We start from the raw sequence: 54,733 nt of genomic DNA on the forward strand, positions 1-54,733 counted from the left end.
CGACGCCGCCATCGAGCGTGCCCAGCAGTTCGCCGAGGCCGGCGCCGACATTCTGTTCGTGGAGGCGGTGACGACAGCCGATGAAATCCGCGCCTTGCCCCAACGCCTGGCCAAGCCACAGCTGATGAACATGGTCATCGGCGGCAAGACCCCCATCTTCAACGCCACCGAATTGGCGGCACTGGGCTACGGCGTCGTGCTCTACGCCAACGCCGCCCTGCAGGGCGCCGTCATGGGCATGCAGAAGGCCCTGACGGTGCTGCGCGACGAAAAGGAAGTGACGGAGACCAGCGGCCTCGTCACCCCCTTCGCCGAACGCCAGCGCCTGGTGGGCAAGCCCGAGTGGGATGCCTTGGACAAGCGCTATAGCTGAACCCGAAGGGCGTGAGGGACGGGTCTTTTCCGTTCTTCACTCCCGGCCTCGATAGGGCGCAATGGTCGCCACCGTCTCATCCACCACCAGGGGCCTGCCAATGGCCGGAAAGGCCCGCTGCGCGCAGTTGGTCCGTTCACAGACTTTGCAGCCGGCGCCGATGGGGGTGGCGGCGTCCGGGTCCGACAGGTCCATGCCCTTGGCGTAGACCAGGCGGGCGGCATGGCGGATGTCGCAGCCCAGGCCGATAGCGAACTGCTTGGCCGGCGCGCCATAGCCGCCGGCACCATGGGTGACGGTGCGCGCCACCCAGAGGTATTGCCGTCCCTCCGGCATCACCGCCCGCTGGGTCAGGATACGGCCCGGCTGGGCGAAGGCCTCATAGACGTTCCACAGGGGGCAGGAGCCACCGACGCGGGAAAAGTGGAAGTCAGTGGCCGATTGCCGCTTGGAGATGTTGCCCGCCCGGTCCACTCGCACGAAGAAGAAGGGCACCCCCCGGGCATCCGACCGTTGCAGGGTGCTGAGCCGATGGCACACTGTCTCGAACCGCACGCCGAACTGCCGCTCCAGCCGCTCGATGTCATAGCGCAGGCTTTCGGCGGCGGAGAGGAAGGGCTGATAGGGCAACAGCACGGCGCCAGCGAAGTAGTTGGCCAAGCCGATGCGGGCCAGCCGCCGCGCTTCCTCGCCCGAAAAATCGCCTTGGGCCGTCAGCCGGTCCAGTTCATCGCCGCATTCCAGGAAGGCGACCTGCGTGGCCATATGGAAGGCGCGCTGCCCCGCCGTCAGGTCGGCGGCGAGGTGCAGGGTGCGGCTGGCGGCATCGTAACGACGGGTGGGCCGGTCCCCGCCATCCTCCATCACCAGCCGCACGCCATGACGCCGCGCCAGGTGCGCCAGCAGGCCAGGCGCCATAGTGCCGATGACCAGGTCCGCCGCGCGGTACAGCTTCTCCGCCGCCAGGTCCAGCGTGTCGATATGGTTATGGCGCGCGTAGAAGAAGTCGCGCACCTCCTCGAACGGCATCAGCGGCTTGGGCGCCTGCTGCCAATCCTCCCCCAGCCGCGCCGAGACCTGCTCCAGCCGGCCGGAGACCTCACGGTAGCGGCGGTGCAGCGACATCAGGGCGCGGCCCACCGCCGGCATGGTGGAGGCCAACTCGCGCAGCTCCGCCAGCGCGACACCGTCCCCCACCCCGGCCTCGGTCAGCGCGTCGCGCAGGTCGGCGACCAGCCGCGCCTCCTCATCCTCGGAGAACAGCTGCACGTCGACGCCGAAGACCGCGTTGATCTTCAGCAGCACGGGCACGGTCAGGGGCCGCAGGTTCTGTTCCAGCTGGTTGAGGTAGCTGGGCGACAGCTCCAGCGCGCGGGCCAGCGCCGCCTGGCTCAGCCCCCGTTCCTCCCGCAACCGGCGCAGCCGCACGCCAACGAATTGCTTACGCATGGCCTGTCATCCACAACATTCACTCATTCGCCGGATATCATTAACAAATCTACGCAACTTCAAGCGTTTCCGGGAATTCCTTTTGCGAATATTGAGAATGTCAGTGCTGATGGCAAGTGGGATTAAGGAGACACACGATGGATGGGCCCATGGATACCGACGCCGCCTCGGTGCTGACCGAAATGGTGTTTCCCGGCCTCGCCAACCACTACGGCACCCTGTTCGGCGGCCAGGCGCTGAACCTGATGGGCAAGGCCGCCTTCATCGCTGCCAGCCGCCGCGCCGGCTGCGACGTCGTCATGGTGGCCGCAGACAGGGTGGTCTTCCGCCGGCCCATTCCCGTGGGGCACCTGTTGGAACTGACGGCGCGCGTCGTGCGCATCGGCCGGTCGTCCATGACGGTCGCGGTCAGTGGCCAGAGCCGCCCGCCGAAGGGCGGCCCGAACAGCCATGCCATGGATGGGGTCTTTGAGATGGTCGCGGTCGATGCCGACGGGCGCCCGAAGCCGGTTTTCGCACAGCCGGGAGCGGCGGTCGCCCGGAAAAACTGATAAAGTCAGGCGCGTTCTTCGATGATTTCAAAACCGGTGGTTACCATGAAGAAGATACTAATCATCGGCATTGGCGCCGGAAATCCCGACTATGTAACCATCCAAGCCGTCAACGCCCTAAACCAGGTCGACGTTTTCTTCATCCTCGACAAGGGCGCGGAGAAATCCCGGCTAATCGAACTGCGCAAAGAAATTTGCCGGCGCTACATCCAGGGCGACGATTACCGTTTTGTCGACGCGACCAGCCCGCAATGGGACCGGACGTCAGAGAATTATCTTTCAACGGTCGATGGTCTGAACCGCGACAAGCAGGTCCTGTTCGAGCGCCTGATCACCTCGGAGATGCGGGATGGCGAATGCGGCGCCTTCCTCGTCTGGGGCGACCCGACCCTATATGACAGCACGATCCGGATCATCGCGACCATCGCCGCGACCGGCCGACACGACCTGGAATACGAGATGATACCCGGTATCAGTAGCGTGCAGGCCCTTGCGGCACGGCACAAAACATCCCTGAACCATATCGGTCGATCGATTGAGATCACCACGGGCCGTAGGCTGGCGGAAGGGTTCCCCAACAATGCCGACTGCGTCGTTGTCATGCTCGATGCCGACAACAGCTACAGGCGCTACGCCGACCAGGAAGATATCGAGATCCACTGGGGGGCTTACTTGGGCACGCCGGACGAAATCCTGGTGGCGGGAAAGCTGAAGGACGTTGTGGACGACATCGAGCGCCTACGGGCAGAGGCGCGGCTCAAGAACGGCTGGGTCATGGACACATATCTCCTGCGCCGTAGCAGCAGCGAATTGTGAACCGCACTGCAATTGTCGGAGGCGTTCACTTCTGAGAGTAGGGCTCAAGCATCAGATCGCGGTTCACCAGCACGCGCAAGGGCAGCCCCGGCCGGTCCGTGAGCGTGGGCTGAACGCCCAGGTCCTTGGCCGCCAGTCGTTGCCCTACTTGGTTGGCGGCGTTATCGCCGCTCTGGCGCACGGCCACGACGACATTGCCGCCGCCGTTGGTCTGGGTATCGCCATTGCTGGCCAGTTCGCCGGACACCCCCAGCAGGGTGGAAAGCACCATGCCGCGCAGCAGGCGGCCGGTGTGGTAATCGACCTCGTCTTCCAATCCGGCGTGGCCCTCCGTGTCGGTAGCCGGCAGGCGGTCTAGCACCAGGGATTTGCCGTTGGGTAGCAGCAGGCGTGTCCACACCACCAGGATGCGCGACTGGCCGTAGGTCACGGCGCTGTCGTAAGTGCCCAGCAGGCGCGCACCCTGAGGGATCAGCAGGAACCGACCCGTGACACTGTCATAGATGTTCTCCGTCACCTGGGCGGTGACCTGCCCAGGCAAGTCGGAATTCAAGCCTGTCACCAGCGCCGCCGCCAGGACGGTGCCGGCTTGGATGACATAGGGGGAGGCTGGTGGTTGCAGCCGATGCGCCGCCACGGTCATGGTGTCTGCTGGACCGTGCAGGAAAGCCCGCTTATGGGCCTGCTGGTTGGGATCGTTGTCTTCAGCCTCCTCCCCAGCGGCAACGGCCGCCCCCTGCCCTGGTTCCTCCTTCGCTTCCAGCAATGGACCAGCGGCATGGGCTGTCACGGTGAAGAACACCGGGGACGCGGCGGCCTGCTGGCGCTGGCGGTTCCGCTCCTGCGCCGCAGAGTTCGCCGGCCCGCCGGGACTGGTGAACGCTGGCATTGGCGACGGTGGCGGCAATGGCTGCGATGCAGGAGGCACCGCCGGGTGTCGGGTCAGGTCAGCATAGCCGGGCGGTGGTGCTGTCAGGCTATCGTCCGGCTTGACCTCGGTGGCGTAAAGCTGCTGATCGGCCGTCAGCTTCGGCGGTTTCCAGGTCAGCGCCCACCACAGCGCCACCACCACCAACAAGGCCAGGACCGCGCTGGCGATGCCCAAGGTCCGGCGCGACAGCCGTGTCACCGGTCGCGGCCGCGCCCGCAGGGCGAAGGCCGCCGGATCCGCCTTGGTCGGGGGCTCCGGGGTCGGGTCCATGTCAGCCCCGGCCGTCGATGCGGGTGATGCGCACCACCTGCTGCGGATCGGCGCCCAGGCGCAGTTCCGCAGCGGCGAACAGCCGGTCGACGATCAGGGTGGCGCCGCGCACCCGGTAGTTCACCAGCTCGGCCGTGGCACCGTCCGGTCCCACCACGAACAGGGGCGGCATCTCCCCCTGGCTGATACCGGCGGGGAAACGCATATAGACCTTGCGACCATCGTCGAACACCTGCACCGGCCGCCAGGGTGGCGTATCGCCACTCAGTTCATAACGGAAGCGTAGGGCGGAGAGGTCGAGGCCATCCGCGGCCTGGGCGGTGGCTCGCCCTTCCTCATCCCGGTTGCGGGCCTTCAAGGCCACCAAAGCGTCGGCCGGATAGCGCCAGGAGACCTCGGCCATATATGTGGAGGCGGTGGGATGGGCCTCCAGGTGGTAGCTGCGGCGATCGGTCAGGATCACCAGGTTGTTCATGGGCAGGGTGGCGGCCAGGGGCTTCACCAGCACATGCACCTGCCGGCCCTCGCCGCTGCCGCTCTCACTGTCGCCGATCTTCCATTGCACGGTGTCGCCGGCGGCCACCGACTTCAATTCCTCCCCCGGTTCCAGGGCAATGTCCGTGACATGCACCGGCGCCACATAGACTTGGTAGAGCGCCCCCTCGGTGTAGGGGAAGACCTGCATGGCATTGATGTAGCCGTCGCGGCTGGGCAGCACCTTGGCGCCCGCGTTGGCGGCCTGCACCCGCTTGGCCGGATCCGTGGCCTCTGCCGTTGGAGCGCCTTCCGGCACCAATGGCTTGAGCTGCCCTGGCAGGGGCAAGGGCTCCGGCAGGGTGACGATCTCCACCGGCTTGGGTGGTGCCGGCTCCAGTTGGGTAGGCTGTGGGACGTCGTAGGTGATGGCCGGAGGCTTGTGGGCACAGGCGACCAAGGGAAGGCTGAGGGCCAGGCAAAGCCAACGCGTCATGGCGATCCTCCCGGCCCCAACTCCTGGGCCCAGTTGATGGCGTCGATGTACAGGCCGAGCGGGTTCTGCCGCAGGCGGGACTCGGTGTGCGGCGTCTGGATCACCACCGTCAGGATGGCGGACCAGCGCAGGGGCGCTTGCGGCGCCCCGTCCTCGAAGGGATGTTCGATCCAGGCGACGCGGAAAGAGTCAGGGCTGGCCCGCACCACGCTGGTGACGTCCACTGTTACGGCGTGGCGGCCCAGCCGGCCGAAGGGGTCCGCTTGGCGAGCGTAGGCGTCCAGCGCCGGCTTGGCGCGGCTGGTGATTTGGCCATAGGCGTCGAGCCAGGCCTGGCGCACCACCACCGGGTCCACCGACAGGCCGCGCACCTCGGTGACGAAGCGCCCGAGGAAGTATGCGACCTGGGCGTCGCTGGGGCGGTAGTCCGCCGTGGCCGGCGCCACCGCCTGGATCGCCCCCAGCTTGTCCACCTCCACCACGAAGGGCGTCACCACCGCCCGGGCCCGCATGCGAACATCGTCGCCCAGCAGCACGGCGGCCAGGCCGAAGCAGCCGAAGGCCATGAGGCGCCAGTTGGCGGCCTGCACCCGGGCGCTGCCGATGCGGTCATCCCACAGCTGCTCCGCCCGCTGGTAGGGCGTGACGGGGGCGGGTGTCTCGCCGTACCGGGCCTGTCGGCGCCGCCATCTCATGGTCCATCCCCCTTCAATTGGGGCCGCATGGCGGAGCCGCCACCGCCATCCTCCCGTGACAGATGGTCCGTGGCGCGCACCACCGCCTGCTGGCGCAGACGCTCCGCCCAAGCCGGAGTGGTGGAGGCGGGCGGCGAAGATGAGGCCAGCGGCGGGGGTGGCGGGCTCGCCGGCGCTGCGGGCGCTGCCGCGCCCATGCCCCGGCCCAAGCCACCACTTGCCGCCCCCGCATCGGCACTCGCCGCCCGGGCGGTCATACCGGCGCCCCCCGCCGCCAAGGCCGCGGTGCCGGCCACCATAGCCACCGGCGCCGCCGCGGCCCCCAGGCCCAACTGCGGCGCGCCGGAGGTCAGGCCGCCCGCCAAACGGTTGGCGGCGAAGGCCAGGCCGGCCACAGTCATGGCCGCCAGCAGAATGGTCATCGTGTCCTGCAGGCTCAGCTCCTGCGCCGGGTCGGTGGGTAGGATTTCCGTGTAGAGCCGGGTGCCGATGCCGGTGATGACGGCGAACACCAGGATGCGGACGCCCGAGGTGACCACCTGGCCCAGCACCGGCTCGGCGATGAAGGCCGTGCCCTTCCACAAGGCGAAGGGTACCAGGATGAAGCCCTTCAAGGTCGTCAGCTTGAACTCGATGACCGCCAGGAACAGCAGGATGGCCAGGATGAAGAAGGCCAGCAGGGTGATGAGAATGGCCATGGTCAGCAGCGCGACCTCGCCTAAATTACTGAACACCTTGGGGAAGCCTGACAGGCGCTGGAACTGGTTCAGCAGCACCTGGGCGCCTTCCACGCCAGCGTACGCGAGACGGCCGGGGTGCTGGAAATCAACAAAGTCCAACGTCGACCCGGTAGCCTTTAATCCGAGCGCTGCAAAGCTCTGAAAAATGACCCCCGCAAGCTGATTCCAATGATTGAGCGCCAGGGCGAAAAAGCCGACGGACAGCACCTTCTTAGCCAAGGCCTGGGGAACATCCTCTTCGCCGGTAGCCCACGCCAACCCGGCCAGGGTGCCGTCAATGCCGATCAGCACCGTGACCAGGAAGCCGACATCGCCGGCAATCAGGCCAAAGCCGCCATCAATGGTGCGACTGAAAACGTCGAGGAAATGATCAAGAACGGAGATATCGCTAGCCATGAGGCGGCTCCGTTTTCGATGGGGGCGCGGTCTGTGATGGCTGCTGGGCCGGCACAGACTTGTCGGGCATGTTCGGAAACAGCTGAACCGGCGGCGGGTTATACTGGCCCGCGCCCTTGCCCATGAACCGCCGCCGCTCAGCCTCATCGGCGACCGTGCAGCGGGGATCGTCCACCGCCTTCATGCCCAGATCCCGGCAGCGATCCAGTTCCTGGCGCAGCAGGGCATGGTCGGCCAGCAACTGCTCCACGGTGGGGTCGGCGGCGCGGGCCAGCAGGGCGATGGAACCGGCGGTGACAACGGCAGCGGCGGCCACCGCCGCGACGAGAGTGCGCGTCTTCATGGGGAGCCTCCAAACACCTGAACGGGTATCTGAGTATACCCCACCCCCGCGCCCACGAACCGGCGCCACTCCGCCTGCGCCGCCGCCTCTTCTTCAGTGATACGCAAGGCCTCCGCCGTTTGGGCACGGGCGTTGGCGGCCAGCAGATCCTGGGTGGTGGCGAGCTGACGCACCTGCAGCGCCAGCAGCTGGTTGCCGGCCTGCGTGGCCTGTAAAGCGCCCACCGCCCCCTGGCTCTGATCCACCAGCGCCGCCATCAGCGCCTGGTCGGCGGCACCGCCCTGCACCACCTGGGCCTGCACGGCCAGGGCCTGGCGATGCGCCTCCACCGCGGCGGCGCGTTGGGCATCGCCATCGGCCACCACCCCCGCCTGGGTGACGGCGCCGTCATAGGCCGGATACAGCACCTGCATCTGCTGCTGCAGCCGGCTGACATCAAAGCTCAGCCGCTGGGCCTGGCTTACCAAGGTCGTCAGCTGGGTCATCGAGGCCTGCAGCTGCGCCAAGCTGGAATAGGGCAGCGTCGTCAGGTTGCGCACCTGGTACTGCAGCGATTGGGTGAGCTGCTGAATCTGGGCGACCTGGTTGTTGATCTCCTGCAACGCCCGCGCCGCCGCCACCGTGTTCTGCACCAGGTTGGCATGGTCGATGACCGCCCACTGGGCCTCTGCGGGCGGCGCCAGCAGCACCAAGCCCAACAGGGCAACGGTCCAGCGCCGCCTCATGACCAGCCCTCCACCAAGTCGGCCGCCCAGGGCAGGTCCCGGGCGCGCAGCCAGGCGGCACCGAACCCTTCCGGCCCCGCCTCGGCCAGCACCCGGTCCACCTGCGCCAAGTCCTCGGGCTGGGAGGCGCCGCAGATTGCCAAGGCGGCGGGGCCCATGCTCAACTCGAACAGGCGGCAGCCGGCGGCCGACTGGAACCAGTAGTCCCGCTTGGGCACGGCCTGGGCGATGGTGGTGATCTGGCGGTCGTTCAGGCCCAGGCGGACATAGGCCTGCCGGCTCTCCGGCTCGACCGCGCGGGCGTTGGGCAGGAAGATGCGCGACAGGCAGCTTTCAATGACCGCCGGGGCGACGGGAGAGTCCAGAATATCGGCCAGGCTCTGCGTGGCGAACACCACCAGGGCGTTCTTGCCCCGCACCGTCTTCAGCCACTCCCGCAGCTTGGCGGCGAACAGCGCATCGTCCAGCGCCACCCAAGCCTCATCCACCCCGATCAGGGTGGGCCGACCGTCCAGCCAGCCCTCAATGCGATGGAACAGGTAGAGCAGGACGGCCCGCGCCGCCCGCTTGGAGCCCAGCAGATCTTCCGTCTCGGTGGCCAGCAGGCTGACATCGCTCAGGCTTTCGGCGTCCGCGTCCAGCAGGCGGCCGAAGGGGCCGGACAGGGTGTAGGGCTCCAGCGCCGCCTTCAGGGTGTTGGATTGCAGCAGCGCCACCAGCCCGGACAGCGTGCGCTCGGCCGGCGGCGCCCCAGCCAGGCTGCCCAACGCCGACCACACCATGCCGCGCGCCGCCGGCGTCAGGGGCACGCCCTCCTGCCCCAGCAGGGTCTCGATCCACTCCGCCGCCCAGGCGCGCTCCGCCGCCTCGTCAATGCGGGCCAGAGGCTGGAAGGCGATGGCCTGCACCCCTGCCCGCTCCTCGCCCAGGGCCAGGTCATGGAACACGCCCCCGGCCGCCCAGACCGCCGCCTTGGAGGACCGCCGCTTGTCGAACAGCACCACCCGGGCCTGGGGATAGCGGCGGAACTGCAGCGCCATGAGCGCCAGCAGCAAGGACTTGCCCGCCCCGGTGGGGCCCAAGATCAGGGTGTGCCCCACATCGCCCTGGTGGGTGACCAGCCGGAAGGGCGTCGCCCCGGCGGTGCGCGCCACCAGCAACGGGGGACCGTTCAGATGGGCGTTGCGCTCCGGCCCCGCCCATACCGCCGACAGCGGCAGCATATGCACCAGGTTCAGCGACGAGACCAGCGGCTGGCGCACATTGGCGTAGCATTGGCCGGGCAGGCTGGACAGCCAGGCCTCCACCGCATTCAGCCCCTCCTCCACCGCCACGAAGCCCAGGCCGCGCGCCACCCGCCCCACCGCCCGCGCCCGCTCCGCCGCCACCGCCTCGTCCTCATTCCACACGGTGACCGTGGCGGTGAAATAGCCATAGCTGACGGCGTCCGAGCCCAGTTCACGCAGCGCCATGTCGGCATCCAGCGCCTGCGCCTCGGCATCGCTGTCGACCAAGCGGGATTCCTGCTGCCACAGCACCTCGCGCAGCAGGGCGGCGATGCCCTTGCGCTTGGCCCACCAGTGCCGGCGCTTGGTCGCCAGTTCCTTCTGCGCCTCCGCCTTCTCCAGCGGCAGCCAGCGCACCACCCAGCGGTAGGGCAAGGCCAAGTGGTTCAGCGCGTCCAGCAGCCCCGGCCAGGTGGCATCGGGCAGGCCGCGCAGGGTCAGGGTGCGCAGGTGCGCCCGGCCCAGCAGCGGCGCCACCCCCGGCGTCAGGGCGCAATCGGGCAGCAGGCCGTCCAGGTGGAAGGGCACCGGCGGCACCGTCACCGGGTGGCGGCCATGGGTGGAGATGCAGCCGTGGAGATAGGCCAGGGTCTCGGCATCGTCCAGCCAGCGGCACACCGGCATCAGCGGCACCAGCAGATCCAGCACCCGGTCCCCCTCCGCCACGACGGCGTCGCGCACCAATCGCCAGTCCAATTCCCGCCGCCGGCCGGCCGTGTCGTAAAGCAACTGGCCCGCCTGGGCCGTGCGCTCCGGCGGCGGCAGGTAGCAGAGCGTCAGGAACTGCTCGCTCTCGAACTGGGCGCCCTCCTGGTCAAACGCCGCCCGGCGCTCCTCATCCACCAGGCGGGAGACCAGGTCGGGAAAGCGGCTGTCCGGGTAGCCGGTGGCCGGCCGCCGGGCCGCCTCGACGAACAGGGCCCAGCCCTCGCCCAGGCGCTTCAGCGCGTTGTTGACGCGGGCCGCCACCGCCATCAGTTCCGCCGCCGGCACCGCGTCCAGGTCCGGCCCCCGGAACAGGGCGGTGCGTTGCAGGCTGCCGTCCTTGTTCAGCACCAGGCCCGGCCCGACCAGCCCGGCCCAAGGCAGGTAGTCGGCCAGTTCCCGGCGCTGGGCGCGGTATTCGCGGAGGTCGAGCATGGTCAGACGTCCAGCAAGTGTCGGGCGACCCGCAAATGACGGGCGAACAGCGGCAGGAACTGTGGATCCTGGCGGGTCAGGAACAGGGCCACGCCATGGCCCAGGGCATAGACCGCCGCCCCCGCCAGCCACAGCTGCAAGCCCAGCCCGATGGCGGCGGCCAGCGTGCCCAGCGCGATGGCCAGGCCGCGCGGGATGCCGCCCAGCAGGATGGGCTCGGTCAAGGACCGGTGCAGCGGCACCAGCCAGCCGGCAAGGTCACCGGTCATGACACCAGCGCCCCGCCGGAGAAGCTGAAGAAGGTCAGGAAGAAGCTGGCGGCGGCAAAGGCGATGGACAGGCCGAACACCACCTGGATCAGCCGGCGCATGCCGCCGGAGGTCTCGCCGAACGCCAGCGCCAGGCCGGTGCCGATGATGATGAGCACGGCGATGATCTTGGCGACGGGGCCCTGGACGGAGTCCAGGATCTGCTGCAGCGGCTGCTCCCACGGCATGCTGGTGCCGGCGGCCAGGGCCGCCCGGGGCAAGAGCAGCGCGGTGGCCAGGGACCAGCGCAGGGGAAAACGCTTCATGACGAACCTCCAGGTTCAATGGGGGTGGGCAGCGCCAGGGGGCCAGCGCCCAGGGGTTCCAAGGCGTAGCCGTCGTCGCCCTTGAGCCCAGCGACACGCCACAGGCCAGCCAGGCGTCGTTGCGGGCCCCGGCCGGCTAGGACGGCGATAAGGTCGATGGTCTCGGCGATCAGCGGCCGGGGCACCGTCACCACCGCCTCCTGCACCAGTTGCTCCAGCCGGCGCAGGGCGCCCGGGGCGGAGCCCGCGTGCAGGGTGGCGATGCCGCCGGGATGGCCGGTGCCCCAGGCCTTCAGCAGGTCCAGGGCCTCGCGCCCGCGCACCTCGCCCACGGGAATGCGGTCGGGGCGCAAGGCCAGGCTAGCGCGCACCAGGTCCCCCATGCCCATGACGCCCGGGCGGGTGCGCAAGGGCACCACATTGGGCACGTCGCAGCGCAGCTCCCGCCGGTCCTCGATCAGGATGATGCGGTCGCCCGTCTGCGCCATTTCCCGCAGCAGGGCGTTGGCCAGCGTGGTCTTGCCCGTGCCGGTGCCACCGACGACGAGGATGTTCCAGCGCTCGGCCACCGCGCTGCGCAGGGTAGCGGCCTGGCGGGCGGTCATGACCCGGGCGGCGACGTAATCGTCCAGGCCCAAGCCCATGGCCACCGGCTTGCGGATGGCGAAGGTGGGGCCGGTGACCACCGGCGGCAGCAGACCCTCGAACCGCTCCCCGCCCTGGCCGTCGGCGTCCGGGGGCAGTTCGGCGGAGATGGAGGGGTGGCCGCCATGCACCTCCTCTCCGGCGCAGGAGGCGACCAGGCGGATGATGCGCTCCCCATCGGCGGCGGACAGGCGATGGCCGGTGACGGCCAGGCCGGCGGACAGATGGTCGACCCACAGCCGGCCATCAGGGTTCAGCAGGATCTCCACGATGTCCGGCGCCCGCAGCAGGTCGGCCAGCAGCGGCCCCAAGGCGCTGCGCAGCATACGGGCCGTGCGGGCGGCCACGAGGGTGGAACCGTCAGACATGGGCCGCCGCCGCCTCGCCTGGCGCCGGTTCGGCGTCCGCCCTATCCGGGCTGGCGGCCTGGTGACGCTCCGGCCAGATCTCGACACTGATCTCCTGGACCAGGCTCTCGCCGCGCTGCAGCCGGCGGCCCAGGGTGGCGATGTAGTTCTGATAGCGCTGGGTGCCCTGGGCCTTGGCGGCGGCCTGGTGCTCGGCGGGGATGGGCATCGTCACCGACAGCCAGAAACGCACGAACAGCGCCTGGGCCTCGATGGCGATGGTCAGGTCGCGCTCCACCCGCTCCAACTGCCGCGACAAGCGATCCAGCCGGCGGGCATAGGCGGCCTCGCGCCGGTCCAGCGCGTCCGGCGACAGGAAGGAGGCCACCGCCGCCTCCACCAGCTGCGACCGGTGCACGCCCTGGCGCAGGGCCAGGTCGGTCAGCTGGTCGGCCAGCTTGGGATCGAAGTAGCAGTTGAGGCGGCTCTTCATGGTCACAGCCCCATGCCGTCATCGGGGTCGAGCGCCGCCGCCCGGGCGACTGGCAGCCTAGCCATCACCCGCTGGCGCGGCCCCTCGTCATCGGGCCCGTCATCGGCCACGGCGAACTCGTCGGTAGGGTCGAGGGGCGGGGCGGCTTGGTCGGGGCCAGCCAAGTCCGGCTCCTGCCGGATGCCGCCCTCCTCGCCCTCGGCACCGCCCGCGCCGCCGGGCCCGGTGGGCTCGCCCCGGGCCGCCCGGCCCGACCAGTCATCAGGCCGGCCTGGGGGGCGGTCGGGATAGACAGTGTCGTTGAGCACCGGCGCCGGCAGGACGCGGTCGCGCAGTTGCGGCTCCTCGTAATAGCGCAGCTTGCGCGCCCGGATGGGCGGCGTGCCCGCCACCATCACCAGCTCATCGGTGGCCGGCAGTTGCATCACCTCGCCGGGGGTCAGCAGGGGGCGCGCCGTCTCCTGCCGGCTCACCATCAGGTGGCTGAGCCAGGGCGCCAGGCGGTGGCCGGCATAGTTGTTCATGGCCCGCTGCTCGGTGGCCGTGCCCAGGGCGTCGGAGATGCGCCGGGCCGTGCGCTCGTCGTTGGTCGCGAAGCACACCCGGATGTGGCAGTTGTCCATGATGGCGTCGTGCTCGCCGTAGGCCTTCTGGATCTGGTTCAGCGACTGGGCGATGAGGAAGGCGCGGATGCCGTAGCCCGCCTGGAAGGCCAGCGCGGTCTCGAAGAAATCCAGCCGGCCCAGCGCGGGGAACTCGTCCAGCATCATCAGCAGGCGCCGGCGCCGGGCGGGGTTGTCCAGGCGCTCCGTCAGCCGGCGGCCGATCTGGTTCAGCACCAGGCGGATCAGCGGCTTGGTGCGGCTGATGTCGGAGGGGGGTACCACCAGGTAGAGCGACACCGGCCGCTCGCCCTCCATGAGGTCGGTGATGCGCCAGTCGCACCGCCCGGTTACCCGGGCCACCACCGGGTCGCGGTAGAGGCCCAGGAAGGACATGGCGGTGGACAGCACGCCGCTGCGCTCGTTCTCCGACTTGTTCAGCAGCTCCCGCGCCGCCTGGGCCACCACCGGATGCACCCGGTCGCCCAGGTGCTTGGTCCGCATCATGACGCGGAGCGTGCGGTCGATGGGCCGGGCGGGGTCGGAGAGGAAGGCCGCCACGCCGGCCAAGGTCTTGTCCGCCTCGGCGTAGAGGACGTGCAGGATGGTGCCGACCAGCAGGGCGTGGCTGGTCTTCTCCCAATGGTTCCGCCGCTCCAGCGCGCCATCCGGATCGACCAGAATGTCCGCCACGTTCTGGACATCGCGCACCTCGCAGGCCCCTAGCCGCACCTCCAGCAAGGGGTTGTAGGCGGCGGACCGGGGATTGGTGGGATCGAACAGCAGGCAGTGGGAGAACAGGGCGCGCCAGCCGGCGGTGACCGCCCAGTTCTCGCCCTTGAGGTCATGGACCAGGACGCTCTCCGTCCAGGTCAGCAAGGTCGGCACCACCAGGCCGACGCCCTTGCCGCTGCGGGTGGGCGCGAACACCAGGACGTGCTCCGGCCCATCATGGCGCAGATAGCGCCGCCCCATCCGCCCCAGCATCACCCCGGCATCGGCCAGCAAGCCGGCCCCGCGCACCTCCTCGGCCACCGCCCAGCGGGCGGAGCCGTAGGTGGCCACCGCACCGGCGGCGCGGGCCCGCATCGTGGAGCCGACCACGGCCACCAGCAGCGCACCGACCCCGCCGGCACTGGCGATGCAGGCGCCAACCAGGAAGACGCGCGGGGCGTAGGCGTCGAAGCGCAGCCACCAGAGGAAGAACAGCTCAGGGCGATAGACGGGGCTGGCGCCCAGCAAGAACCAGGGCCGGCCCAAGGCGGGCGCATAGCCCAGGCGCCAGGCCACCCATTGGGTGGCGAGCCAGACGCCGGCCAGCACCAACACCAGCGCCGCCGCAATCTGACCCCAGAGGATGCGCCCGCCAGTCATGGGATTGGCCCGCCTTGAGAGAGACGGGATAGATAAAGAAGACCGGATTCAGGCTAGCGCAACAGCCAACAGCCGCCATCGTAGGACAGCGTAGAAATAGAAACGGTCGGCGGAGCGGCCCGTCAGGATGCCGTCCATCGACTTGACATCAGCCAACGCAACCCCAATATTGGGGCAGAATTGGAGACCTCGCTATGCCGAACATGCTCGAGTTCACCGCCGCCGAAGCCGCCTTCGTCTTGCGCGAACCCATCAAGGCGGTGCGCAAGGCCATGGACGAGGGGCCGGTGCAGGCCCGGCTGGTCACCAAGGCGGGCGGACCGGTCCGGGCCATCGCTTGGCGGGATCTTGTCTATCTCCACGCGGTCCGCACCCTGCGCGAGGAATTGACGCCCAAGGGCCGGACCGAGTTCTACCTGGCTCTGAAGCGGAGTCCTGCGGAGGGAACCCGGGAGGTACGGTTCGGCCGGCTGAGCGTGACAATGGACGCGTTCGAGGCGGAGGTCGAGGCGCGGGCGCAGGAATTGTCCGCGCTGGCCGACAAGGTCGAGTTCCGTGCCGATGGCGAGCCGTTGCTCAAGGGAACCGCCATCGAGGTGCATCGGATCGCGGCCCTGCTGGCCGGCGGCCTGTCGGCTGAGGAAATCCGCGACGATTATCCCTCGGTCACGCCTGCGATGGTGGACACAGCCAAGGCTTATGCCGACGTCCATCCCAAGCCCGGGCGCCCCTATCCCCGGACGACGGTGAAGCGCGCCTTGCGAGGGGCCGGACTGGAAGCCTTGGATGAGGTGCTCGACGGCCCGGCCAGCGAGCCATGAAATACCTGCTCGACACCAACGTCTTCCGCGAGATCGGCAAGACAGCGCCACACGAGCATGTGAAGGCCTGGCTGGCGCAGGTGGATGATTCCGATCTGGCCCTCAGCACCATCACCGTGCGTGAGGTCATGAAGGGCGTGGAGAAGCTCCGGCGCACCAAACCCGACGTCGCGGCGGTAATCGGGACCCGGGTGCAGGCGAGCTTCGATGCCCTGGCGGACCGGATCCTTCCTGTCGACCGTGAGATCGCGGCCCTATGGGGCAGGTTGCTGGGCGCCAGCGAGAAACATACCGACGATACCGGATTGGCAGCCACGGCCCGCATCCATCGGCTGATCCTGGTGACCCGCAATTCCGCCGACGTGGCCGGGCGGGGCATCACCACCCTCGATCCCTACTCCGCGTCTCCCCGGATACGGCCCGCCTGACACCCTCTTTACCCTATCCCGCTATCCCGGCGTAGGGCCACGACCCACGGGGAATCCCCAATCGGCGATCCAGTCCGGCTCCTTGGGTGAAACCACCAGACCTGTCCGATGGCGGGTCACCCGGACTGTGCCACCAACGGGCAAGCCCGAACTATTGAGGTCGGCGCCCAAGCGCAAGTAGTGGGACCGCCCCTCCCGGTCCTCGACAACGATGAACGGCCGGCCCGTCAACTCATCGTCCAAGCCCTTGACGGTGATTTGACCGACGATGGGGTGGGCCGGTCCCTCTTGCCCATGGACCACCACGTCACCGACCGCACGGCCCAGTCTCTGGTTCAGGGTGCGGATGATGTCGCCTCGTTGCCCCAGGGCACGCAGGGTTGGCTCGACGGCTGCCGATAGCCGCCACTGTCCCACCCCCTCCGCCGTCGCCAGCCCCAGAACCTGCAGGCGCTGGAGCCGACCGACGAGCATCCCCTGAACGCCGCCTCCCTTCGGCCAAACCTCTCCGTCCGGCCGCAGGTCGATGACGCCAGCCTGGTCCGCCGCCGCCACCCGGGCCAGGGTGCGGTCCAACTGTGTCCAGCGCTCGGCCTCCACCTCCCGCGTCAGCTTGGTCCGGATCTCCCACTCCGACCGCGGCCCCAGTTCCAGGGTGGCCAGTTCCTGGGCCCGTGCCCGCAGGCCCTGGGTGATGTAGTTGCGGTGGATGACCAGGTCGCGGCCGGCCTCGTCCTTGCCGCGCACGATCAGATGGACGTGGGGGTTGTCGGTGTTCCAGTGATCGACGGCCACCCACTCCAGCCGGGTATTCAGGTCCCGCTCCATGGTCCGCACCAGGTCGCGGGTGTAGGCCCGCAGGTCGGTGAGGTCGGCCGCATCCTCCGGGCTGACGATGAAGCGGAAGTGGTGGCGGTCATCCGCCGTCCGGTTGACGAACGCCCGCACGTCGGCATCGTCGGTGTCCGCGCTGAACATCCGCGCCGGCTGGCTGTCCTTGGTCACGCCTTCCCGGCGCAGATAGGCCAGGTGGGTCCCCAGCAGCGCCCCCCGCATGCCGTGGCGGACGATGCGGGCCTTGACCACCACGCGGCGCCCCCGCTGGGCCAGCAGACCTCGGCTGAGTTTCCAGGCCATGCCGGCGCCCCGGCCGGCCATCCCACGCTTCGTGCGGTTGGAGACGACGCCCGCCTGGTCGCGCGCCACCAGCACCTTGGCCTTGAACAGGCGTGGCTGCCGCTCCGCCCGGAAGCGGCCCAGGCGGGGGCGCAGGAATGCGTCGGCGTCGCGGTCATCACGGCGCGGCATGATGGCCCCGTGCCAGGAAACCCCAGGAAGCCCGCCCCTCAGCGAGCGCGACCGGCACGGCGCCCAAAACCCGGCACTGTCCCGACGCCAGGCGATCCGCCCCTGACAGCCCGTAAAACCCACCCCACGGCACCGCCTTTAATCTTGCCGTCCGTCGTCCATCGGGGTGCCCAGTGTCGATCCCCCGCCCCTCGCCGTCCTTAAGCGCCCGGCCCACGCTGTCACGCCGCGCCGTCACGGCGTGCTCCCGGCGTGGCTCAGCGCGACGAACAGCCCCCGGTCCGGCGTCGACAGGTCCCTCGGGGCCTGGGTCCATCGTCCCAGCACCTGGGCGACATAGCGCCGGGTCGCCGCCGGAAGGGGCTGGCCGGTGCGGTGGTAAGTCAGCACACGGGCGGGCCCGGCATGGTAGGCGGCCAGGGCATCCACGGTCCCGAAGCGCTCCCGCAACTCCGCCAGGAAGGTCGCCCCCGCCAGCAGGTTGTCGCGCACCTGATAGGCGCTGGCGCCCAGGTGCAGGCGGGCCCGCAAGGCGGCCCAGGTCCCCGGCATCAGCTGCATCAGCCCCATGGCTCCCGCTGGTGAGGTGACGGTGGGGTCACCGGCGCTTTCCACCGCGACCACAGCGGTCAGCAAAGAGGGCGGCAGGTGGACACGCGCGGCCGCCTCCGCGATCTCGGGGGCGATCTCCGGCGCAATCCCGACCTGCCAATGTCCGGTCGTCGTCACGCACGGCGGTGGTGGCTGCAACGGGGCGAACAGCGGGCTGGCGGTGGCGAGGCCGCAGGCGACGGCCAGGGTCAGGACGGGCATGACGGCCTCCAGGTCGACAGCGACAACGGGACGAGCGGAGCGCGGCCTTCAGCCACCGGGCTCGCCCGCGTCAAGGCCAAGCGTCGCTTGACCTTGACCCCGGCTGCGCGCGGCGGCGGACCGGAGGGCGGTCGGGACGACAGGATGTCGCCCCGGGGCCGAACAACAGGATGGGGGAGGACGGGCGGCGTCACGGGGCCCGCCCCACCCAAAGCGGGGTCGCCTGGCCCAGGACGGCGGTGAGCGGCGTCGGCCCAAAATACCGGCCGTCCAGCGCGTCGGCGCGGTCGGGGTTCAGCAGCAGGACCTCCCCGGGGAACAGCCGCCGACAGCCGCGCCAGGCGGTCAGGGGCCGGCCCTGGCCATCGGCCTCCCGCACTCGCGCCAGGGGGCGTCCGTCCACCAGCATCCAGCCGGCACGGCCGCAGACATGCTGCCCCGGCACCGCCGCCACCGGCTTCAGCAGGGGCACGCCCCAGGGGAGGTAGCCGCGCTCCGCATAGAGGCGAGCCTGGGCGGCGTCGGGCCGCACCAGCAGGAGGGTGCCGGGGGCCGGGCCGCCATCGCCCAGGGGGCGGACGCTGTAGAGGCCGATGGGCGCGCTGGCGGTGGCGTTCCACACCAGCACAGGCCGGCGGCCCGGTGTTGCCAGGACCAGCAGCAGCAGCAGCGCGGCCAAGCCCGCCAGCAAGGGGAAGGTCCGGCGCGTCATGACCCCACCCCCCGGCGCCGGCACCAGGCGGCATGCTGATCCCGGCCGTAGCGCCGGGGGGCCTGCCCGCAGGCCAGGCGGTTGTGGGCATGGCGCCAATAGTCCGGCGCCACCGCCGCCGGGTCGAAGCCGTCCGCCTCCAGCATGTCGATCAGTTCCAGCGTGCGCTTCACCCGGGGCCAGCCCGATAGGCGCAGCAGGCTGTCGCCGCCGGGGGTGATGCCGGGCACGGTGACGCGCCCCTCCCCCGCGGCGCAGGCCCGCAGGATGTCGATGCGGGAAAGGACGGTGCCGTGGACGTTGCCCTCCCACCGCACATAGCCGAACACGGCCCCGGGGGCGAAGAACAGCAGGCGCCGCCGCCGGTCCAGCACCTGGTCCGCCACCGGATGACCGAAGCGCAGCCAGCGCTCGATCCAGTCGCGGTGGAACACCAGTTCCACGCTGGTTAAGGGGCTGGTCGGGGAGCCATCCAGGGAAGCCGACGCGATCATGACGGCCCCGCCTCGGTGCCGAAGCGCTCCTCCAGCATCGCCCGCAGCAGGTCGGCCACGGTGACGCCCTGGTTGAAGGCCGCCACCTTGATGCGGCCGCGCAAGGCCGGCGTGACGTCGATGGTCAGGCGGGCGCTGTAGGCCTCGGCCTTGGGCGCGGTGCGGCCCTTGCCGTCACCGTCGACCCAGCGTTGGGCATCGTCGCGCGGGCGGGCACCGAGCACGGGGGCGGGCCGCCGGGTCATGGCCGCCCCCGTAGCACTTCGGCGGCCAGCGCCGCCACCTCGCGCACCGCCGGCGACGCCCGGTCGATCTCCCGCGCCAGCAGGCCGGACCCCGCCGCCTCGGCGTAGATCACCCGTTGGGCCAGGCTGGCCTCCAGCGCCGGCACGCCCAGGCTGGCGATGGCGCGCTGAACCTCCCGGGCGATGCGGGTGCGCACCACACGGCGGTTGACGACGAAGTGAGCCTTCAGCTCCGGCCGGTAGACACGGGCCTCGGCCACCAGGTCCAGCATGGCCTGGCTGGCCCAGACGTCGAAGCCGGACGGCTGCACCGGCACCAGCACGCGCTCCGCCGCCAGCAGGGCGGAGCGCACCAGGGCGGTGGTGCGCGGCGGCCCGTCGATGACGACGTGGGTGACGCCCCGGGCCAGGTCCGGCACCTCGCGGTGCAGGGTCTCCCGCGCCAGGCCCACCATGCCGAACAGGCGGCGGCGCCCCGCCCGTGCCCGCTGTTCCGCCCAGTCCTGGGCGGAGGCCTGGGGATCGGCGTCGACCAGCAGCACGGACGCGCCGGACCGCGCCCATTCCCCGGCCAGATGCAAGGCCAAGGTGGTCTTCCCCGCCCCGCCCTTCTGCGTCAGCACGGCGACGATCATGGCCGCCTCGCGCGCGGGCGCGGATGTAGGGCACTACCCTCAACAACTACCAAGAGTCTATTAAGAGTCAAAGAGTCAGGGATTCTGCCAGCGCGAATTCGCAAGCTCTGCCAATGGTTTGCCGACCACCCCCACGCCTGATCCACCGTCGAATCACGCCTGTTCCACCGTGGCGGCACGCCTGATCCACCGAGAGGATTCACAGCCCACCCTCCCCGTCTGTGGATGAAACCCCCGGCTTATCCCCAGGCACCACGGCGGCACTGTGGACGGGCTCGGTGGATCGGGCGGCGTGCAGGGCCTCCCGCCCGTGGTGTCGCACCAGGGTCAGGGCATAGCCCGCCAATACGCCCCGGCGCGCGATGCCCCTCAGGTCCGCGATGAAATCGACCGGCCGCGCCAGGCTTCCGGACCGGGCCTGGAGGTCGGCCAGGGCGATGGTCCAGCCGGTGGATAACCCAGCGTGCCGGCGTAGCAAGCGCCAAAGCCAGCGCTCCACCCCGCCGGTCAGCCGCAGGTAGGCGCGGTCGATCCGCAGCACCCGGCGGCGGGCGACGACAGCGGTCCACAGCCATTCCGGTAGCAGAATGATCAAGCCTTCGCCGTCAACGGTCCAGCGCTCGATCCAGTGGAAGCGGTGACCCTCGGCGGTGGGGACGCCCAGGGTGGTCTCCACCTCGCTGGCCACCAGCCGGTCCAGCGCCTGGGCCAGGGCGCCATATTGCGCCCGGCCGGTGCCGCGCCCGAGAAAGCGTAGAACCTGAAACGCGGGTGCGCGTAAAAGCGGCGCCGGTTCCAACCCGCGATCGCGCCCCTCGGCCAATTGCGAAACGGCCCAGATCAGCAGGTCGGCATCCCAGAGGGTGGCGAGGCCCGGCCCGCCGGCCGGGGTCGACACCCGCAGATGGTCGCCGGCGCGCCTGTGACACAGCGGCTGATGGCGAGGACGCTTGGCCAGGGAAAAGCAGGGCCAGACCATCAGGTCGATGGCATCGCGCACCGGGGCCCCGGCATGGGCGGCGGGAAAGGCGCGCATGGGTCATCGCCTTCCCAACGACGCGGCTCGACGCGGCGGCCGAACGGTGGTGGGGGTGACGTCGGTGGTGGAGGTCCGCCGCCCCTGGTCGGCCCAGCGCTGCAGATCCTCGACGGCGTAGATCACGCGGCCACCGATCTTGCGGTAAACCGGCCCGGTGCCGAAGGTGCGGTGCTTCTCCAGCGTACGGCCGGACAGCCCCAAAAGCCGGGCGGCCTCGGGCGTGCGCAGATAGCGCGGCGGCAGGGATGGATAAGGATCGGGCATGGGCGCACCCCGGCATGGATGGGCGGCCCACCGGGAACGGGGCCGCATCGCCGGCAAGCATCGGCGGGCCGCCACCCCCTTGGGGATGGACGAAGTTCGGGGGGTGCGGAAAACGTCCATGCACTGGGGAGATGGCCGGTCACTCCCTGACGAAGCACCGGGGTGGCCGAGGTGCTAAGTTGGTTCGCCTCCGCCCTGGCATCAGCGTTGCCCTTGGCACTGATCGTCCGCCAATGGACACGAAGCGGTAGCAATGGACAGGCGGGGTACGTTAGATTTGCGAGCAAAACTCGAGTGGAGCGGGCGATTACAGTGAGCAGTTTCTACGAGCGGCCTATTCTGAATTCGCCCTATCGCGCGCCCGAATGGCACCATCCCCTCTCCAAGAGCGGACAGCCGCTGGAAGGGGAACCGAAGCGGGGCCGACGTCCGTCGCGCTTCATCGTCCCCGTTCCCGCCTCACGGAAAAAGGCGTCCAGCGGCCAGGCATCCCTTGAGCTGGAGAGCTACACCGAGAATGCGCTGATCAACGAGATTCGCGGCTACGTCGACCAGTGGCGGACCCTGCGCAACCCCGCTGATTGGGGCGTGACGGCCGTTTCCCAACGGCTGCTGGAGCATTGGCGCCGGCCCCAGGAATGGTGGGCCAGTCAGCGCCCCTTCTTCTGCCAAGTCGAAGCCGTCGAAACGATCATCTGGCTGACCGAGGTCGCGCCCAGGCGAGCGGCGACCAAGGGCCTGTTGGATCAAATCGCCAAGGCCAACGAGGAGGCCAATCCGGAGCTGTTCCGCCTGGCCCTGAAGATGGCCACCGGCACCGGCAAGACCACCGTCATGGCCATGCTGATCGCCTGGCAGGCGGTCAACGCCGCCCGCCGGGCGTCGAAGGACTTCTCCCGCGCTTTTCTGATCATCACGCCCGGCATCACCATCAAGGACCGGCTGCGCGTGCTGCAGCCCAGCGAGCCAGACAATTATTACGAGACGCGGGAGATCGTGCCGCCGGAAATGCTGCCCGACATCCGGCGGGCGGAGATCGTGATCACCAACTACCACGCCTTCCAGCACCGTGAGACGCTGGCGCTGCCCAAGGTGGCGCGCAGTTTCCTGCAAGGGAATGATCCGGAGCCGATCAGGACGACGGAAACCGACGCGGAAATGCTGGAGCGGGCCTGCGGCAAGCTGCTCAACTATGAGCGCGTCAACGTCATCAATGACGAAGCCCATCACTGCTATCGCCACAAGGTCGGCGATGAGGCCGAGGATGCGGAAGGCCCGCTGACGGGCGAGGACAAAAAGGAAGCGGCGGAGAACGACGAAGCCGCGCGCCTGTGGATCAATGGCATCGAGGCGCTGGACCGCAAGCTGTCCCAAAGTGGGCGCAAGCGGGGCGTGCGCGCGGTCTATGACCTGTCCGCCACCCCCTTCTTCCTGCGCGGATCGGGTTACCAGGAAGGGACACTGTTCCCCTGGGTGGTGTCTGATTTCAGCCTGATCGACGCGATCGAAAGCGGCGTGGTCAAACTGCCGCGCGTCCCGGTCAGCGACAATCTGGTGCAGACGGACACGGTGGTTTACCGCGACCTGTGGAAAAACATCGGCAAGTCCCTGCCGAAAACCGCCGCCGGCGCCGCCAAGCTCAGCCCCTTCGACCTGCCCAACACCCTGAAAACCGCGCTGAACGCCCTGTACAGCCATTACGAGGGCGAGTTCGAGCGCTGGCAGCGTGCCGGCATCACCGTGCCGCCGGTGTTCATCGTCGTCTGCCAGAACACCGCGATATCCAAGCTGGTGTTCGAGTGGATCTCCGGCTTCGAACGGGGCGATGCGGAGGAAGGCGAGCGGGCGGCCTTCCATGCCGGCCACCTGGAACTGTTCCGCAACTATGATGAGCACGGCGCCCGCCTGCCCCGGCCCCGCACCTTGCTGATCGATTCCCGCCAGATCGAGTCCGGCGACGCGCTTGACAAGGGCTTCCGCGACGCCGCGGGCCCCGAGATCGAGCAGTTCAAGCGCGAGCTTGCCGCCCGCGAAGGCGCCGGCGCCGCGGCGGGCGACATCAGCGAGGGCGAGCTGCTGCGTGAGGTGATGAACACGGTCGGCCGCCCCGGGCGTCTGGGCGAGCAGATCCGCTGCGTGGTTTCCGTGTCGATGTTGACGGAGGGGTGGGACACCAACACGGTGACCCACATCCTGGGCGTCCGCGCCTTCGGCACCCAGCTGCTGTGCGAACAGGTGGTGGGCCGCGGCCTGCGCCGGCAATCCTATGATCTCAATCCCGAAACCGGCCTGTTCGATGTCGAATATGCCGACATCATGGGCATCCCCTTCGACTTCGCGACCTCGCCCCAGGTCGCCAAGCCGACCAAGCCCAAGCCCGTGACCCGCGTTCATTCCATCAAGGAGCGCGCGTCGCTGGAAATAGCCTTCCCGCGCGTCAGCGGCTACCGCCGCGACCTGCCCACCGATAGGTTGGAGGCCAAATTCACCGAGGATAGCCGGCTGGAGATCACGCCCGCCGACATCGGCCCCACCTCGGTCGTCATGGAGGGCATCGTCGGCGCCGGCGTGACCATCACGCCGGAGGTGCTGGAGCGCCTGCGCCCGTCGGAGATCAGCTTCAACCTGGCCAAGCATCTGCTGTACACCAGTTTCCGGGATGAGGACGGCTTCCCCAAACAACACCTCTTCCCGCAAATCCAACGCCTTGCCCGCCGCTGGCTGGACGAGGACTATCTGGTCGCCAAGGGTGTTCCGGTCGGCGCCATCCTGTATCAAGATCAGTTAGCCCGCGCGGCGGAAAAGATCGTCATCGCCTGCACCCGGGCCGGTGACGGGCACATCGTGGCGGTGCTGGACCCCTACAATCCCAAGGGGTCGACCCGGCACGTCAACTTCATCACCTCCAAACCCTGTTGGACCACCGGCGCCCGCCCGCCCAAGAGCCCCATCAGCCATGTGGTGATCGACAGCACCTGGGAGGAACAGCTGGCGCTGACGCTGGAAAGCCACCCGCGCGTGCTGTCCTACGCCAAGAACCAGGCCTTGGGCTTCGAGGTCCCCTACCTTGACGGCGGCATCACCCGGCGCTATCTGCCCGACTTCCTGGCCCGGCTGGATATCTCCCGCGCGGGCGACGGCAGTGACACGTTGAACCTGATCCTGGAGGTCAAGGGCCTCCGGGATGAAAGTGACAAGGCCAAGGCCCAGACCACCCGTGACCTCTGGGTTCCCGGCGTCAACGCGCTGGGTGGCTTCGGCCGCTGGGCTTTCGCCGAATTCCGTGACTGGACCGTGATGGCGGAGGATTTCGCCACCTTGGTCGATGACCTGTTGCAAAAGGGTGCCGTCTGATGGCCCGTTCCCCCCGCCCCGCCACCGGCAAGTCCGCCAAGCAGGTTGAAACGCTGAAGCACGGCGACGCGACCCGCCGGAACATCCCCACCGCCGAAATGGAAAGTTTCTTTCGGCGGGAGGAGGATACGGCGCCGATGCCGCCGAAGCACTACCCTCGCGCCCGGCCGCTGGCCGAGGGCGCGACGCGGACGCCGGAGGAGCCGCGCCAGCCGGAGCTGATCTGGAACGGCGCCAAGATCACCATCACCGACGCGCAGATGAAGGAGTTGGCGGAGACCGGCACCCTGACCCTGTCCGATGCGCAACTGGTCTGGCGCGGCAAGGACCGGCAGGATTGGACCGACCTGGTCGTCAACGTGCCGCCGCTGTACATCCAGGAGAAGATCCACCCCAAGGCCATCATCGAGGACCTGAAACGCCGCACCGCCAAGAAGCGGGAGGCGGCGGCCGACATCGCCGACCTGTTCGCCGACTTCAACGGCATCACGCCAGAGCAGCGGGCCGAGTTCTATCAGCATGACCAGCACTGGTCGAACCGCATGATCCTAGGCGATAGCCTGCAGGTGATGGCCAGCCTGGCGGAACGCGAAAGCCTGAAGGGCAAGGTGCAGTGCATCTATTTCGACCCGCCCTATGGCATCAAGTTCAACTCCAATTGGCAGGTCTCGACGCAATCACGCGACGTCAAGGACGGCAAGCAGACCGACATCAGTCGCGAGCCTGAACAGGTGAAGGCCTTCCGCGACACCTGGAAGGATGGCATCCACAGCTACCTGACCTATCTGCGCGACCGACTGACCGTAATGCGGGATCTGCTGACGGAGAGTGGGTCGATCTTCGTGCAGATCGGCGATGAGAATGTACATCGCATTCGCGCTGTCCTGGATGAAGTGTTTGGAGAAAATAATTTTCTTGTTCAAATAAACTTTAAGACAGCCGATCCGCTTGGGCAAAAAGGCCTACCCAAGGCTTACTCATATATAGTTTGGTATGCGAAGAATAAGGGGAGCGTGAAATTTCGCCCAATTGTGAAGCAGAAGGATTTCGAGGGCGACAGAGAATATAAATATTACAATAAATATCCAGGCCCCCTTGGAATTATGCAAACAGACGAGGGTTACGGCAAAGAAAACTCACTATTCCGACGACGCGGAGCATGGTCTGCCGGATATACTGAAAGCTGCACTTTCCCATTTGACCTCTTCGGTCGGCGAGCTGTTGCGCCCAGCGGTAAAAGTTGGGCAACCATGAAGGACGGCATTGATCGACTGAAGAAGGCAGATCGTCTATTCTGGATAAAGACGCTTGTTTACTTCAAGCGCATGGCAACAGACTATGACGTAGTTCAGATTGACAACAACTGGGATGACAAGCCTGGAGCTGGCGGTGAAGTATACGTCGTTCAGACGGCTCCGAAGTTCATCCAACGTTGTATCTTAATGACCACCGATCCCGGTGACCTTGTGCTCGATCCTACCTGCGGTTCAGGCACTACCGCTTACGTTGCCGAGCAATGGGGACGGCGCTGGATCACCATCGATACCAGCCGCGTCGCATTGGCCTTGGCTCGCACGCGCCTGATGGCCGCCCGCTATCCCTGGTATCTCCTCGCCGACAGCCGTGAGGGGCGTGCCAGAGAGGCGGAACTGACCCAGCGCGCGCCGGCCGACACGCCCATCCACCACGACCTACGCCAAGGTTTCGTCTACGAGCGCGTGCCGCATATCACGCTGAAGTCGATCGCCAACAATCCATTGATCGACGACATCTGGGAGAAGTGGCAGGCGGTGCTGGAACCGCTGCGGGCCACACTCAACACCTCGCTGGGCAAATCCTATGAGGAATGGCAGATCTCGCGCGACTTGCCGCCGGATGCGCTCGCCTCGGCCAAGGAGCCACACGCCCAATGGTGGGAAGCGCGCATCGCCCGTCAGAAGGAGATCGACGCCTCCATCGCCGCCCGCGCCGAGGTCGAATATCTCTACGACAAGCCCTACGTGGACAATGGACGTGTCCGCGTGGCGGGGCCGTTCACGGTTGAGAGCCTGTCGCCCCACCGCGTGTTGCCGGCCAGCGATGAGGAGATGATCCACGAGATCGAGGCGGCGGAGGGCCGGCGCGCGCCGGCGGATGCGGATCTGGCGGGGCAGGACTTCACCGCCATCGTCATCGACTATCTGAAGGCCGAAGGCGTCAAACAGCAGGCCAAGGGGGATCGCATCACCTTTGAGAGCCTGGCCCCCTGGCCTGGGGATTTCGTCGGCGCCAGCGGCGTGTTCATCGAGGGGGAAAATGGGCCGGAACGCCGGGCCGCCATCCTGATCGGCCCGGAATACGGCACCATCGGCCGGCAGGACCTGGTCGCCGCCGCCCGCGAGGCGGTGGACGCCCGCTTCGACGTCCTGATCGCCTGCGCCTTCAACTTCGACGCCCACTCGTCCGAGCTGGGGCGCCTGGGCAGCCTGCCCATCCTCAAGGCCCGCATCAATCCCGACATGCACATGTCGGACGAACTGAAGAACACCGGCCGCGGCAACATGTTCGTCGTGTTCGGTGAGCCCGATGTCGAGATCCTGGATGAGGGCGGGCCGGACCTGCGCGTCAAGGTGAATGGCGTCGATGTCTTCGACCCCAACACCGGCGACATCCGGTCGAACGATACGGCGGGCATCGCCGCCTGGTTCATCGACACCGACTATAACGAGGAGAGCTTTTTCGTCCGGCACGCCTATTTCCTGGGCGCCAACGATCCGTACAAGAGCCTGAAGACCGCGCTCAACGCGGAAATCGACGCGGACGCCTGGGCGACGCTGTATTCCGACACCTCGCGGCCGTTCGCGCGACCGGAAGGCGGCCGCATCGCGGTGAAGGTCATCAATCACTTCGGTGACGAGGTGATGAAGGTGTTCAGGGTGTAGGGCCATGAACTTCCTGATCGCGGAGACCTTCACCACCTCCTTCAACCGGCTGTCCGGCCTGGACCAGAAGGCGGTGAAGGCCAGCGTCTTTGATCTGCAGATGGATCCGGCGGGCAACGGCCTGCAGTTGCACCGCATCGACAGGAGCAAGGATCCGAATTTCTGGTCGGCGCGCGTCAACCGTGACATCCGCCTGATCGTGCATAAGACAGGCGACAGCCTGCTGGTCGCCTATGTCGGCCATCACGACGATGCATACGCGTGGGCGGAGCGCCGCCGGATCGAGGCGCATCCGCGCACGGGCGTCGTCCAGATCGTCGAGGTGCGCGAGCGGGTGGAGGAGATGGCGCCACCACCGGCGTTCGACGTCGTCGTCCCGGGCCCCATGCCGACAAAGGGCGCCGACGCGCCCTCACCACCGGCGCTGTTCTCCGCGCTCAGCGAGGACGCGCTGCTGTCCATCGGCGTGCCGCCCGACTGGCTGGCCGACGTGCGCGCGGCGACGGAAGAGCGATTCTTCGCGCTGAGCACCCACTTGCCGGCCGAGGCGGCCGAAGCCCTGCTGGAATACGCCGCGACCGGCCGATTGACGCCGCCGGCACCGGCGATGGGAGTGCCCACCGCGTTCACGCATCCGGACGCCCTGCGCCGGATCAGGCCCATCGCCAACCAGGAGGAGTTGGAACAGGCGCTGACCTTCCCCTGGGAAAAATGGGGCGTGTTCCTGCACCCGTCCCAGCGCGCGCTGGTGGACCGCCCCTTCACCGGGCCGGCGCGGGTGGCGGGATCGGCGGGAACGGGCAAGACCATCGTCGCCATTCATCGGGCCGTGAGGCTGGCGCGTGAACACCCCAACGCCCGGGTGTTGCTAACCAGCTTTTCCGAGCCCCTGGCGGCGGCACTGGCGAAGAAGGTGCTGGTCCTGGCGCCTGAAACCGGCGGCGTGGTCCCCCGGATCACTACGGGGTCGTTCCAGCGCATCGCCGAACAATTGTTCCAGTTGGAGCATGGCGTGCGTCCCCGCATCGCCACCGAGGTGGTGCTGCGCGACCGTCTGCGGGCGGCGGCGGACTCAACCGGCCTCAAGGGCTTTTCCGAGCGCTTCCTCCTGTCGGAATGGACGCATGTGATCGACGCCTGGGGCCTGACCTCACTCGACGCCTATTCGGCGGTTCCGCGCATGGGGCGCAAAAGCCGCCTTGGCCCCAACCAGCGGGCCCGCCTGTGGCCCGTGTTCCAGGCCATGCGTGACGCACTGGCGGCCGAACGCTACACCACCTGGGCCAGCGTCTTTTCCGGCCTGGCGGAGGCGTTGGCGGGCCGCCCCACCAAGCCGTTCGACCATGTCATCATCGACGAGGCGCAGGACCTCGCCCCGGCGGAGCTTCGCTTCTTCGCCGCCCTCGCACCCGCGGCGCAGGACGGCCTGTTCCTGTCGGGCGACGTGGGGCAGCGTATTTTCCAGCATCCCTTTTCGTGGGCGGGTTTGGGCGTGGAGGTGCGGGGGCGGTCGCATACCCTCAAGGTCTGTTACCGCACCTCGCAGCAGATTCGGCGCGCCGCTGACAAACTGCTGCCCACCGTGCTGCGCGACGCCGATGGCTTGGAGGATGAACGGCGCGGGATCATCTCGGTTTTCGACGGCCCCGCACCAGAGGTCAGGTCGTTCGACACGGCCGCGGCAGAGGCCGAGGCGGTTCGCAAGACCGTTGAGACTTGGCTCAAGGAGGGGATCGCCCCCCGTGAGATCGGCATGTTCGCCCGGACACCGCACCTCGTCACGCGCGCACGAACCGCCATCACCGGTATTCCTGGCGATGCCGAGATAACCACCGCCCCCATGAGCCTGGCCAAGGGGCTGGAGTTTCGCGCCGTCGTCGTGATGGCCTGTGATGAGGGGGCTTTGCCACTCGATGAACGCGTGGCCGACGCCGCCGACGAGGCGGAACTCGACGACATCTACGAAACCGAGCGCCGCTTGCTCTATGTCGCCTGCACCCGCGCGCGGGAGCACCTGCTGCTGACAGGGGTGATGCCCACATCTGAATATCTCGCGGACTTCACTTCGTAGAGAGAAGGCTTTCGCAAACACTTGGACGGGGCAACGCAGGGCGGCGCGGGACGACCTGCCCGTAAGGGGGAGACGCCGGCCAAGCGCCTCATGCCTTCGGCAGAGGGCCGCATGGGCAGCTTGCCGATACACGGGCGGCGCGTATTTGATTACGCGGGACAACGGTCCCGCCAATCGGTTCAGCCGAGGAGCGCGAAGATGGCGGAAACCCTGACCGTGAGCCACCGCTGGCTCCGGGACGATGCCATGGCCTTGCTTTTGAGCGAGGCCTGCTGTGACTTTGCCATGCTCAACCAGACGCCCGATCCGCAGAAGGCCCGCGCGCTGGTGGCGGGCCTCTGCCTCATCCGCATGAGCGACAATTTCCGTTTCGCGTTCGAGAAGGAACTGGACACCTTGCGGCACACCCCCGGCTGGGGGCCGTTCTATTCCTGGATGATCATGACCAAGTTCCAGGTGTCGGAGAATCCGGACGAATACCCGTTCTCCCTCACCGACCGGGAATTCGATTACTACGCCACCAAGGAATTCAGCGGCAAAATCGGCGACGTCCAGGGCATTTACAAACCGCCCAACTTCTATACCGCCTTGGGCCAGGACGTCGCTTCTTTCTTCTTTGGTGTGGCCGTAGGTATGGCCGCTACAGCTTTCATCCCGGAGGTTGCAGGCGCAGCGGCTTTCGGTGGAGCCGCTTTCGGAACAACCGCTGCGCGAGCGGCGGTCAGCAGTTTGGCAGGCGGCGTCACCAGCCGCCTCATGCCAGGCAACTCCTGGGCGGCCGCACGGGCGGGACGGCTGTGGCCTCGTTACCTCGCGGAATATAATCGACGGATGTTGCGATGAGCGTCTTGGCTTTCCGCAGCTGGGTTGCCCGCTATGGCCGCTGGTGGATATTAGCTGGAGTGTTCCTGGGCTTCTTCGCGCAAGGCGACAAGCGATATGATTACGCCACTCTCGGGATGGTCATTGCCTCGATAGGCGCGTGGGGCCTTCTACTGCATGCCGACATGCCCGGAAAATCCTTCGGCTATCGCCGGCCGTTCCTGACTATTTTTCTGCGGCTGACGATGGCACTCACTGTGCTCAGTATTTGCCTGTTCTACGCGGTACAGATGCCGTGACGGAAGTCGCGGCCCATTCCCATCCCGTCAGCGCCTTAATAGGGCACGATAGCCGCCATTGGCCAAGCGGCCTCCCGTCGCCAGCAATCTCCGCACCTGGGCCCTCATCGGACTGTCGGACCAATCCACGGGCACCGCTCCCCACAATGCCGCCGCCACCTCCCGGCCGGATGCCCCGGCGGCGGCCAGGTCCAGCGCCCAGAGCATGAAGGTGGATTCCAGCGTGCGGCCGGTCGGCCTGGGAGCCCGCATAGGCGGTGCCCGGGTGACGCGCGGGTTCTGGGCATAGCGCCAGAATGCCAGCGTTGAGGCCAATCGCTGGGGATGCCAGGCGTCGAACAGAGGCTGCGCCGCCAAGGGCGCGCGGACGGCAGGCGGGGCGGGGCCTGGCAGCAGCAGGTGGTGCGCCAGCCCCGGGCGGGGCGAGACGATCAACTGATAGCCATCGGGGGTCAGCAAGGCAGCCTGGCGTCCGCCCCATCGATCCGGGTCAAAGTGGATCAAGCACCCGGCGGCCAGGGGGGCCGGGGTCAACCGCACCAGACGAACCAGAACGTCGGCGCGCCAGAACACGAACGCTTCCCGGGCTGTCAGGGCGGGGTCGGCCAGGACTTCGCAGCCCCCAGCGGGCGCCGCGGTCAAACGGGATCACGGTCGCGGGCTCCGCCCTTTCAGCCTTGTGGTCCGCCTGGTAGGCAGCCGAACGGCGCAGGAATTCCCAGGCGAGCCCGTCATCGTCCAGGCCCTCGATATAGCGGTAGTCGGCGTCGAGGCGTTCTCGCTTAAACGGGCGCATGGCCCTCTCCGTGCATCGTTAGCGCGGATCAGTGAAGGCACCTTCCCCAACAAACAATGCCCAGCACGAAGCGTCGTGTCTAGGTCGACGGGCGTAGGTCCCACGGGGTCGAATTGGGACGCGTTTGATCTGAAGGGGCTCCCCCTGCCCCGAAAGGCGTAGAGCCGTGGATCCGTAAAAACGGCTCCACGGATTTACTCCACCCGGCGGTCCCGCGCGCTTTTTTGCAGTTGCTCGTGTCCATGCTCGGCCATCCAGCGGGCCCGAGCCAGGTGGCTGTCGTAAGCGCGCAGGGCTTTGGCCCGGTCCCCTTGGGGATTGATTTGCAAGACTTCCCGGATGATGTCGTCGACGGCCCTGCCATCCCGCACCGCGTCCAGCAGCATCAGGTAAGTCGCAAAATGCTTACGGTCGTAGTCGGTGATCGTGGTGTCGCTCGGCGCCAGGTCGGCCACCGGCCCTGGGTTGACGGGGGATCGGGTCACGGATTGGGGCCCCTTGCTGATGGGACAGGTGGTCCTGCTTCTCCGCTGGAAGTATGCCATGGGCGCCCCCGCCCGGCGAAGGGGCGTTCGGGGGACGAACAAATCCAGATGCCATGCCCGCGCATTATAGTACGTCGCATTAGAATACGCGATCCTGCTCCATCCTGGGGATGGACATCCGACGGCTCTTTGGGGCGAACCTGCGCCGCCTGCGAGATCGCGCCGGCCTCAGTCAGGAGGCCGTGGCGGCGCGCATGGGCGTGGACCGGGCCCATGTCAGCCTGATGGAACGCGGTCAGCAGAACGTCACCTTGACCACGCTGTGGGCGGTTTGTGAGGCCTTGCAGGTTCGGCCTGTCGAATTTTTTGACGAAAGCGTGGGTGACCCCGGGCCTTGATCCCGCGCCGGCCCCGCCGGCGCGAAAATTTTGCGCCAGCCCGACGGATCCAGGCTTTTGAGGGTTGGGGCCGGCATTACACCGGCCCCCTGTTCTCCCCCTACGCGGCCACCCGGTCCATCAAGCGCTTGGCCTTCTGCTCCAGGTCTAGGCGGGCGTCCTGGTGGCCCTTGGCGCGGGCCACGGCGGTAATACCTTGGATGAAGTCGAACACGCTTTCCGGCGGCTTGCCCTCCTCCCGCAAGACAGTTTCGATGACGCGGGCGGCATCCTGGCGGCCCAGGCCGGCGCGGCGGCTGAGGAAGTCCGTGCGCTCCTCATCCTTGATGGCGACGATGGTGTCGCGGGCGGCCTTGATGCCGGCAATGAAGCCGGCGGGGCTGCTGGCGGCGAAGCGCTCCAGTGCCGGGGCCGCCTGGTGGGCGAAGCGGCCGGCGGCGTACTTGCTGTGGCGGATGGTGATCTCCTCCAAGCCCTCCACGCCCCAGAGATTGCGGTTCTGGCAGACGCCCCGCAGGAAGAAAGAGGCGATGCCCAGCGTCTTGCTGCCCACCTCCGAATTCCAGCAATAGAAGCCCCGGAAATACAGATCAGGCGCTCCATCGGCCAAACGCCCGGCCTCGATGGGATGGGTATCGTCCACCAAGAACAGGAAGACGTCGCGGTCGCTGGCGTACAGCGTGGTGGTCTCCGCGCTGATGTCGATGTGGGGGTTGTGGGTCATGGTGGACCAGTCCAGCGTCCCCGGCACCTTCCACCGGGTGTCGCCCGTGCCGTTGCCGGCGATGGCGCGCACGGCGGCCACCAGTTCATGGTCGTGGATGCGGCCATAATCCGGCCCGGTCACCGCCCGCAGTTCAAGCCGGCCGTCCTCCGTTTCCAGGGTCTTGACCTGTTCGGCCCGATGATGGGTCAGGCCATATTGCAGGTTGATGCCGGCCAGGGGGGCCGGCAGTTGCCGCAAATAGCCGGCGGGAGCGCCCACAAGGCCGGCCAGTTGGCCAAAACTCCAGTGCGTCGGCGCCACGGCCGCCCCTTCCCCTGGCAGGTGCAAGGCCAGGCTGTCCGGGTCGTCGCGGTGGGCCTCCACCAGGATATGCCGGCTCTCCACCGTGCGGGTGCGTGAGCGGTCGGCACGGTCGCGCACTGCGTCATAGAGGTCGGCCAAGCTGAGATAGCGCTCGTCCGCCGGGCGCGAGAACCATTCCGATGAAACGCGGCCAACCCGCCGGCCGCGCGTCACGTCCACCTTGAAGGGGGCGGCTACCGGATCGGCATCGAGGGTTTGGGTCACCAGGCTCATGATCTGTCTCCTTGCAGGTAAGATGACGAGGGGAAGCAGCGGCTGCTGCTTCCCGGAGGCGGGTGACCGCGCGGGTGGGTGGGGGCGAATGCGGCATGGCCCGGCCGGGTTTGCGGGGAACGGGTGGGCCTCGGCCCGCCCAGGGCACCGCGGCCCTGCCGGGCGCCAGGCGGCATTCGCGGGGAGGGAGGGCCCAGGGCCCGCCCTCCCACCAACGGCCCCGCGACCGCCGTGGCGGCGCGGGGCTGAACGGATCGAGCCGGAGTTCCGGCTCTCCGCAAACCCTGCCCTCCGGATTTGCTGAAACCTGGATTTGCGCCGAAGCGGCTTTGCGGAAAAGAAAAGGCGCCCCGCCGGGGTGGACGGGGCGCCGCTGGTGGGATCAGCGGTCAGTTGCCGTTGCGGCGGGACCAGATAAGGCTGTAGCCCTTGCCGTCGTCCATCTCCACCAGGCTGGCGTAGATGGGCTGGGCGAAGCTGGGATCGTCCAGCTTGAGGGAGAGGTAGGGGCGGCCCGTGTCCTGGGCGGTCTTCTTCCAGGCGGCGCCGATCTCGGCGGAGCCCGCGTAGACGCGGAAGTCGGGGGCGTTGTCCTTGGCCTTGTCGGCTTCGGCGGTGATGCGGGCCTTGGCGTTGACAGAAAGGGTGCGGACGGAGCCCGTGTAGTTGCCGTTCTCGTCCTTGGTGAAGGTGCCGATGGTCGCCATGATGTCGTCTCCTGGGATGGTCCGGGGCCGCCCGTCGCGGCCTCGATGGTGATCCGACCGGCCGAGGGGGAAGCGCCCGCACCGCCCTGGCGGCCGCAGCGACAGCGAAGGACGGCTGGCGCGGCGTTTTATTGGTGCGCGAGGAGGCGCCGTCCAGCGGCGCCGGGGAATAAAACGCCGCGCCAGCCGTTGCGGGACGGAGCGTCCCCTTCGGCCAGGGTCACCTGACGAGAGGCCGTGACGGGCGCCCCTGGCACCGTGTTCCCGGAGACGCTGGCGGCCTCCGCCACCTTTGCCAAGGTGCCACGATGGCACTGCTGCCCCGTCTCCCTACCCTCTTCGGCTAAGTCCCTTGCCGCTTGCGGGCGCAAGGCCTAAATTGATGCCCACGAGGACACGAATTATGCCGCTGCCCAGCTACAGCCCCCAAGAGACCGCCGCCATCACCGGCGCGCCGCTGGCCGCCATCCAGCGGGCGATCACCCGCCAGGCCATCCCCGCCCGCGCCTTGGGCAAGACCGGCCGGCGGCGGCTCAATGAGACGGCGCTGCTGGCCTTCGCCCTGCTGGAGGCCCTGCCGGCGGAGGTGCGCCTGTCCCCGGCGACGGTCTACAACCTGTTGCGGGAAGACCCGCAGCGGCGCGACGTGGTGCTGGGCGAGGTCGTCCGCATCGACACCGCCAAGGCCTTGGAAGGCACACGCCGGCGCCTGGCGCTGTATGACCGGGCGGCGGACGTCATCGTCAAGGACCCCGCCATCCTGGGCGGCGCCCCGGTGATCAAGGGGACCCGCATCACCGCCCAATCCATTTTGGGCCGGTTGGAGGCCGGGGACGATGCCGACAGCATCCTGGAAGACTATCCCGCCCTGGACCGCGATACGCTGGAGGTGGCGGCCCTGTATGCCAAGGCCAACCCCTTGCGGGGCCGACCGAGCGGCAAGCTGTGGCCCCGCGCTTCCTGATCGATGAGAACCTGTCGCCCCAGGTGGCCCGCCATCTGCGGGACACCCTGGGATATGACGCCGCCCATGTGAACGAGGTGGGCTTGAGCGGCCAGCCGGACGACACGGTGCTGACCTGGGCCCTGGAGCGCCAGCACATCGTGGTTACCAGCAACGCCGACGACTTCCGCCGCCTGGGCCGGGCCAGCCCTGGCCATCCGGGGCTTGCCATTCTGCTGGACGCCGTGGGCCGCCAGCAGCAGGTGGCGCTGACTGTCATCCTCGCGGAAGCGGTGGAGGCCCGCCTTCAGGCCGGGGAACCCGCCGCCGGGCAGTTGTTCGAGGTGGACCGGGCCGGAGCGGTCAGGGTGTTTCCTCTGCCCTGACCGGCAACAGATCGGACGTCAGTTGCACGCCCTCGCCCAAGCCGTGGCCAGCAGGGATGAAGATGATGCCGGCTTGGGTCAACGTCCGCTCCAAGGCTTCAACCGTGGCGGCATGACTGGTCACCTCGTTGCGTTCCAGCCGGGCCACGGCTTTGACGGATAGCAGCGCCTTGTCAGCCAGCATCTGTTGCGACCAGCCGAGAAGTGCGCGGGCGGCCCGGATTTGACGGAGCGAGATCATGGCTCCGATCAAAGCAAAGCCAGTGACGGCCCGGGCAATAAGGGCTATTTTAGCCCTTATTGCTGAGCGAGGGGGCGCGGACCATGCCATTATCCGCCTATACCGATCCAATGGTTTTCGCCATGGCGACAGCCCAGGCCCCCCAGGTGCGGGGAATCCGCCACGCCGGGCATTTCAACCTGCTGGTCTCCTGGATGCGGGCGCGCGTGGACGACGGCTATCCCGCTTGGTCAACCGTGCGAGAGCGCGTCCAAGCCCCCTATCGCGATTTTCTGGTGGTGGCGGACCTGCACGTCACCCCACCCCGCTGGCATGATGTCGGCTGGAGCGCCGGCAACCTGCTGGCCAGCCGCTTTGACATCAGCGCCAGCCTGCCCGGCGCCCCCGCCTATCACGCCGGCAAGATGGCGGTCGCCACCTATGATGAAATCCCCAGCCGGCAAGAGGTCTTGGGCCTGTTGGCTCTGCCAGTTCTTTATATCCGGCAGGAAAAGCCGATTTCCGTGATGGGTTTCTTCATGCTGGCGCCAAAAGCGGAGCGTTCGAATTCCACTCCTTGGCGCGGAGGGGAGCAGGCACGGCATCATCGGCTGCACTGAGAAAATCCATTTTATTTTCATCGCAGAAACGCTCATTTCCGGCGCGTGCCTGGCTCCGATCCCGTGAATACCGAGTATGGATATCATTTAATTATATAGGGGCTATTCCTGCGCCTTGATTTGCAGGATCATGGACTTACTTCAGCATGGTGCCTCTGCTCGTGCCGAACCCGAATGGCGATGGAATACAAATGTCCGACTCGACCCTGAACCTGGCCACCACTATCGTGGCCGCCTATGTCTCCCACAACCGCGTGGATGTGGCGGACCTGCCGTCCCTGCTGAAGGCCACCTACGACAAGCTGGCGACCCTGGAAAACCCGCCGGCGGTGGCTGCCACGCCGGAGCCGTTGACGCCCGCCGTTCCGGTGCGCCGCTCGGTGACGCCCGACTACATCGTCTGCCTGGAAGACGGCAAGAAGCTGAAGATGCTGAAGCGCCACTTGCGCACGGCCTACAACCTGACGCCGGACGAGTATCGCGCCAAGTGGGGCCTGCCCTCGGATTATCCCATGGTGGCGCCCAATTACGCCGAGCGCCGGTCGGGTTTGGCCAAGGCCAATGGCTTGGGCACCCGTGCCCAGCGCGACACGGTGGCCGCCCCGACTGCGGAACCGGTCAAGAGGAAGCGCGCCGCCAAGAAAGCGGCGTAAGGCCGGCGGGGCCGGTCATCCCGGCCCCGCCTTCCCGACACCTCGTTACTCCGCCGCCTGATCCAACGCCGGCGCCGGCTCACGCCGTACCGTGCGCAACAGGGCGGGCAGCCAGGGCTTGCCGGCCAGCAGGCGTTCAGCCTGCTCCGCCATCTCCCCCTTCTTCAAGCCGCTGATCGCCTCAGCGTCGCGCGCCGATACGCCCTCGCCCACCGCTTCCACGATACGGGCCTTAGTGACCCGTCCCAGATAGCTGTCGACCGTGGCGGACCAATGCCGGGTCATGTCCAGGTCCAGGACGGTGGCCAGGGCATCGGCATGCGCCAGGCGGCGCGGGTCATGGCTCCAGGGCGCCTGCACGCCATGGACCAGGGTAGCCACGCAGAACGCCAGCAGTCGGGCCAGGACGGCGGTTTCCTGCGCCAGCACCCAGGCCCAAAGCTCATCCGGCGAGGACGGCAATTGCCGGGCCCAGTCGTCATGGCGACTGGCGACGGCACGGGCGGCGGAACCGTCCGCAACCGGATTGATGAAGACCACGGGCGCCGTCTCCAGCCGCAGGCAGCTTTGCGGCAGGTAGCCGCCACCATGGAATAGGGGCAGCGCCAAGGCATGCACCACTGCGGCCAAAGCGACGTCGGGCCGGTCCATCAGCGCCGCCTGGAGCCCGGCGGTGCGATGGGTGGTCAGTTCCTCCACCAGACGCTCCGACAGCGGCGTTAAGCCATCCGTTTCCTCCTCGGCGGCTGCACTGATCACCTCGGGCTCGTCCTGCGCGACCGGAAGCGAGATTGGTTCCGGAATGGGCTCGGGCGGCGCCTCATCCTCCGGCCGAATAAAGCCGCGCTCCACCCGAAGCGCGCCATCGGCCCCCAGGCAGACAAAGGCGCCACCCCGCGCGATGTCATCGGGATCATAGGCCTCGCGGTCACGCAGCGCGGCGATACGGGCCTCCAGGTCCTGAAAGGCGGTGTCGGCCTCAGGGGACGCATCGCCCTCCAGACGGTTGGACAGCGCCTCATAATCCCGCTCCAGCGCGTCCAGGGCGGCCTGTTCGTTGGCGTCGAGCGGTGCGGGCACAGGATAGGCACGGCGTAGGCCGGCGGCCAGGCCATAGGCGAATTCCGGATGGACGGCCACCCACTTCCACCCCTCGGCGCGCACGGTAACGGCGTCGGCCTCCAGCTTCTCGGCCACCAGCCGGTCCAGCAACGGCACATCCTCCAGGTAGACGCCCTGGTCATCAGCGCTGAACAGATCGCGCAACACAGGGCCGCCCGCCGCCTCATAGGCGGCGATGCCGACGAAACGAACGCGCCGGTCGGTGGCGGGGACATGGGCCTGGGTCAGCAGGCGTCGGATGGTGTCGGCTGATTTGTTCCAAGTCAGGTCGCCCCAAACCTGTTCCTGGCGGGCGTGGTCGTCGGTCAGGGCGAAGGCCGTCAACTGCTCCAGCGTCATCAGCCCCTCGCGGTACTGCGCCATCAACCGGGGGGAAACGGCGCCCAGCTTGAGGCGCTGCTTCACCGTCCGCTCTGCTACCCCGAAGCGGGCCGCGATCTCCAGGGCCGGCAAACCCTCGGCGGCATGCAAGTGATGGAAGGCCTCGAATTGGTCAGCCGGGTGGGGCGGAACGTAGCTGTTCTCGGCCAGGCTGACCTCCAGGGCGTTGGCTGTCCCCAGCAGGGCGCAGGGGACGGGGGCCGCCTTGGGCAGGCGCTTGCGCTGGGCCAGGAGCTTGAGCGCCGCCAGCCGGCGCCCACCGGCCACCACCTCATAGCGGCCCGTCTCCCGCCCGTGGCCGTCGAGGACAGGCCGGACGGTGAGGTTTTGCAGCAGGCCGTGGGCGGCGATGCTGGCCGCCAGTTCCTCCAGCCCGCTATCGCGGGCGGTCTTGCGCATGTTGGCGTCCGACGCGCTGAGCTTGGACAAAGGCAGGGTCAAGAGCTCTCCCATGATCGTCTCCATCGGTAAAATCCCGCCGGGAAGCACCCGTGCGTGCTTCCCGGAGGCGGGCGACCGCGCGGGGGGAGAGGGGGGCGAGCGCCGGCGCGCCCGGCCGGGGTGCCAGGACGGGCGGGACCGTCGCGGCACCCGTGATCATGACCATGACGCCGGGCCTGCGCGGCCGCGGCCCTGCCGGTCGGCGCTCGGCACTCGCGGGGGAGAGGGGGCGAAGGGACCCCTTTCCCCATTTATGGATTTGCATGAGTAGAAGTGATCGGCGCCGGCCATGCCGTTATGGCTGCCTCTACCGATAGCGATGTCACCTTCAATACCATCAGCACAAGCCGGCGCGTACCCATCGACATCGACGGCCAAGCCCTGGTGAAAATGCGCCTTGCAACCAGCTCGGATGCGCCACCGGTCTAAGTCGGCCAAGCAATCAATCGCTGTCAATGATGCGAGGCCCGTAATTCCTCAAGGTAATCCGCCCACCATTGCATCATCTTCACACGATCCTGCCAGTGCTCACCGCGAGCATATGCCCGCCGAATCTCATTGGCTTCTACATGGGCAAGCTGCCGCTCGATGGCGTCAGGGTGCCATTTCCCACATTCATTCAGAAGGCTGGACGCGGTAGCCCGAAAGCCATGGGCTGTCGCCTCGTTCTTACCATAGCCGAGTCGACGTAAAGCCGCGTTGAGGGTGTTATCGGAAATCGGCCGCTTAGGGGTCCTGACACCCGGAAAGATCAGGGTGCCTCGGCCCGTAATGTCACGCAGTCCCTGAAGTCTCTCAAGCGCCTGCCTGGAAAGAGGGCTGTGATGGGGGCGCCGCATCTTCATGCGTCCAGGCGGAATGGTCCAGACAGCCTTGTCAAAATCAAATTCCGACCACTCCGCGGCGCGCAATTCCCCGGGGCGAGGAAACAACAGTGCCATCAACTGCAGCGCCACCCGCGTAACCAGCTGGCCATCAAATGCGTCAATGGCGCGCAACATGGCCCCAAATGCCTTCGGATCGGTAATGGCAGCACGCGGCGTAATGATGGGCGTGGTGAGTGCGCCCCTCAGAGCAAAGGTGGGGTCGTTCTGTGCACGGGCTGTAGCAATCGCATAGCGGAATACGCTCCCGATAGTGGACCGCAGACGGCGGGCCGTTTCGTACCGTCCGCGAATCTCCGCTTCCCTCAGCACACGTAGGACGGGCGGCGCGTCAATCTCTTTAATCGATCGTGTTCCCAGGGTCGGGTAGGCGAAGGAGAGGAGCCATTCGATCTTGGTGATCGTCGCAGGGGCCCGCTCTTCTCGTTTCAGCTTGGCAACGTACTCCTCCGCAATGGCGCGGAAACTGTCGCCCGAGCCGTATTGCAGTAGTTTCCGCTGCTTCTTGTCTTCCGACGGATCAATCCCGGCCAGCAAAAGCTTCTTCGCAGCGTCGCGCGCTTCCCGCGCCGCCGCCAAGGTAATGAGGGGGTAGGTGCCAAGAGCGAGAAGCTTCTGCTTGCCACCAAAACGATAGGCCAGTCGCCACAAGCGGGCACCGGTTGGCTGCACCCAAAACTGTAGCCCCTCGCCATCCGAAAACTTCTGCAATTTGTCAGTCGGCCGGGCATTCCGGCACTTCATGTCGCTCAACGCCATGATCCGGTCCTCCTGTTGGTATAGGATACCAACAGGCTTCATCGATACCAACCGAGATACCAACAGACGGCTTTGAGGGCGCGGGTATCCTAGGAATACGCCCAGCCACTCCGGGCCACGATATTCCACAAAATACCCGATATATCAGAAAGGCTTAGATCGTACTGCGGCGTATTATCGGCGGCTCGCGGAAACGATTGGATGGGGGAAAATGGTGCCCAGGGGCGGAATCGAACCACCGACACGGGGATTTTCAGTCCCCTGCTCTACCAACTGAGCTACCTGGGCATCCAGAGGAGATTAGCGGACGCTAAGCCCCTGATCTCGCGCGGGTTTTTGTGACCCGTTGCCGTGGCGTTGGCGTCCGCGGCGCGTCGAGGTGGCTGTATGTAGACAAGTCCGGCGGGCTTGTCCAGCCTGTTGTTTCGATCTTTTTCAGATTTTTTTTAGGCGGCTGATTTCACTCGTGAATTCCCAGATATGGCGGGTGCCAGCACCTAGTCGCGGTCCGCCCCGGGGGCGGTTTCGCCGTCCTCGTCCGTCTCCTCGGTCACGGGCACGCGGTAGCTTTCGTTCAGCCAGCGGCCCAGGTCGATGTCGGCGCAGCGGGGGGAGCAGAAGGGCTTCACCTCGGGCGCCGGTGGCCGGCCGCAGATGGGGCAAGCGGCGCGGGACTTGCGGGGCTTCAGGGGAATCGGTTGGTCGGTCATGGCAGCACCACTCACATCACGGCGTCATCGTCATCGGACAAAACACCCGGGGCCGGCGCGTCAGCCGCCACCAGGTCCAGCAGGGACGGTCCCCGGCGCTGGCGCGTCATCTCCACCAGGCCCAGGCGGGACATGCCATAGACCTGGGTATTGCCGGGATCGTCCGCCACCGCCCCGGTCAGGGCCAGGATCAGCCGTTCGCGGTCCGGCGGCCGCGACAGGTTGATGAAATCCACCACCACGATGCCGCCCACATTGCGCAGGCGGAGCTGGCGGGCGATTTCCGGCACCGCCGCCAGGTTGACCGCCAGGGGGTCGCCCTTCTCCCCCCCGTTCACGTCGATGACGGTCAGCGCCTCGGTCCGCTCGATGACCAGGCTGCCGGCGGCGGCCCCCCGCAAGGGGACGCGCGGACGCAGCAGGGTGGCGATGGCGCCGTCGAGGTCCCCGCCGTCGAACAGCGGCAGGCCGGTGGGGACGCGTTTCAGCAACGGCAGCAGGTCGGCGGCGCGGTCATCGCACCAGCGGCGCAGTTCCGCATACAGGTCCTGGCCGGCGGCGGCGCGGTCATCCACCAGGATGGCCGACACCGGCTGGCCCGTCTGTTCCATCAGGGCGCGGATGCCGGCGTGGGGGGCGGCCAGCAGCGTGACCGGCGGTCCGTCGCCGGCCCGCGCCACGCCGCGCCAGTCCATCGCCAAGGCCTCCGCCTCCTGCGCCAGCCAGTCGGCGGGCACGCCGGCGGCGGCGGCGCGCACGATCCAGCCGCCAGCCCAGCCCTGGCTGCTGACGGGCACCGCGTCGCGCACCACGGTGGTGAGGCGCGCCCGTTCGGCTGCCGCGCTGGCCCCCTGGCCCAGGCGCTTGGATACCTGGATGCCGGCCGCCAGCGGCGTGTGCACCAGGAAACGGCCAGGCAGCGCCACGTCCATGGACAGCAACGCGCCCTTGGCGCCCACGGGGTCGGCCTTGACCTGCACGATGATGGTCTGCCCGGCCCGCAAGGCCGTACCGATGGGGCCCGGGGGCCGCGCGGCCGGGCGATCCTTGGAGGCTCTTTTACCACCCCCCTGGGGGCCGCTGCCCTGGGGCACGCGCACGTCGGCGGCGGGCAGCAGACCGTCGCGGCCAGTACCGATGTCGACGAAGGCGGCGTTCATGCCGGCGACGATGCGGGTGACGCGGCCGCGAATCACGGCACCGGCCAAGGTGGGCCGCTCCACCCGGTCGATGTAGAGGTCCGACAACACGCCATCGGCCAGCACCGCGGCGCGGCGCAGGGCGGGCCCCTGCGCCGGCGATGTGACATCGATGTGGAGTTCGCGGGCCATCAGGGCCGGCCCGTCACGCGGCCACGAGCGGATCGATGCTGGCGGCACGCAGCAGGGCCGCCGTCTCGAACAGGGACAGGCCCACGACATTGCTATGGGAACCGACCAGCCCGCGCGCGAACAGGGCGGCGCGTCCCTGGATGGCATAGCCCCCGGCCTTGCCCACGCCCTCGCCACAGGCGAGATAGGCGTCGATCTCGGCGCGGCTCAGTTTCTTGAACAACACGGCGGTCTGCACCAGCCGGGTGCGGACCTTACCCGCCGCGTCGATGACGCACAGGCCGCCATAGACGCGGTGACGGCGGCCGGACAGCAGATCCAGGCAGCGGCGCACGTCGTCGGCGCTTTCCGCCTTGGGCAGGATACGGCGGCCGCAGCCCACCACCGTGTCGGCGGCCAGCACAACCGACCCCGCGCTGCGGGCGGCCACCACCTCCGCCTTGGCCTTGGCCAGGCGCAGGGCGTGATGGGCCGGCAGTTCATCCACCAGCGGGCTTTCGTCGATGTCGGCCGGGTCGATGCCGGCCGGCGTCACCCCGATCTGGGCCAGCAGTTCCCGACGTCGCGGGGAACTGGACGCCAGCACCAGCGGCGGGAGCTGTCGTGGCATCCGCCCCGTCCCGTCCGCCTGCACGCGCACCATGGGCGACCGTCCGCTTACTTGAAGCGGAAGGTGATGCGGCCCTTGGTCAGGTCGTAGGGCGTCATTTCGACGTTGACCCGGTCACCCGCCAGCACGCGGATGCGATTCTTGCGCATCTTGCCGGAGGTGTGGGCCAGCACTTCGTGTTCGTTATCGAGCTTGACGCGGAACATCGCGTTCGGCAGCAGTTCGGTCACCGTGCCGGAAAACTCGATCAAATCCTCCTTCGACATAACTTCCTTTCAGGAAAAAACGGGTGGACCGCAGGATACGCGCAATTTCGGCGACATAGGTGATGGCCCCGACGGTCGCGGTCAAGTGTTTTCCAGGCGTCGGCAGGGGTGCGCCGGTGTCTTTGCGCGGCACTGTGGCTCCGGCCCCCTATCGGGCCCCCCAATCATGTAGGTGGCATCCCGGCGGATTGCAGGCCGCCGGTGTCTTCAGGCCGGCCTCACGGCTGACCCGGGGGCTTTTTCCTGGGTTTGCCGGTGGCATCGGCCTCCAGCGTCGCCTGCCGGTCGCGCCACAGCCAGGGCGGCTCGACCCGCCCGCCCCACATGCCGGCGCGATGGCTCATGGCCAGGACCTGGGTGTTGTAATAGTCCGGTGTCAGGGCGGTGTAGGCCAGCGCCCAGCCGGCACGCACCATGATGCCGGCAACGTCCCGCCCCTCCACCGTGCACACGGCCAGGCGCCGCTGCTTGGGCGGGCTTTCCTTGGTGGTGCAGCGGACGATCTTGTCCTGGACAACGGCCTGCAGTTCCTTGGTCGCCTGGGCAAAACAGTCATAGGTGGCGCCGCGCCGGTTCTGGCAGGTTTGGCCGGGGTCGGGCGCGTCGATGCCGTAGAGCCTGATCTCCCCCCCATCGACCAGCAGGGTGTCGCCCTCGGTCGCCTGGGCATGCCCTTCGATGACGTCGCCCCCACCCCCGACGGGCGGCGGGGGCGCCGCCGCGGCGGGGGCGCCCATGGACAAGGCGAGGACGGCGATGAGGAGGGGAAGCATCGGTCTCATGGGTGCCAGTCTAGCACCGCCGCCATCGCCCGCCGCCACCCAATCGCGCGGGTTCACGGCGCGGTTGGCGCGGCCCCCCGTGACCTTGTCCTTAAAAATCGGCTTAAAATTGGACAGGCCCGCGCATGAGAGCCGCGCGTGGGCGTTCGGGTTTGGACTGTTGCTGAGCGGGCCCCGGATGCACTATTCCCCTCCCCGATCACCCCCGCGAACTACAGAGATAGGCCTGGCCCCATGACCACCGTCCCCGACCTCGCCCGCATGGACCTTGTCGCCCTTCTGGATGACATCGCGGCGCTGGCGGTCGAAGCGGGCCACGCCACCCTTCCCTTTTATGAGGGCGACCACGGCGCCACGGCCAAGTCGGACGGCAGCCCCGTCACCCTGGCCGACCACGCCGCCGAGGCGGTCATCCTGCCCGGCCTGGCGCGCCTGACGCCCGCCATCCCGGCGGTATCGGAAGAGGCGGCGGAGCGGGGCGAGATTCCGGCCGTGGCGGCCCGCCAACCCTTCTGGCTGGTCGATCCGCTGGACGGCACCAAGGAGTTCATCAAGCGCAATGGCGAGTTCACGGTGAACATCGCCCTGGTCGACAAGGGCCAGCCCGTGTTGGGCGTGGTCTATGCCCCGGCCAGCGGCGAACTGTTCGCGGGCTCCCTGGCGCCCAAACCCCTGGCATGGCGCCAACGCGCGGGCGGGGAGCGGGAAACCATCGCCTGCCGCCCGCAGCCGCGCGCCGGCGTCACGGTCGTCTCCTCCCGCTCCCACGCCAATGACGAGGCGCTGGCGGCCTACCTCAAGGCCTACTCGGTGGCCGAAACCCTGGCCTGCGGCAGTTCCGTCAAGTTCTGCCGCATCGCCGAGGGCGTGGCCGACCTCTATCCCCGCTTCGGGCCGACCTGCGAATGGGACACGGCCGCCGGCCACGCCGTGCTGCTGGCCGCCGGCGGCGGCATGACCACGCCCGAAGGCGACCCGTTCCGCTACGGCAAGGCCGGCTTCCGTAACGGTCCCTTCATCGCCCACGGCAAATAGGGGCCCACGGCAAATAGGAGCCCACGGGAAGTAGGGCCGAAGCAAAGGCGCCCCTGCCCTTTTGAGTAAATCTTAGAGCTAATAGACCCCCTGGCCGCCCGCTCGCAGACTACCTACATGTCTTTGATATGCAGGTGATTTGAGACGAGGGAGCCTTCGGCATGCTCTTGGCCAGCCTGTTCCGGTCACTGATCAAGACCGGCCACCTGACACTGATCGACGCCCACGGCCGCCGCTATGAATTCGGCCGGCGCGACCCCGATGCCCTGCCGGGCGGAGTCAGCCCCGGCGGCATCGCCGATGGCGGCCCCGCCAGCTACGGCCCCGTCACCGTGCGCGTGACCGATCCCAGCCTGCACTGGAAGCTGGCGCTGGCACCGCGCCTGTACGCCGGCGAGGCCTATATGGACGGCACGTTGGTGATGGAGGAGGGCAGCATCTACGACCTGCTGGCCCTGGTCACCCGCAACAGCGGCTGGCAGCACATCGGCTGGTCCGATCACCTGATGGGCCCCATCGAGACGCTGACGCGATACGCCCAGCAGTTCAACCCGGCACAGCGGTCCAAGGCCAACGTGGCCCACCACTACGACCTGTCCGGCAAGCTCTACTCCCTATTCCTGGACAGCGACCGCCAATATTCCTGCGCCTACTTCCCCACGCCGGAAACGACGCTGGAGGAGGCGCAGAGCCTGAAGAAGCGGCACATCATCGCCAAGCTGCGGCTGGAGCCTGGCATGAAGGTGCTGGACATCGGTTGCGGCTGGGGCGGGATGGCGCTGGAGATCGCCCGCCGGGCGCCGGGTGCAAGCATAATGGGCATCACCCTGTCGGAGGAGCAGTTGGCCGTCGCCCGCCAGCGCGCCATCGACGAAGGCGTCACCGACCGGGTAAGGTTCGAGCTGGTGGACTATCGCCACCTGAAGAGCCAAGGCTACGCCGGCCATTTCGACCGCATCGTCTCGGTGGGCATGTTCGAGCATGTGGGCCTGCCCCACTACCTGGAATATTTCGAGACGGTGCGCGACCTGATGACGCCCGAGGGGGTGGCCCTCATCCACGCCATCGGGCGGCTGGACGGGCCCGGCGCCACCAACCCCTGGATCCGCAAGTACATCTTCCCCGGCGGCTATGTCCCGGCCTTGTCGGAGGTCATGCCGGCGGTGGAGAAGGCGCGCGTCGTCACCACCGATATCGAGATCCTGCGCCTGCATTACGCCGAGACCCTGCGCGCCTGGCGCCACCGCTTCCTGGCCAGGGCCGACGAAGCGGCGGCCCTGTATGACGAGCGCTTCGTCCGGATGTGGGAATTCTACCTGGCGGGGTCGGAGTGCGCCTTCCGCTACCAGGGGCACATGGTCTTCCAGATCCAGCTGTCCAACGCCCTGGCCGCCGTGCCCCTCACCCGGGATTATATCCACAAGGCGGAGGAAGCCATGGCGCCGCGCGCCCATACGCCGGCGATGGTGGCCGAATAATGGAAAATCAGGATGTAAGGCGGGGGTCCCGCCCCCTTTCCCCACCCTTATCCCCATGATTATCCCCCTGTGGACAAAATCCATCCGCATGTTGCACTTGCCGTGCGCGCGGCGGCCGGCTATGCCATGCCTCCCCCGCTGCTACACTGATGCCCATGGACACCAAGTTGACCGACCCGGCCGCTTCCACCGGTGCGTTGCCCTATCGCACGCCGCCCCATAACCTGGAGGCGGAACAGGCGTTGCTGGGCGCCGCCCTGGTCAACAACAAGGCGCTGGAGAAGGTGGCCGAGTTCCTGCGGCCGGAGCACTTCTTCGACCCCGCCAACGGCCGCGTCTTCGCCGCCATCGCCAAGCTGGTGGAACGCGGGCAGATCGCCAGCCCCCTGACGCTGAAGGCCTATTTCGAGCAGGACGCGGACCTGAAGGAGATCGGCGGCACGGAGTACCTGGCCCGCCTGGCCGCCGGCGTAGTCACTGTGACGAACGCCGAGGATTACGGCCGCATCATCCATGACGCCTACCTGCGCCGGCAGTTGATCGACGTGGGCGAGGACATGGTCAACACCGCCTACAAGCACGACCTGGACGTGGGCGCCAGCGACCAGATCGAGGAGGCGGAGAAGAAGCTGTTCGACCTGGCCGCCACCGGCGACGCCCAGGGCGGCTTCGTCCCCTTCGAACGGTCGCTGAAGGCCGCGATCGAGATGGCGGAGGCGGCCTACAAGCGGTCCAGCCACGTCACCGGCGTCACCACCGGATTGCGCGACCTGGACGGCAAGCTGGGCGGCCTGCACCCCTCGGACCTCATCATCCTGGCCGGCCGCCCCTCCATGGGTAAGACGGCGCTGGCCACCAACATCGCCTTCAACGCCGCCCGCGCGCACATGAAGAGCAGCGGCAAGGAAGGCGCGCCGGTCGGCTTCTTCTCGCTGGAAATGTCGGCGGAACAGCTGGCCACCCGTATCCTGGCCGATGAGGCCGAGGTCAGCGGCGACAAGATCCGCCGCGGCGAAATCCACGGCAGCGACTTCCCCCGCTTCATCGAAGCCAGCAACTACATCTCCAAGGTGCCGTTCTTCGTGGACGACACGCCGGCCCTGTCCATCACCGCCGTGCGCACGCGCGCCCGCCGCCTGAAGCGGACCCATGGCCTGGGCATGATCGTGGTCGACTACCTGCAGTTGCTGCGCGGCGGCGGAATCAACAAAACCGACAACCGCGTGCAGGAAATCTCCGAGATCACGCGCGGCCTGAAGGCCATCGCCAAGGAGCTGGACTTGCCGGTGATCGCGCTGTCGCAGCTGTCGCGCCAGGTGGAAAACCGCGAGGACAAGCGTCCGCAGCTGTCGGACCTGCGCGAGTCGGGCTCCATCGAGCAGGACGCCGACGTGGTCATGTTCGTCTACCGCGAGCAGTACTATCTGGAGCGTGCCGAGCCGTCGCGCCGCCCGGAGGAGGCGGAGGACAAGTTCAACGACCGCTACCAGCGCTGGCAGCAGCGCCTGGAAGAGGTGCACGACACGGCCGAGGCCATCATCGCCAAGCAGCGTCATGGCCCGGTGGGCACCGTGCGCCTGCACTTCCATGGCGAATTCACCCGCTTCTCCGACCTCGACACCCACCATGCCCTGGCCGGCGCCGGCGACGATTACTGAGGAGCCGGGGGTGTCGTCCGTGGATTTCCCGAGCCAGGTGCCGGTCGGCGCCGGTGCAGTCCTGGCCATCGACCTGGATGCCATCGCGGGCAACTGGCGGGTCTTGCGCGACCATGCCCAGCGGACCGGCCGCGCGGTCGAATGCGCCGGCGTGGTCAAGGCCGACGGCTATGGCCTGGGTGCCGCGCCGGTGGCCATGGCCCTGGCCAAAGCCGGCTGCCGCAGCTTTTTCGTCGCCGACCTGGAGGAGGCCGCGGCCTTGCGCGCGGTGTTGTCCCCCGGCACCTTTCCCGACGCGCGTGTCCTGGTCCTGCACGGCCCCACGGCAGGCACGGAGCGGGAGATGGCGGCCCTGGGCCTGACGCCCATCCTGAACAGCCTGGACGACATCGCCCGCTGGCGGGCCACGGCGGTGGCTCTTGGCCGCGCCCTGCCCGCCTTCATCCATATCGACACGGGCATGAACCGCCTGGGCCTGGACGACCGCGACGCGCGGTATTTGGCGGGCGAGCCTGGCCTGCTGGCCGGCCTTGCGCTGACCGGCTGGATGAGCCACCTGGCCAGCGCCGACGTGGCCGGCGACGGCTTCGCCGCCGAGCAGGACGCCCGCTTCCGGGCGCACCTGGCCCGGCTGCCCCGGGCGCCGGCCAGCCTGGCCGCCTCCTCCGGCATCTTCCGGGAACCGGCTCTGCTGCACGATCTGGTGCGGCCGGGGGCGGCGCTATACGGCGTGAACCCGACACCGGAGGCGCCCAACCCTATGGCGCCGGCGCTACGCCTGCTGGGCCGCATCCTGCAGGTGCGGGACGTGCCGGCCGGGGCCACGGTGGGCTATGGCGCGACATATCGCGCCACGGCGCCGGCGCGCCTGGCCACCATCGCGGTGGGCTACGCCGACGGCTACTGCCGCGCCCTGGGGTCCTCCGGCCATGTCACCATCGCCGGCGTGCGCGCCCCCGTGGTGGGTCGCATATCCATGGATCTGCTGAGCGTGGATGCGACGCGGGTCCCCCAGGACGCCCTGGTTCCCGGCGCCTTCGCCGAGCTGATCGGTCCCGATCGGCCGCTGGATGACGTGGCCGCGGATGCCGGCACCATCGGCTATGAGATCCTAACAGGGCTTGGCCGGAGGTTTTGCCGCGTGTATCAGGGGGCGTGGCCTGTTGCGGCGCACCCGTGACGGGACAATGGCAGTTCGGCATTGTAAGTCCCTTATATGACTGAGGAGCGGAGCGGATGGGGTTCTTGAGCGGGATCGGCCGGGCCACCCTGGTGTTCCTGGCCGCCACCGGGCGACTGGCCCTGTTCACGGCGCGCGGCCTGTCGCACTGCGTCCGTCCCCCCTTCTATCCCCGCCTGCTGGTCCAGCAGATGCGGGAGATCGGCTACAACAGCCTGCCCGTGGTGGGGCTGACGGCCCTATTCACCGGCATGGTGCTGGCGCTGCAAAGCTATACCGGCTTCGCCCGCTTCAACGCCTCCAGCGCCATCGCCACCGTGGTGGTGCTGTCCATCACGCGGGAGTTGGGGCCCGTCATGGCGGGCCTGATGGTGGCGGGCCGCGTGGGCGCCGCCATGGCGGCCGAGATCGGCACCATGCGGGTGACGGAACAGGTCGATGCCCTGACCACCCTGTCCACCAACCCGTTCAAATACCTGGTGGCGCCCCGCCTTCTTGCGGGCACGCTGATGCTGCCCTGCCTGGTGCTGGTGGCCGACATCATCGGCGTCTTCGGCGGCTATGTCGTCAGCATCTACCGCCTGGGCTTCAACCCGTCGGCCTACCTGACCAGCACGGCGCAGTACCTGCAGACCATCGACGTCGTCTCCGGCCTGGTAAAGGCGGCGGCCTTTGGTTTCATCATCGCGCTGATGGGCTGCTACAACGGCTACCATTCCAAGGGCGGCGCCCAGGGCGTGGGGGCGGCCACCACGCACGCCGTCGTCTCCGCCTCCATCATGATCCTGATGATCAACTATCTGCTGACGGGGCTGTTCTTCTCATGAGCACGGTATCCCCCCACTCTGACACCCCCAAGATTGAACTCATCGGCGTCAAGAAGGCCTTCGGCCCGAAGAAGGTGCTGGATGGCGTCGACCTCAGCGTCGCCAAGGGTGAGTCCTTCGTCATCATCGGCGGTTCGGGCACCGGCAAGTCGGTGATGCTGAAATCCATCCTGGGCCTGCTGCGGCCCGACGCCGGCACCATCAAGGTCGATGGGGAGGAGACGACCCATATCGACGGCCGTGCCCGCGACCGGGTGATGACCAAGTTCGGCATGCTGTTCCAGGGCGGTGCCCTGTTCGACAGCCTGCCCGTCTGGCAGAACGTGGCTTTCGGCCTGATCCAGGGCCAGGGCATGAAGCGGTCCCAGGCGCGCGACATCGCCATCGAGAAGTTGGCCGCCGTGGGCCTGGGCCCCGATGTCGCCAACCTGTCGCCGGCGGAGCTGTCGGGCGGCATGCAAAAGCGCGTAAGCCTGGCCCGTGCCATCGCCACCACCCCCGAGATCATCTTCTTCGACGAACCGACGACGGGCCTGGACCCCATCATGGCCGACGTCATCAACGACCTGATCGTGAAGTGCGTGCGCGACCTGGGCGCCACCGCCCTGACCATCACCCACGACATGGCCAGCGCCCGCAAGATTTCCGACCGCATCGGCATGCTGTACCAGGGCAAGCTGATCTGGCAGGGCCCCACCAGCGCCATCGACGACAGCGGCAACGCTTACGTCGACCAATTCATCCATGGCCGGGCCGAGGGCCCGATCCAAATGCAGGTGAAGCTGGGATAAGGGCCGGCACTCAATCCATGTTGTTTTGTTGATATAGGGCGCGGATGCGCCCGCCCGGCGCTTGAGGGAACCGGCGTTAAGCCGCGACCCTTCCCCAGCCGGCCGTGGCCATTTCCGCCGGCAGGTCCACCTTTTGCCCTGCCGCCCAGGCATAGGCGGTGGCCATGTCGCTGAAGGCACGCAGCTCATGCCCGGGGATGAACAGGCGGGCCAGGTTCAGGAGGAAGCGCAGGCCGGCGTTGTGGCTGACCACGGCCGCCCGGCCGCCGGCACGGCCGCGCATGGCCTCACCCATTATGGCGCCCATGCGGCGGATGGCGTCCGGCGAAACGTTGCCGACATGCAGCCGCAGGTCGGTCACGCTGTTCCACGTGGCGACGTCCATATTCCAGGCCAGGATTTCCTCAATGTAATCGGCAATGGTTTCCCCGCCGACATCGTCCATGATCAGAACACAGATGACCCTGGATGAAGGATTCAATTTATGCTGTATTTTATACATTTCCGCACTGCCACCGGAAACGAGGACGGCGGAAGGGGTAACACAGCCGAAACTTTACCGGCATGATCATTTTACCGGTCACAATTTCAAAAACGTAACCAGCTTAGCTACATAGGTAGCAGACGGACGGCGCCAATACTGGACAACGCCCCACACCGACCTTTCCCGGAATCACTTGTTCAGTCGACATCGCCGGCTTCATCCGGAGCGATGGGCCGGAAGTCCGTACGGTTGTACCGGCGGCCGCGCTTCACCGTGTAGACGACGCTGCGCAGGTTGGCGATATCCTGGGTCGGGTCCTTGGCGACGAACACCAGATTGGCCAGCTTGCCCGCCGCCACCGTGCCCATGCGCGACTCCAGGTTCAGGGCGCGGGCCCCCATCTGCGTGCCGGCCTGGATGGCGGCCAGGGGCGTGAAGCCGGCCTGGCGGACCAGCAGTTCCAGTTCCTCATGCAGGGCGGGATAGGCATCGGCGGCGGGCGTCTCGCCGTCCGTGCCGGCGGAAACGGCCACGCCGGCGGCATGGGCCTGGGCAGTGATGCGGGCCGCCAGATCGCCGGGGCAATAGGACCCGGGCGGGTTGGGCTTGCCGGCCCAGCGCTTGTCGCCCTCGGCATAGACGCGCACGGTGGCGTCCAGCACCTGGCCGTGGTGCTTCATGCCGTCAAACAGCCCGGCCAGAAGGGGGTCGGGATTGCCGATACGGGCCGGGTCCACGGGCGCGCGGTCATGGTACTGCGTCGGCTTCACCGGCAAGGCCTGGTAGGCCAGCATGCAGGCGTGGGACAGCACGTCCACCCCGGCCTCGATCTCCTCCGCCGGGGTGGCCGGGAAGACCATGGCATGGGCCCAGACGCGGAAGCCCTGGGCGTGCGCCTCACGCGTGATCCCGGCCACCAAGTCGGCCGGCAGGTTGGCGTAAATCTTGATGGCGCTGGCGCCGGTGCCGCGCGCCAAGGCCACCGCCACCTTCAGGTCCGTGGCCGGGGTGATGGCCTGCATCCACGGCACCTCCCCCGGCGTTGCCCCCTTGGCCGACGCCGCCGTGCGCGGGTCCTTGAAGAAGCTGAGGCCGGCCATCAGAGCGGCGTAATAGATATCCGGCGCTGGTATTTCGCCCAGCAGGGCCGATCGCGCCAGGTCGGCCAGCGCGCGGGTGTCGCCGGCCATGTCGCGCTCCGCCGTGACACCGCCGTAGACCGCCCGGCGCAGCAGCGCCTCCTCAACCTTGCGGTTGGGCACGGTGGCGAGATGCACATGGGTGTCGATCAGGCCGGGCAGGACATAGAGGCCGCTGGCATCCACCACCGTGGCGCCCCGGGCCAGCTCGGCCGGCACCTGGCCCGCGGGCACCACCAGGGCGATGTCCTGGCCTTTGGTCACTACCGCCATGTCGGCGCGCGGTGCCGTGCCCGTGCCGTCGATCAGGGTGGCGCCGCGATAGATCACCACCGCCTCGGGCGCCGGCCGCGCCTCCTGCGCCGCCGCCATGAGCGGGACCAGTACGGACGAAACCAGCAGGGCGGAGCGGAGAAGCGTGGCGAAGGGCCTCAAGGCGGTACATCCAGACAGGAAACGGACGGTCGCAACTGTGGGCGCCAGGCCGCGCGCTGTCAATTCGCGGCGGCATCACGGCATGGCCGCCCACACCATCCTGTCGTGCGTCTCGCACGCCCCTACCCCCTAAATCTAGTGGCTGTATACCCGGCGCCGGGGTGGCGGTTCGGTGACCCAAGCTGTTATGATGGCGACCACCAGAACACCCCGTCAGGAACCCTTTCCCGTGGCCCGAAATTCCAACCGCTACGTCTGCCAAAGCTGCGGCACCGCCCACCCCAAGTGGAGCGGCCGGTGCGAGGGTTGCGGCGCCTGGAACACCCTGGTGGAGGAGGCCGCACCCGAGGCGGCGCCCAAGGGCCTGGGCAACAAGGTGCAGGGCCGGCGGCTGGAATTCGTGGATCTGTCGGGCGTGTCGGAGCAGGCGCCGCGCCGTATGACCCACATCCAGGAATTCGACCGGGTGTGCGGCGGCGGCCTGGTGCATGGTTCGGCCCTGCTGGTGGGCGGCGACCCCGGCATCGGCAAGTCCACGCTGCTGCTGCAGGTCATCTGCCGCCTGGCCCAGGGCACGTCCTGCGCCTATATCTCCGGTGAAGAGGCGGTGGACCAGGTGCGCATGCGCGCCCTGCGGCTGGGCCTGGCGGCGGCGCCGGTGAACCTGGCGGCCGCCACCAACGTGCGCGACATCGTGGCCTCGCTGGACGCGGCCGACGGCCCGCGCGTGGCGGTCATCGACAGTATCCAGACCATGTATGTGGACACGCTGGACAGCGCGCCGGGCACGGTGGCCCAGGTGCGGGCCTCGGCCTCGGAACTGATCCGGGTGGCCAAGCGCCGGGGCATCACCCTGCTGATCGTGGGCCATGTCACCAAGGACGGCCAGATCGCCGGCCCGCGCGTGCTGGAGCACATGGTGGACACGGTGCTGTATTTCGAGGGGGAGCGCGGGCACCAGTT

The 54,733-nt window shown here is 67.9% G+C and carries 58 protein-coding genes and 1 tRNA gene (2 of these 59 cut by a window edge); 22 read left to right on the forward strand and 37 right to left on the reverse strand.

Annotated elements, in window-relative coordinates:
* On the forward strand, nt 1-373 hold the 3' end of the coding sequence (locus FBZ89_RS03480; protein ID WP_145748644.1) for an isocitrate lyase/PEP mutase family protein. Its footprint begins 488 nt before the window's first position; only the last 373 of its 861 coding nucleotides appear in the window; its start codon lies beyond the left edge, outside the window; its stop codon occupies nt 371-373.
* Nucleotides 374-409: 36 nt separating this feature from the next.
* On the opposite strand, the gene FBZ89_RS03485 is transcribed toward FBZ89_RS03480, so the two are convergent.
* Nucleotides 410-1,822 carry a short-chain fatty acyl-CoA regulator family protein gene (locus FBZ89_RS03485; protein WP_145748645.1) on the reverse strand — a complete coding sequence of 471 codons (1,413 nt, stop codon included), beginning with the start codon at nt 1,820-1,822 and terminating at the stop codon, nt 410-412.
* A 149-nt stretch (nt 1,823-1,971) separates the two neighbouring features.
* Between FBZ89_RS03485 and FBZ89_RS03490 the strand changes: the two genes are divergently transcribed.
* Nucleotides 1,972-2,373 carry an acyl-CoA thioesterase gene (locus tag FBZ89_RS03490; protein WP_145748646.1) on the forward strand — a complete coding sequence of 134 codons (402 nt, stop codon included), beginning with the start codon at nt 1,972-1,974 and terminating at the stop codon, nt 2,371-2,373.
* A 45-nt stretch (nt 2,374-2,418) separates the two neighbouring features.
* Nucleotides 2,419-3,189 (forward strand): precorrin-6A synthase (deacetylating), encoded by a 771-nt coding sequence (cobF, locus tag FBZ89_RS03495; RefSeq protein ID WP_145748647.1) that lies wholly within the window; start codon nt 2,419-2,421, stop codon nt 3,187-3,189.
* A 25-nt stretch (nt 3,190-3,214) separates the two neighbouring features.
* Here cobF and FBZ89_RS03500 read toward each other — a convergent pair whose 3' ends face one another.
* The 12 genes from FBZ89_RS03500 to FBZ89_RS03555 are packed head-to-tail and all read right to left on the reverse strand — an operon-like array spanning nt 3,215 to nt 14,720.
* Nucleotides 3,215-4,390: a TraB/TrbI/VirB10 family type IV secretion system protein gene (locus FBZ89_RS03500; RefSeq protein ID WP_246172018.1), complete on the reverse strand. Its 1,176-nt coding sequence runs from the start codon at nt 4,388-4,390 to the stop codon at nt 3,215-3,217.
* Between the two features lies 1 nt (nt 4,391).
* Nucleotides 4,392-5,360: a P-type conjugative transfer protein TrbG gene (gene trbG / locus FBZ89_RS03505; protein WP_145748648.1), complete on the reverse strand. Its 969-nt coding sequence runs from the start codon at nt 5,358-5,360 to the stop codon at nt 4,392-4,394.
* Nucleotides 5,357-6,055 carry a conjugal transfer protein TrbF gene (trbF, locus tag FBZ89_RS03510; RefSeq protein ID WP_145748649.1) on the reverse strand — a complete coding sequence of 233 codons (699 nt, stop codon included), beginning with the start codon at nt 6,053-6,055 and terminating at the stop codon, nt 5,357-5,359. Before trbF ends, trbG begins: the two co-directional genes overlap by 4 nt.
* A complete protein-coding gene (gene trbL / locus FBZ89_RS03515; RefSeq protein WP_145748650.1) occupies nt 6,052-7,191 on the reverse strand; it encodes a P-type conjugative transfer protein TrbL in 1,140 nt (379 codons plus the stop codon). Before trbL ends, trbF begins: the two co-directional genes overlap by 4 nt.
* Nucleotides 7,184-7,534 carry a putative entry exclusion protein TrbK-alt gene (gene trbK-alt, locus FBZ89_RS03520; RefSeq protein ID WP_246172019.1) on the reverse strand — a complete coding sequence of 117 codons (351 nt, stop codon included), beginning with the start codon at nt 7,532-7,534 and terminating at the stop codon, nt 7,184-7,186. The genes trbL and trbK-alt overlap by 8 nt, the downstream gene beginning before the upstream one ends.
* The gene (gene trbJ, locus FBZ89_RS03525; protein ID WP_145748651.1) at nt 7,531-8,259 is read right to left on the reverse strand and encodes a P-type conjugative transfer protein TrbJ; all 729 of its coding nucleotides are present in this window, start codon (nt 8,257-8,259) and stop codon (nt 7,531-7,533) included. The genes trbK-alt and trbJ overlap by 4 nt, the downstream gene beginning before the upstream one ends.
* Nucleotides 8,256-10,685 carry a conjugal transfer protein TrbE gene (trbE, locus tag FBZ89_RS03530; protein WP_145748652.1) on the reverse strand — a complete coding sequence of 810 codons (2,430 nt, stop codon included), beginning with the start codon at nt 10,683-10,685 and terminating at the stop codon, nt 8,256-8,258. The genes trbJ and trbE overlap by 4 nt, the downstream gene beginning before the upstream one ends.
* A 2-nt stretch (nt 10,686-10,687) precedes the next feature.
* The gene (locus FBZ89_RS03535; protein ID WP_145748653.1) at nt 10,688-10,954 is read right to left on the reverse strand and encodes a VirB3 family type IV secretion system protein; all 267 of its coding nucleotides are present in this window, start codon (nt 10,952-10,954) and stop codon (nt 10,688-10,690) included.
* Complete coding sequence (locus tag FBZ89_RS03540; protein ID WP_145748654.1) at nt 10,951-11,259, reverse strand: TrbC/VirB2 family type IV secretion system protein; 309 nt, start codon at nt 11,257-11,259, stop codon at nt 10,951-10,953. Before FBZ89_RS03540 ends, FBZ89_RS03535 begins: the two co-directional genes overlap by 4 nt.
* Complete coding sequence (gene trbB, locus FBZ89_RS03545; protein ID WP_246172020.1) at nt 11,256-12,272, reverse strand: P-type conjugative transfer ATPase TrbB; 1,017 nt, start codon at nt 12,270-12,272, stop codon at nt 11,256-11,258. The genes FBZ89_RS03540 and trbB overlap by 4 nt, the downstream gene beginning before the upstream one ends.
* Nucleotides 12,265-12,744: a conjugal transfer protein TraG gene (locus tag FBZ89_RS03550; protein ID WP_145748655.1), complete on the reverse strand. Its 480-nt coding sequence runs from the start codon at nt 12,742-12,744 to the stop codon at nt 12,265-12,267. The genes trbB and FBZ89_RS03550 overlap by 8 nt, the downstream gene beginning before the upstream one ends.
* Before the next feature lie 2 nt (nt 12,745-12,746).
* Nucleotides 12,747-14,720, reverse strand: a complete 1,974-nt coding sequence (locus tag FBZ89_RS03555; RefSeq protein ID WP_145748656.1) for a conjugal transfer protein TraG — start codon at nt 14,718-14,720, stop codon at nt 12,747-12,749.
* A gap of 194 nt (nt 14,721-14,914) precedes the next feature.
* Here FBZ89_RS03555 and FBZ89_RS03560 point away from each other — a divergent pair, with 194 nt between their 5' ends.
* Together FBZ89_RS03560 and FBZ89_RS03565 are read left to right on the forward strand one after the other, a co-directional pair.
* Entirely contained in the window at nt 14,915-15,541 is a 627-nt protein-coding gene (locus FBZ89_RS03560; RefSeq protein ID WP_145748657.1) for a DUF433 domain-containing protein, read from the forward strand.
* Entirely contained in the window at nt 15,538-15,969 is a 432-nt protein-coding gene (locus FBZ89_RS03565; RefSeq protein ID WP_145748658.1) for a type II toxin-antitoxin system VapC family toxin, read from the forward strand. The genes FBZ89_RS03560 and FBZ89_RS03565 overlap by 4 nt, the downstream gene beginning before the upstream one ends.
* Nucleotides 15,970-15,990: 21 nt before the next feature.
* Here FBZ89_RS03565 and FBZ89_RS03570 read toward each other — a convergent pair whose 3' ends face one another.
* The 8 genes from FBZ89_RS03570 to FBZ89_RS03605 all read right to left on the reverse strand — a co-directional run bounded on the left by FBZ89_RS03570 (nt 15,991) and on the right by FBZ89_RS03605 (nt 21,479).
* Nucleotides 15,991-17,277 (reverse strand): DUF3363 domain-containing protein, encoded by a 1,287-nt coding sequence (locus FBZ89_RS03570; protein WP_145748659.1) that lies wholly within the window; start codon nt 17,275-17,277, stop codon nt 15,991-15,993.
* 234 nt (nt 17,278-17,511) lie between these two features.
* The gene (locus FBZ89_RS03575) at nt 17,512-18,090 is read right to left on the reverse strand and encodes a lytic transglycosylase domain-containing protein (protein ID WP_145748660.1); all 579 of its coding nucleotides are present in this window, start codon (nt 18,088-18,090) and stop codon (nt 17,512-17,514) included.
* Between the two features lie 190 nt (nt 18,091-18,280).
* Entirely contained in the window at nt 18,281-18,802 is a 522-nt protein-coding gene (locus FBZ89_RS03580; RefSeq protein WP_145748661.1) for a S26 family signal peptidase, read from the reverse strand.
* Nucleotides 18,799-19,296, reverse strand: coding sequence for a DUF2840 domain-containing protein (locus FBZ89_RS03585; protein WP_145748662.1), 498 nt, complete (start codon nt 19,294-19,296; stop codon nt 18,799-18,801). The genes FBZ89_RS03580 and FBZ89_RS03585 overlap by 4 nt, the downstream gene beginning before the upstream one ends.
* Nucleotides 19,293-19,541 carry a hypothetical protein gene (locus tag FBZ89_RS03590; RefSeq protein ID WP_145748663.1) on the reverse strand — a complete coding sequence of 83 codons (249 nt, stop codon included), beginning with the start codon at nt 19,539-19,541 and terminating at the stop codon, nt 19,293-19,295. Before FBZ89_RS03590 ends, FBZ89_RS03585 begins: the two co-directional genes overlap by 4 nt.
* Nucleotides 19,538-20,176 (reverse strand): ParA family partition ATPase, encoded by a 639-nt coding sequence (gene parA, locus FBZ89_RS03595; RefSeq protein ID WP_145748664.1) that lies wholly within the window; start codon nt 20,174-20,176, stop codon nt 19,538-19,540. Before parA ends, FBZ89_RS03590 begins: the two co-directional genes overlap by 4 nt.
* 199 nt (nt 20,177-20,375) lie before the next feature.
* Nucleotides 20,376-21,212, reverse strand: a complete 837-nt coding sequence (locus FBZ89_RS03600) for a replication initiator protein A (RefSeq protein ID WP_145748665.1) — start codon at nt 21,210-21,212, stop codon at nt 20,376-20,378.
* 3 nt (nt 21,213-21,215) lie between these two features.
* Nucleotides 21,216-21,479, reverse strand: coding sequence for a helix-turn-helix transcriptional regulator (locus FBZ89_RS03605; protein WP_145748666.1), 264 nt, complete (start codon nt 21,477-21,479; stop codon nt 21,216-21,218).
* A 312-nt stretch (nt 21,480-21,791) separates the two neighbouring features.
* Here FBZ89_RS03605 and FBZ89_RS03610 point away from each other — a divergent pair, with 312 nt between their 5' ends.
* The 5 genes from FBZ89_RS03610 (at nt 21,792) to FBZ89_RS03630 (ending at nt 30,946) form a co-directional block, all read left to right on the forward strand.
* Nucleotides 21,792-24,833, forward strand: a complete 3,042-nt coding sequence (locus FBZ89_RS03610; protein WP_145748667.1) for a BPTD_3080 family restriction endonuclease — start codon at nt 21,792-21,794, stop codon at nt 24,831-24,833.
* A complete protein-coding gene (locus FBZ89_RS03615; protein ID WP_145748668.1) occupies nt 24,833-27,754 on the forward strand; it encodes a site-specific DNA-methyltransferase in 2,922 nt (973 codons plus the stop codon). The genes FBZ89_RS03610 and FBZ89_RS03615 overlap by 1 nt, the downstream gene beginning before the upstream one ends.
* A 4-nt stretch (nt 27,755-27,758) precedes the next feature.
* Entirely contained in the window at nt 27,759-29,825 is a 2,067-nt protein-coding gene (locus tag FBZ89_RS03620) for a UvrD-helicase domain-containing protein (protein ID WP_145748669.1), read from the forward strand.
* Between the two features lie 198 nt (nt 29,826-30,023).
* Nucleotides 30,024-30,668, forward strand: a complete 645-nt coding sequence (locus tag FBZ89_RS03625; protein WP_145748670.1) for a hypothetical protein — start codon at nt 30,024-30,026, stop codon at nt 30,666-30,668.
* Nucleotides 30,665-30,946 (forward strand): hypothetical protein, encoded by a 282-nt coding sequence (locus FBZ89_RS03630; RefSeq protein ID WP_145748671.1) that lies wholly within the window; start codon nt 30,665-30,667, stop codon nt 30,944-30,946. The genes FBZ89_RS03625 and FBZ89_RS03630 overlap by 4 nt, the downstream gene beginning before the upstream one ends.
* Before the next feature lie 27 nt (nt 30,947-30,973).
* On the opposite strand, the gene FBZ89_RS03635 is transcribed toward FBZ89_RS03630, so the two are convergent.
* The 3 genes from FBZ89_RS03635 to FBZ89_RS03640 all read right to left on the reverse strand — a co-directional run bounded on the left by FBZ89_RS03635 (nt 30,974) and on the right by FBZ89_RS03640 (nt 32,227).
* Entirely contained in the window at nt 30,974-31,405 is a 432-nt protein-coding gene (locus FBZ89_RS03635) for a DUF2285 domain-containing protein (RefSeq protein ID WP_186457175.1), read from the reverse strand.
* 31 nt (nt 31,406-31,436) lie between these two features.
* The gene (locus FBZ89_RS32020) at nt 31,437-31,742 is read right to left on the reverse strand and encodes a transcriptional regulator domain-containing protein (protein ID WP_425465950.1); all 306 of its coding nucleotides are present in this window, start codon (nt 31,740-31,742) and stop codon (nt 31,437-31,439) included.
* Between the two features lie 194 nt (nt 31,743-31,936).
* On the reverse strand, nt 31,937-32,227 hold the full coding sequence (locus FBZ89_RS03640) for a hypothetical protein (protein WP_145748673.1): 291 nt from the start codon (nt 32,225-32,227) through the stop codon (nt 31,937-31,939).
* A 170-nt stretch (nt 32,228-32,397) separates the two neighbouring features.
* Between FBZ89_RS03640 and FBZ89_RS03645 the strand changes: the two genes are divergently transcribed.
* Entirely contained in the window at nt 32,398-32,625 is a 228-nt protein-coding gene (locus tag FBZ89_RS03645; protein ID WP_145748674.1) for a helix-turn-helix domain-containing protein, read from the forward strand.
* 100 nt (nt 32,626-32,725) lie between these two features.
* Here FBZ89_RS03645 and FBZ89_RS03650 read toward each other — a convergent pair whose 3' ends face one another.
* Nucleotides 32,726-33,928 carry a DUF932 domain-containing protein gene (locus tag FBZ89_RS03650; protein WP_145748675.1) on the reverse strand — a complete coding sequence of 401 codons (1,203 nt, stop codon included), beginning with the start codon at nt 33,926-33,928 and terminating at the stop codon, nt 32,726-32,728.
* A gap of 389 nt (nt 33,929-34,317) precedes the next feature.
* Nucleotides 34,318-34,635, reverse strand: coding sequence for a DUF736 domain-containing protein (locus FBZ89_RS03655; RefSeq protein ID WP_040849696.1), 318 nt, complete (start codon nt 34,633-34,635; stop codon nt 34,318-34,320).
* A gap of 403 nt (nt 34,636-35,038) precedes the next feature.
* On the opposite strand from FBZ89_RS03655, the gene FBZ89_RS03660 reads away from it, so the two are divergent.
* The gene (locus FBZ89_RS03660; protein ID WP_145748676.1) at nt 35,039-35,599 is read left to right on the forward strand and encodes a DUF433 domain-containing protein; all 561 of its coding nucleotides are present in this window, start codon (nt 35,039-35,041) and stop codon (nt 35,597-35,599) included.
* Entirely contained in the window at nt 35,581-35,964 is a 384-nt protein-coding gene (locus tag FBZ89_RS03665; RefSeq protein ID WP_186457176.1) for a DUF5615 family PIN-like protein, read from the forward strand. Before FBZ89_RS03660 ends, FBZ89_RS03665 begins: the two co-directional genes overlap by 19 nt.
* Here FBZ89_RS03665 and FBZ89_RS03670 read toward each other — a convergent pair.
* Nucleotides 35,942-36,205, reverse strand: a complete 264-nt coding sequence (locus FBZ89_RS03670) for a helix-turn-helix domain-containing protein (protein ID WP_145748678.1) — start codon at nt 36,203-36,205, stop codon at nt 35,942-35,944. The two genes, FBZ89_RS03665 and FBZ89_RS03670, sit on opposite strands and share 23 nt — an antisense overlap.
* A gap of 122 nt (nt 36,206-36,327) precedes the next feature.
* Here FBZ89_RS03670 and FBZ89_RS03675 point away from each other — a divergent pair, with 122 nt between their 5' ends.
* Both FBZ89_RS03675 and FBZ89_RS03680 read left to right on the forward strand, forming a co-directional pair.
* Complete coding sequence (locus FBZ89_RS03675) at nt 36,328-36,804, forward strand: hypothetical protein (RefSeq protein ID WP_145748679.1); 477 nt, start codon at nt 36,328-36,330, stop codon at nt 36,802-36,804.
* A 191-nt stretch (nt 36,805-36,995) separates the two neighbouring features.
* The gene (locus FBZ89_RS03680; protein WP_186457177.1) at nt 36,996-37,457 is read left to right on the forward strand and encodes a Ros/MucR family transcriptional regulator; all 462 of its coding nucleotides are present in this window, start codon (nt 36,996-36,998) and stop codon (nt 37,455-37,457) included.
* Between the two features lie 45 nt (nt 37,458-37,502).
* Here FBZ89_RS03680 and FBZ89_RS03685 read toward each other — a convergent pair whose 3' ends face one another.
* The 8 genes from FBZ89_RS03685 to FBZ89_RS03720 form a co-directional block, all read right to left on the reverse strand.
* On the reverse strand, nt 37,503-39,413 hold the full coding sequence (locus FBZ89_RS03685; RefSeq protein ID WP_186457178.1) for a ParB/RepB/Spo0J family partition protein: 1,911 nt from the start codon (nt 39,411-39,413) through the stop codon (nt 37,503-37,505).
* Between the two features lie 440 nt (nt 39,414-39,853).
* On the reverse strand, nt 39,854-41,044 hold the full coding sequence (locus FBZ89_RS03690) for a tyrosine-type recombinase/integrase (RefSeq protein WP_145748681.1): 1,191 nt from the start codon (nt 41,042-41,044) through the stop codon (nt 39,854-39,856).
* A gap of 212 nt (nt 41,045-41,256) precedes the next feature.
* Nucleotides 41,257-41,332: transfer RNA gene (locus FBZ89_RS03695), tRNA-Phe, on the reverse strand.
* A gap of 209 nt (nt 41,333-41,541) precedes the next feature.
* Entirely contained in the window at nt 41,542-41,754 is a 213-nt protein-coding gene (locus FBZ89_RS03700; protein WP_145748682.1) for a DNA gyrase inhibitor YacG, read from the reverse strand.
* 11 nt (nt 41,755-41,765) lie between these two features.
* Complete coding sequence (locus FBZ89_RS03705; RefSeq protein ID WP_145748683.1) at nt 41,766-43,085, reverse strand: ribonuclease E/G; 1,320 nt, start codon at nt 43,083-43,085, stop codon at nt 41,766-41,768.
* Nucleotides 43,086-43,098: 13 nt separating this feature from the next.
* The gene (locus FBZ89_RS03710) at nt 43,099-43,695 is read right to left on the reverse strand and encodes a Maf family protein (protein ID WP_145748684.1); all 597 of its coding nucleotides are present in this window, start codon (nt 43,693-43,695) and stop codon (nt 43,099-43,101) included.
* Nucleotides 43,696-43,742: 47 nt separating this feature from the next.
* Nucleotides 43,743-43,961, reverse strand: coding sequence for a translation initiation factor IF-1 (gene infA / locus FBZ89_RS03715; protein WP_044559220.1), 219 nt, complete (start codon nt 43,959-43,961; stop codon nt 43,743-43,745).
* 218 nt (nt 43,962-44,179) lie between these two features.
* Nucleotides 44,180-44,743, reverse strand: coding sequence for a thermonuclease family protein (locus FBZ89_RS03720; RefSeq protein WP_145748685.1), 564 nt, complete (start codon nt 44,741-44,743; stop codon nt 44,180-44,182).
* Nucleotides 44,744-44,977: 234 nt separating this feature from the next.
* On the opposite strand from FBZ89_RS03720, the gene cysQ reads away from it, so the two are divergent.
* From cysQ to FBZ89_RS03750, 6 genes are all read left to right on the forward strand, one after another.
* On the forward strand, nt 44,978-45,778 hold the full coding sequence (gene cysQ / locus FBZ89_RS03725) for a 3'(2'),5'-bisphosphate nucleotidase CysQ (RefSeq protein ID WP_145748686.1): 801 nt from the start codon (nt 44,978-44,980) through the stop codon (nt 45,776-45,778).
* Nucleotides 45,779-45,939: 161 nt separating this feature from the next.
* Entirely contained in the window at nt 45,940-47,256 is a 1,317-nt protein-coding gene (locus FBZ89_RS03730) for an SAM-dependent methyltransferase (RefSeq protein ID WP_145748687.1), read from the forward strand.
* Between the two features lie 155 nt (nt 47,257-47,411).
* Nucleotides 47,412-48,914: a replicative DNA helicase gene (locus tag FBZ89_RS03735; RefSeq protein ID WP_186457179.1), complete on the forward strand. Its 1,503-nt coding sequence runs from the start codon at nt 47,412-47,414 to the stop codon at nt 48,912-48,914.
* Between the two features lie 19 nt (nt 48,915-48,933).
* Entirely contained in the window at nt 48,934-50,094 is a 1,161-nt protein-coding gene (alr, locus tag FBZ89_RS03740; protein ID WP_246172021.1) for an alanine racemase, read from the forward strand.
* Between the two features lie 56 nt (nt 50,095-50,150).
* Nucleotides 50,151-50,921: an MlaE family ABC transporter permease gene (locus tag FBZ89_RS03745; protein WP_145610143.1), complete on the forward strand. Its 771-nt coding sequence runs from the start codon at nt 50,151-50,153 to the stop codon at nt 50,919-50,921.
* A complete protein-coding gene (locus FBZ89_RS03750; protein WP_145748690.1) occupies nt 50,918-51,712 on the forward strand; it encodes an ABC transporter ATP-binding protein in 795 nt (264 codons plus the stop codon). The genes FBZ89_RS03745 and FBZ89_RS03750 overlap by 4 nt, the downstream gene beginning before the upstream one ends.
* Nucleotides 51,713-51,788: 76 nt before the next feature.
* On the opposite strand, the gene FBZ89_RS03755 is transcribed toward FBZ89_RS03750, so the two are convergent.
* Nucleotides 51,789-52,157 carry a hypothetical protein gene (locus FBZ89_RS03755; protein WP_145748691.1) on the reverse strand — a complete coding sequence of 123 codons (369 nt, stop codon included), beginning with the start codon at nt 52,155-52,157 and terminating at the stop codon, nt 51,789-51,791.
* A 236-nt stretch (nt 52,158-52,393) separates the two neighbouring features.
* Entirely contained in the window at nt 52,394-53,770 is a 1,377-nt protein-coding gene (locus FBZ89_RS03760) for an amidohydrolase family protein (RefSeq protein WP_246172022.1), read from the reverse strand.
* 229 nt (nt 53,771-53,999) lie between these two features.
* On the opposite strand from FBZ89_RS03760, the gene radA reads away from it, so the two are divergent.
* Nucleotides 54,000-54,733: the 5' portion of a DNA repair protein RadA gene (gene radA, locus FBZ89_RS03765; protein ID WP_145748693.1), read on the forward strand. Its footprint extends 694 nt past the window's final position; the window shows 734 of its 1,428 coding nt (coding positions 1-734); its start codon is at nt 54,000-54,002; its stop codon lies beyond the right edge, outside the window.

Origin of the sequence: Nitrospirillum amazonense (genome assembly GCF_007828045.1) — a bacterium.
GTDB classification, from domain to species: domain Bacteria; phylum Pseudomonadota; class Alphaproteobacteria; order Azospirillales; family Azospirillaceae; genus Nitrospirillum; species Nitrospirillum amazonense_C.

Coding starts and splice junctions, on each gene's coding strand:
- FBZ89_RS03555 (WP_145748656.1), bottom strand. CDS start 14,720: ATGACTGGCGGGCGCATCCTCTGGGGTCAGATTGCGGCGGCGCTGGTG.
- cysQ (WP_145748686.1), top strand. CDS start 44,978: ATGACCACCGTCCCCGACCTCGCCCGCATGGACCTTGTCGCCCTTCTG.
- FBZ89_RS32020 (WP_425465950.1), bottom strand. CDS start 31,742: ATGCGCCCGTTTAAGCGAGAACGCCTCGACGCCGACTACCGCTATATC.
- trbE (WP_145748652.1), bottom strand. CDS start 10,685: ATGCTCGACCTCCGCGAATACCGCGCCCAGCGCCGGGAACTGGCCGAC.
- trbF (WP_145748649.1), bottom strand. CDS start 6,055: ATGAGATGGCGGCGCCGACAGGCCCGGTACGGCGAGACACCCGCCCCC.
- FBZ89_RS03565 (WP_145748658.1), top strand. CDS start 15,538: ATGAAATACCTGCTCGACACCAACGTCTTCCGCGAGATCGGCAAGACA.
- FBZ89_RS03560 (WP_145748657.1), top strand. CDS start 14,915: ATGCCGAACATGCTCGAGTTCACCGCCGCCGAAGCCGCCTTCGTCTTG.
- FBZ89_RS03705 (WP_145748683.1), bottom strand. CDS start 43,085: ATGGCCCGCGAACTCCACATCGATGTCACATCGCCGGCGCAGGGGCCC.
- FBZ89_RS03690 (WP_145748681.1), bottom strand. CDS start 41,044: ATGGCGTTGAGCGACATGAAGTGCCGGAATGCCCGGCCGACTGACAAA.
- FBZ89_RS03655 (WP_040849696.1), bottom strand. CDS start 34,635: ATGGCGACCATCGGCACCTTCACCAAGGACGAGAACGGCAACTACACG.
- FBZ89_RS03700 (WP_145748682.1), bottom strand. CDS start 41,754: ATGACCGACCAACCGATTCCCCTGAAGCCCCGCAAGTCCCGCGCCGCT.
- infA (WP_044559220.1), bottom strand. CDS start 43,961: ATGTCGAAGGAGGATTTGATCGAGTTTTCCGGCACGGTGACCGAACTG.
- FBZ89_RS03570 (WP_145748659.1), bottom strand. CDS start 17,277: ATGCCGCGCCGTGATGACCGCGACGCCGACGCATTCCTGCGCCCCCGC.
- parA (WP_145748664.1), bottom strand. CDS start 20,176: ATGATCGTCGCCGTGCTGACGCAGAAGGGCGGGGCGGGGAAGACCACC.
- FBZ89_RS03750 (WP_145748690.1), top strand. CDS start 50,918: ATGAGCACGGTATCCCCCCACTCTGACACCCCCAAGATTGAACTCATC.
- FBZ89_RS03605 (WP_145748666.1), bottom strand. CDS start 21,479: ATGCCCGATCCTTATCCATCCCTGCCGCCGCGCTATCTGCGCACGCCC.
- FBZ89_RS03485 (WP_145748645.1), bottom strand. CDS start 1,822: ATGCGTAAGCAATTCGTTGGCGTGCGGCTGCGCCGGTTGCGGGAGGAA.
- FBZ89_RS03490 (WP_145748646.1), top strand. CDS start 1,972: ATGGATACCGACGCCGCCTCGGTGCTGACCGAAATGGTGTTTCCCGGC.
- FBZ89_RS03745 (WP_145610143.1), top strand. CDS start 50,151: ATGGGGTTCTTGAGCGGGATCGGCCGGGCCACCCTGGTGTTCCTGGCC.
- trbB (WP_246172020.1), bottom strand. CDS start 12,272: ATGTCTGACGGTTCCACCCTCGTGGCCGCCCGCACGGCCCGTATGCTG.
- FBZ89_RS03620 (WP_145748669.1), top strand. CDS start 27,759: ATGAACTTCCTGATCGCGGAGACCTTCACCACCTCCTTCAACCGGCTG.
- FBZ89_RS03710 (WP_145748684.1), bottom strand. CDS start 43,695: ATGCCACGACAGCTCCCGCCGCTGGTGCTGGCGTCCAGTTCCCCGCGA.
- FBZ89_RS03625 (WP_145748670.1), top strand. CDS start 30,024: ATGGCGGAAACCCTGACCGTGAGCCACCGCTGGCTCCGGGACGATGCC.
- FBZ89_RS03550 (WP_145748655.1), bottom strand. CDS start 12,744: ATGAAGAGCCGCCTCAACTGCTACTTCGATCCCAAGCTGGCCGACCAG.
- FBZ89_RS03590 (WP_145748663.1), bottom strand. CDS start 19,541: ATGACCCGGCGGCCCGCCCCCGTGCTCGGTGCCCGCCCGCGCGACGAT.
- FBZ89_RS03500 (WP_246172018.1), bottom strand. CDS start 4,390: ATGGACCCGACCCCGGAGCCCCCGACCAAGGCGGATCCGGCGGCCTTC.
- cobF (WP_145748647.1), top strand. CDS start 2,419: ATGAAGAAGATACTAATCATCGGCATTGGCGCCGGAAATCCCGACTAT.
- FBZ89_RS03645 (WP_145748674.1), top strand. CDS start 32,398: ATGGACATCCGACGGCTCTTTGGGGCGAACCTGCGCCGCCTGCGAGAT.
- FBZ89_RS03730 (WP_145748687.1), top strand. CDS start 45,940: ATGCTCTTGGCCAGCCTGTTCCGGTCACTGATCAAGACCGGCCACCTG.
- FBZ89_RS03540 (WP_145748654.1), bottom strand. CDS start 11,259: ATGAAGCGTTTTCCCCTGCGCTGGTCCCTGGCCACCGCGCTGCTCTTG.
- trbG (WP_145748648.1), bottom strand. CDS start 5,360: ATGACGCGTTGGCTTTGCCTGGCCCTCAGCCTTCCCTTGGTCGCCTGT.
- FBZ89_RS03580 (WP_145748661.1), bottom strand. CDS start 18,802: ATGACGCGCCGGACCTTCCCCTTGCTGGCGGGCTTGGCCGCGCTGCTG.
- trbK-alt (WP_246172019.1), bottom strand. CDS start 7,534: ATGAAGACGCGCACTCTCGTCGCGGCGGTGGCCGCCGCTGCCGTTGTC.
- FBZ89_RS03660 (WP_145748676.1), top strand. CDS start 35,039: ATGCCGCTGCCCAGCTACAGCCCCCAAGAGACCGCCGCCATCACCGGC.
- FBZ89_RS03575 (WP_145748660.1), bottom strand. CDS start 18,090: ATGCCCGTCCTGACCCTGGCCGTCGCCTGCGGCCTCGCCACCGCCAGC.
- FBZ89_RS03585 (WP_145748662.1), bottom strand. CDS start 19,296: ATGATCGCGTCGGCTTCCCTGGATGGCTCCCCGACCAGCCCCTTAACC.
- trbJ (WP_145748651.1), bottom strand. CDS start 8,259: ATGAGGCGGCGCTGGACCGTTGCCCTGTTGGGCTTGGTGCTGCTGGCG.
- FBZ89_RS03615 (WP_145748668.1), top strand. CDS start 24,833: ATGGCCCGTTCCCCCCGCCCCGCCACCGGCAAGTCCGCCAAGCAGGTT.
- trbL (WP_145748650.1), bottom strand. CDS start 7,191: ATGGCTAGCGATATCTCCGTTCTTGATCATTTCCTCGACGTTTTCAGT.
- FBZ89_RS03600 (WP_145748665.1), bottom strand. CDS start 21,212: ATGCGCGCCTTTCCCGCCGCCCATGCCGGGGCCCCGGTGCGCGATGCC.
- FBZ89_RS03685 (WP_186457178.1), bottom strand. CDS start 39,413: ATGGGAGAGCTCTTGACCCTGCCTTTGTCCAAGCTCAGCGCGTCGGAC.
- FBZ89_RS03720 (WP_145748685.1), bottom strand. CDS start 44,743: ATGAGACCGATGCTTCCCCTCCTCATCGCCGTCCTCGCCTTGTCCATG.
- FBZ89_RS03535 (WP_145748653.1), bottom strand. CDS start 10,954: ATGACCGGTGACCTTGCCGGCTGGCTGGTGCCGCTGCACCGGTCCTTG.
- FBZ89_RS03680 (WP_186457177.1), top strand. CDS start 36,996: ATGTCCGACTCGACCCTGAACCTGGCCACCACTATCGTGGCCGCCTAT.
- FBZ89_RS03675 (WP_145748679.1), top strand. CDS start 36,328: ATGGCGACAGCCCAGGCCCCCCAGGTGCGGGGAATCCGCCACGCCGGG.
- FBZ89_RS03630 (WP_145748671.1), top strand. CDS start 30,665: ATGAGCGTCTTGGCTTTCCGCAGCTGGGTTGCCCGCTATGGCCGCTGG.
- FBZ89_RS03735 (WP_186457179.1), top strand. CDS start 47,412: ATGGACACCAAGTTGACCGACCCGGCCGCTTCCACCGGTGCGTTGCCC.
- FBZ89_RS03650 (WP_145748675.1), bottom strand. CDS start 33,928: ATGAGCCTGGTGACCCAAACCCTCGATGCCGATCCGGTAGCCGCCCCC.
- FBZ89_RS03670 (WP_145748678.1), bottom strand. CDS start 36,205: ATGATCTCGCTCCGTCAAATCCGGGCCGCCCGCGCACTTCTCGGCTGG.
- FBZ89_RS03755 (WP_145748691.1), bottom strand. CDS start 52,157: ATGGACGATGTCGGCGGGGAAACCATTGCCGATTACATTGAGGAAATC.